Consider the following 55,496-nt stretch of genomic DNA (forward strand, 5'->3'; position numbering starts at 1 on the left):
ATGCGCGGGGTCAACGACCACGAGGCCCCGGAGCTGCTCGCGTGGGCGCTGGCGCGCGGCTTCGCCCTGCGGTTCATCGAGCAGATGCCCCTGGACGCCGATCACGGCTGGACCCGGGCGGAGATGGTCACCGCCGCCGAGATCCGTCACCGGCTCTCCACCCGGTTCCGGCTGGCCCCGCACCCGGGGGCGCGCGAGGGCGCCCCGGCCGAACTCTGGGACGTGCACCCCCGCACGGCCAGCGCCGCCCCCGTGGACTCCGGCGCGACCTCGGACGCGACGTCCGCGGCGCCCCCCGCCGCGGCCTCCGCCCTGCGCCCGGGCGCCCAGGACCCGCCGCTGGGCACGGTGGGGGTCATCGCGTCGGTCACCGAGCCCTTCTGCGCCGACTGCAAGCGCACCCGGATCACCGCCGAGGGCAGGATCCGCTCCTGCCTGTTCTCCCACGAGGAGGTCGAGCTGCTGCCGCTGCTGCGCACCGGTGCCACCGACGGACAGCTGGCCGAGCGCTGGCGGGCGGCGATGTGGGCGAAACCGGCCGCCCACGGCATGGACCACGTAGGCCTGGACTCCTCCGACTACGTCCAGCCGGAACGCCCCATGAGCGCGATCGGCGGCTGACGCGCACCACGGGTCTCCCGACGCCGGTCGACCGGCTCGTCAGCCGCGGGGAGAACCGGCTCGGGGAGAGCCGGCGCGCCGGGGCAGCAGCCAGCCCGCCAGGACCACGGCTCCCGGCAGGGCCGAGATCAGGGCGAGCAGCCCGTAGCCGATCGAGATCGCGAAGCCGGTCCCGGCGGGCAGGCCGTGGGCCATCGCGGCCAGGGTGGTGATCCCCTCCCGCGGGCCCCAGCCGCCCACCCCGACGGGGACGGACATCCCGGCGAGGCCCAGCACGGTGGTCCCCCACAGGTTCGCCAGGGTCTCCTGGGGTGCGGTGCGCACGGCCGCCAGCAGGAACAGTCCCTGGTAGCAGGCCCAGGCGAGCACGGACAGCGCCCAGACCCCGGCCCGGTCCCGCGCCGGGGCGCCGCTCGTGGAGCGCCAGGCGACGGCCCCGACGGCGAGCGCCCCGAGGCCGAGGGCCGCGGCGAGCCAGCCGCCGACCGCCAGGGCCGGGACGACCCCGGCCGCGAGGAGCACGGACGTCCCCGCCAGCCGTTCGCCCAGCACGGAGCCGCCGGCGCCGGGCCAGCTGTCGCCGCGCCGGCGGCGGCGCAGCACCCGCACGGCGTCCCCGGTCACACCCCCGGGCAGCAGCAGGTTGACGAGCCCGGACGCCCAGCACTCGCCCAGCGCCTCCCGGAAGCCGATCGGCGTGGCCCGGCTGCGGGCCACCAGCCGCCAGCGCTGGGCCTGGGCCGCGGTGGCCACGAGCCCGGCGCCCAGGGCGAGCGCCACCGTGGCGGGGGTGAGGATCCCGACGGCGCTGCGGACCGCGTCCGTGCCGAGCACGCGGAACAGCATGGCGAGGAGGACCAGCCCGGCCACCGCCTGCCCGGCGGCGAGCAGCACGCGGAGATCGGGCCGCCGCCGCGTGAGGGCGGGCGTGGTCTCGGCGGGCATGGGCGCAGTCTAGCCACCGCCCGCCGTCGCCCGGTTTGACGCGGCGGACCGGGCCCGCCCAGGATGAAGACCCCCGACGCGGAAGGCGACCGCATGCCCCTGGCCCGTTCCACCGGCCCGCACCCCTCGGCGCGCCGGGACGGTCTGCTCGCCTTCGTGGCGCTGGGCGGAGCCCTCGCGGCGCTCCTCCTCCTGGCGGACGCGGCGCTCCCCGTGCTGGTGTGCTCGGTGCTGCTGGGTCTCGCCGTGCTCGGGGCGGTGGTGCGCAGCACCGTGCGCCGCCGCGGTGAGCCCTACGGCCCGGCCGACCGGGTCACCGTGGGCCGCTCCGTGCTCGTCGCCCTGGCCGCCGGGCTCCTGCCCGTGGGGCTGGCCCCGGTGCTGGGGCAGGACGGGGGCCGGCCCGCCGACGCCTGGTGCTGGGCCGTGTTCGCCGTCGCGCTGCCCGCGTGGCTGCTCGACGGGATCGACGGGTGGGTGGCGCGCCGCACCGGGACCGCCACGCGCGCCGGGGCCCGGTTCGACCAGGAGGTCGACGCCGTGCTGCTGCTCTTCCTCTCGGTGGCGGTCGCCGCCCGGATCGGGCTGCCGGAGGCGTGGTGGGTGGTGGTGATCGGCGCCCTGCGCTACCTCTTCCTGCTGGGTCTGCGGGTGCGCCCGGCGTGGCGCCGCGAGCTGCCCTTCTCCTCGTACCGGCGGGTGGTGGCGGGGATCCAGGGCGGCGTCCTGCTCGGCGCCCTGGTCCCGCTGATCCCGCTGCCGCTGGCCGTCACGGCCACCGTCGTGGCGCTCGTCCTGCTGCTGGTGTCCTTCGGTCGGGACGTGCTGTGGCTGGAGCGGTGCGCCCGCGGCCTCAGCTGACGGGCGGCAGGCCGAGCACGTCCGCGTGCCCCACGGTGGCCCGCAGCCGGCCGCGGGCGCAGTCCACCAGGCGGGTCCGCAGCCAGGCGTGGGCCTCGGCCGTGAGGTCCGGGCGGTGCTCCACGGCGGCGTCCGCGCGGTCGGCGAGGAACCGCTCCAGGAGGGGCCGGGCCCACGCCTGGTCGGAGATCCACCAGGGGGTGGGCGTCACGTCCACGACCATGCCGCGCTCCTGCAGGGCCTCCGCGGCCAGCCGCACGGCGTCGGTCCCGGCGAGCTCGCCGCGGTGCTGGTGGTCCTCGAAGGCCCCCAGCACCGAGGGGTCCAGGTGGTGGGGCGGGTCGAGGAGGACCTCGCCGTCGACGGTCAGGGCGAGGAGCGCCGGGACGGCCTCCTCGGAGAGCACGCGGGCCAGGTCCCGGAGCTGCTGCCGGGTCAGCAGGTCGAGCAGGGCGGAGCACGTCACGAGCCGGCGGGCCGCCGGGTGCTCCGCGAGCACCCGGCCGAGCTCCTCGACCCCGGCGAGGACGGGCACGACGTCGGCCCCCTCCGCCCGGGCGGCGGCCACGGCCTGGTCGAGCAGCTCGCGGTCGTGGTCGAGCAGGATCCAGCGCTGGGGGCCGGGGAGGTGCCGGGCGAGCCAGGCCCGGTTCGCGCCCGTCCCGGCGCCGAGGTCCACCACCACGACCGGCTCGGTGTCCGCGGCGCCGGGGGCCGCGGCCGGCGGCAGCTGCTCCCAGTGCCGCACGATGCGGGCGATCAGCGGCAGGGAGTCCTCGCGGGCCGCGGCGTCGGCGGGCTCCCGCAGGGCCAGCCAGTCGCCGGCGACGGGACGGTCGGGGGCGGAGTGGTTCGTCATGACGGTCTCCTGGTGCGGTCGTGGTCGTGGTCGGGGTCGGGACTGCGCCCGAGGGGATCGGACGGGTCGAGGGGCGGGTCGAGGTGCGGGCCGATCGCCGCGAGGACGTCGCGGGCGGTGTCCGTCCAGCTGCGCAGGCGGTCGCGGCGGGCCAGTGCGGCGGCCCGCCACTGCGCGCGCAGGGCGGGGTCGGTCAGCCAGTCGCGCAGCACCGCGGTCCAGGCGGACGGATCGGCGGGGTCGAGGGCGGCACCGGCCCGGAGGCCGGCGCCGGGCGGAACACCGGTGTCGGGCGCACCCCGGGGCCCCGGCGTGCCGTCGAGGGCCTCGACCGCACCGGTGCCGGCCGCGACCACCGCGGGCACGCCGTGGGCGAGCGCCTCGGTGACGACCATGCCGTAGGTCTCGGTCGTGGAGGGCAGCAGCAGCAGGTCGGTGCGCGCCCACTGCCGGGCCAGCGCGGCGCCCTCGAGGGGACCGGGGCAGCGCACGCGCCCCGGATCGGGGAGGTCCCGGACTGCCGCACGCAGGGTGCGGACGTGCTCGGGGTCGCCCTCGGGGCCGACGAGGTCGAGGGTCCAGCCGAGGGCGGTCAGCGGCGCGAGGGCCTCCAGCAGGAGGCCCTGGTTCTTGCGCGGCGTCAGGGACGCCAGACAGGTCAGCCGCGGCGGGCGCGACCCCGCGGCCACCGGTCCGCGCTCGGCCCCCGGCTCGGCCACGACGGCGTCCGCGGTGCCGTAGCGGCGGAGGAGGTCGCGGGCCGCCCAGGCGCTGGGCGCCAGCACGCCGGTGGCGGTGGCGAGAGCGGCCGCCTCCCGCCGGGCGAGCTCCGTGGCGGCCGCGGGGTCCAGCCCGGTCTCGGCGGGCAGGGGCAGGTGCACGAGCAGGTGCACGGGCACCCCGGAGCGCACGGCGTCGTCGACCGCCTCCGGTGCCGCGCACCCCACGAGGCCGTCGAGGACGACCGCCCGCCCGGGGGCCGGTGCGCCCAGCGCGCGCCGCACCCGGGCCCGGGCGGCACCGTCCGGCGCGGGCCAGCCCCCGGCCACCGGCACGAGCCGCGCCGGGCGCCCCAGGGCGTCCAGCGCCGCCACGAGCCGGCGGTCGTAGAGCGAGCCGCCGGTGGGCCGCCCGCCGTCGTCGGGCACCACCACGTCGATGCCCGCGCGCGCGGTGCTCACCGGGCGGGGGCGGGCCCGCCGCGCTCGCTCAGCACGGGCAGCTCGAGGGTGTAGGAGGCCCAGGCGTCGGGGGTCTCCCGGAGGGTCACGGTCAGCCGCTCGAGCCCTTCGACGAACGCCGCCCCCGCCGCGAGCCGCTCGGTGACGTACTGGGCCAGGACCTCCGTGGTGGACAGCCGGCCCGCGAAGTCCGGGTGCTCGTCGAGGTTGCGGTAGCGCAGCCCGTCGAGGACGCCCGCGAGCAGGTCGTTGGCCACCCCGATGTCCATGACCACCCCGTGCTCGTCGAGGACCGGCCGGGACCAGGTGGTCTCCACCACGTAGGTGGCCCCGTGCAGGTTCTGGGCGGGGCCGAAGAACGGGTCCGGCAGGCTGTGGGCGATCATCATGTGGTCTCGGACGGTCAGGGTGAACACGGAGCTCCTCGGGTCGGTGGGGGGCGGTCAGTCGTAGTGCACCACGTGGCACAGGACGTCCGGGGCTCCTGCGGCGAGCCGTGCCATCGTGGCGGGCAGCTCCTCGAACGAGGAGCTCGCGGAGAGCAGGGCGTCGAAGCGGGGGTCCCGGAGGGCGTCCAGCGCGGTGGTGAGCCGGTCGGCGGTCGTGCGGCGGGCCCGGCGGGCGGGGGCGACGACGCCCACCTGGCTGGCGCGCAGCTGCAGCCGGCGGGCGTGGAAGTCGGCGCCGAGCGGGACGGCCGGGTCCTCGTCGCCGTACCAGGACAGCTCGATCAGCTCCCCCTCGTCGCCGAGCAGCTCGAGCCCCCGCGCCAGGCCGGCGGCGGTGGATGAGGCGTGCAGGACGACGTCGCACTCCCCCGCGGCGTCCTCCGGCAGCACGTGCTCCACGCCGAGCCGGGCCGCGAGCACCCCGCGGGACGGCTGCGGGTCCACGAGCTGCAGCCGGGCCAGCGGGAAGCGGGTCAGCAGCGCGGCCGTGCACGCGCCGATCATCCCGGCCCCGACCACGGCCACGCGGTCCCCGAAGCGGGGCGCGGCCTCCCACAGCGCGTTGACGGCCGTCTCCACCGAGCCCGCGAGCACCGCGCGCCCGGAGGGGACGTCGTCGGGCACCGGGGTCACGGCGGAGGCCGGGAGCACGTAGCGGTCCTGATGGGGGTGGAGACTGAAGACCCGCCGGCCCACCAGGTCCTCCGGTCCCTGCTCCACGACGCCCACGGACAGGTAGCCGTACTTCACGGGGCCGGGGAAGTCCCCCTCCTGGAACGGGGCGCGCATCCGTCCGTGCACGCGCGCCGGGACGAGGCCGCGGTGGACGAGCGACTCGGTGCCGCGGCTGACCCCGGAGCGCAGCGCCCGCACCAGGACGTCCTCGGGGCCCGGGACGGGCAGCTCCGCGGTGCGCAGCTCTCCCCGGCCGGGCTCCACGGTCCAGTAGGCGCGGCCGGTGCGGGGGTCCTCCGGCGGGGCGGGGTGAGCGGCGTCGGTCATGGTCCCATTGTGTCCCGACGGCCGTGCCGCGCCACCGGGTGACCACGGCGCGCCCCCGTGACCCCCGTGCCCCCGGCCGACCACACCGCCGCGGGGTCGGCCGGGTGCTGCCGGATCAGCCGGGCGCCCCGTGGTCGGCCGGCGGGGAGCGGACGTCGCCGGGCTCCTCGTGCAGCTCGGCGAGCGCCCGGCGCAGCGCGGCATAGCGCCGCGCCCCGAGCCGGCGCCGCCACTGCTCCTCCACCTCGGCGACCACCCCGGCCGCCACCGCCTGGGCGGCCCGGCCGCGCTCGGCGACGCTCACGAGCCGCGCCCGGGCGTCGGCGGGATCGGGGCGCCGCTCCACGTACCCCTCCTCCTCCAGGGCCTGGACGAGGAGGCTGGCCGTCTGCTTGGTGACCCGGGCCTGCTCCGCCAGCTGCACCGTGCGGGTGCCGTCCGGGCCGATCCGTTGGAAGATCCGGGCCTGCGCGTAGGAGAGGTCCGCGAAGCCGGCGGCGTGCAGCGCCTCGACCACCCGGATCTCCATGTCCCGGTACGGGTAGTACAGCAGCAGCCCCGTGTTGGTCCCCGCGTCCTCGTGCATGCCCACCCCTTGACAGCCTGGCCGTCACCGCCGGAAAATTCAGTCAGTAAACCTGACCATATGGAGGAGATTATCATGGACCGCGACGCCATCTGGGACGCCGTCCACCGGGAGCGGTCCGCGCTGGCGGACCTGCTCGAGACGCTCCGTCCCGAGGAGTGGGACCACCCCACCCTCTGCCCGGGATGGGCGGTGCGGGACGTCGCGGCGCACGTCATCGCCTCGCCCCAGGTCGGTCTCGCCGATCTCGTCCCGGCTCTGTGGCGGGGCCGCGGGGACTACAACCGCGCCCTGTACCTGGACGCCCGGGCCCGCGGCCGCCGGCCGGTCGAGTCGATCCTCGCCGACTACCGCCGCCTGGACGGCTCGAGGCGCCACCCGCCGGGCACGACCATCCGCGAGCCGCTGCTGGACGTCCTGGTCCACACCCAGGACATCGTCCTGCCCCTGGGCCGGCACCACGCCATGCCCCCGGAGGCCGCACGCACGGCCGCCGACCGGGTGTGGTCCATGCCCTTCCCGTTCCGGGCGCGCCGGAGACTGCGCGGGGTGGCGCTCACCGCGACCGACGTCGACTGGCGCGCCGGCAGCGGCCCCGAGGTCCGGGGCGCGATCGACGCGCTCCTGCTGCTGCTGACCGGCCGCACCGCGGCGTTGGACCGGCTCGAGGGGCCCGGCCTCGACGTCGTGGGAGCAGGCCCGGGAGCCTCCCACCGCTCTTGACACCTCGCCGCGGCGGCGGGGACGCTGGTGGAGGCGGCGTCCGCCGTCACCTCCCCCGTCCCCGAGGTGACCCATGGTCCAGCGCATCCTCTTCCTGCACGGTGCCGGGCCCCAGCCCCGCACCGGCGACAACCCGGTGCTCGAGGCCGTGCGGCGGCAGTGGCCCGATGCCGACCTCGTGGCCCCGGACCTCCCGAGCCCGGAGGACCCCGACCCGGACCAGTGGCAGGAGGCGATCGGCCGGGCCGTCCGCGCCATCCCGGACGAGCCCTGGGTGATCGTGGGCCACTCCCTCGGCGGGTCCGAGGCCCTGCGCTTCCTCTGCCACCGGATCCCCACCCTGCTGCAGCGCGTCGTGACCGTGGCGGCCCCGTGCTGGTGCCCGGAGCACCCGGACGTGGAGGAGCAGGGGTTCGCCCTGCCCTCGACCGTGGGCCGGAAGCTCGCGGACCTCGAGATCGTCGTGGTCCACGCCGAGGACGACGACGTGGTGCCCCCCGCCCACGCGCGCTGCCTCACCGAGCGGCTGCCCTCGGCCCAGCTCGTGCTGCTCCCCTCCGGCGGGCACCTGCCGACGTCCTGGACGGACCGGGGTCTCATTGCGTGATGCGGACCCGCCCGGCTCGGCAGGACGGCCGCCGTGCGAGAGCATGGGCACCATGAGCCGATCGCACCCGCAGCACCGCAGGACCGTCCGCACCCTGGGGGCCGCCGCGCTCCTCCTGGGACTCACCGTCCCGGCCCCCGCGGCGGCGCTCCCGGCCGCCCCGGGCGGCGCGGCCGCCACGACCGCGGCGGTCACCGTCCCCGCCTCCTGCGGTCCGGCAACGGGCCCGCTGCCCGCCGCGGTGGGACCCGGGGCGCAGGACGACCGGCGTGCCCTGACCACCGCGCTGGACGAGCTGAGCGCGGCGGTGGGCGCCGAGATCGGGCTGCTGGTGCAGGACGCGGACGGCCGCACGGTCTTCGCCCACCGCCCCGAGGTGTCCGGCATGGAGGCCAGCCTCTCCAAGGTCCCGCTGGCCCTCACCACCATGCGCCTGGCCGCCGAGCAGGACGGCCGGCTCACGGAGCAGCAGCGGGCCCTGATCCGCGACAGCGTCCACGAGAGCGGCAACGAGTCCACCACCGCTCTCTACGGCGCGCTCGGGCCCACGCTCTCCGCCATGGAGGGCGAGCTCAACGAGACCTACGACCTCATGGGCGTCAGCTCGACCCGGTCCTCGGGTGGCTGGGGCCACAACCTGACCACCGCCTCCGACCAGCTGGCCGTGCTGGGCACGGTCGTCCGCGGGGCGGACTGGCTGCCCGAGGAGGACCTGGCCTGGTTGCGGGAGCAGATGCGGCCCACCCATCCGTCCCAGACCTGGGGCGTGGGCGCGGCCCGCGCGGACGGGTCCGGGGTGGTGGACTCCCTCGTCAAGAACGGGTGGCTGCCGGACGCCGGCGGCGCGTGGGACACCCACAGCGTGGGGCGCACGGTGTCGGGCGGGACCGCCCACCACATCGCGGTGCTGGGCTCCGGCTACCCCTCCGCGGCCTGCGGCCAGGACGTGGCCACCGCCGTGGTCGACCTGTACCTCGCGCTCGGGACCGGCTGAGCTCACGCGGCCGCGTGCGGCGCCCCCGCACCCGGATCCACCCGGTGCGGTCCGGACGCGGACGGCCGTACGTCGAAGTCGAAGATCGCCGTGGGCAGATAGACCGTGGCGCAGGAGTTGGGGATGTCCACCACCCCCGAGAACCGGCCCTCGATCGGCGCGGCGCCCAGCAGCAGGTACGCCTGCTCCGGGGAGTACCCGAACTTCGTGAGGTAGTCGACGGCGTGCAGGCACGCCCGCTGGTAGGACAGCTGCGAGTCGAGGTAGCGCTGCTCGCCGTCGAGGGTCACCGAGGTGCCGGAGAAGGCGATCCACTCGCTGTACTGCGGGTCCGTCCTGCCCGGCAGGAAGATCGCGTTCTCCGTGACCCCGTAGGTCTCCATGCCGCCCCTGATGAGGTCCACGTGGAAGTCGATGAACCCGCCCATCTCGATGGCGCCGCAGAACGTGATCTCGCCGTCGCCCTGGGAGAAGTGCAGGTCGCCCACGGAGAAGTTCGCGCCGTCCACGAAGACGGGGTAGAAGACGCGGGTGCCCTTGGTGAGGTTCTTGATGTCCTGGTTGCCGCCGTTCTCGCGGGGCGGGGCGGTGCGCGCGGCCTCCGCGGCGACCCGCTCGACGTCGGAGCCGGGAACCCCGCCGAGCAGGGCGTTCTCCGGCTCGGGCGGCAGCGCCAGGGGCGGGACCCGGTCCGGGTCGGTGGCGATGAGCGCCCCTTCGCGCGCGTTCCACCGGGCCAGGAGCTCCGCGGAGGGCGCGGTGCCCATCAGGCCGGGGTGGACGATGCCGGTGAACGAGACCTCCGGGACGTGCCGGGAGGTCGCGGTCTGGCCGCGGAAGTCCCAGATCGCCTTGTAGGCGTCCGGGAACCGGTCGGTGAGGAAGCCTCCACCGTTGGACCGTGCGAAGACGCCGGTGTACCCCCAGCCCTGCCCGGCCAGGGGGCCGGAGTCCTCCTGCGGGATGGGGCCGACGTCGAGGATGTCGACGACGAGCAGGTCGCCCGGCTGGGCGCCCTGCACCGCGAACGGGCCGGAGAGCTTGTGCACGGTCGTCAGCGGCGCGTTGAGGACGTCCTCGGCGGAGTCGTCGTTGACGATCGCGCCGTCGAACCACTCCCGGCAGTGCACCCGGAACGTGTCCCCCGGTCGCACGGTGGCCACCGGGGGGATCTCCGGGTGCCACCGGTTGTGCCCGACCAGCTGCTGGTCCTCGAACGGCCGTGACGAGTCCAGGGGAAAGATGAGCTCCGGCATGACGTGCCTCCTTGGCGGCTGTGCTGCGGTGGTGTGCCTCTCAGGGCCGGGGAAGTCTGCGGTGCAGGGGGTTGCCGGTGGTCCGGGGCGCTCGCCGGGAGCCGGGCGGGGGCGCGGTGACGACGTCGGGCTCCGCGGCGGTGCGCTCGGTGCGCTCGATCAGCCGGGCCGCGGGGGTGCCGGCCCGGGAGAGCCCGGGCGCGCTCATCAGCCGCCGCGCCGCGGAGCCGCAGCCGGGGCAGTCGCTCTCGCGCGTGGCCGCGCCCATGGCCAGGAGGACCTCGAAGTCGCCGCACTCCCGGCACCGGTACTCGTAGATCGGCATGCGGGGCGCCTCCCGGGAACGCGGGGTCTCTGGACTGACGACCCTAGTGCCGGGTCCGTGGCCGGGGAAGGGCCGCCATCGACATCGCCCGGACATGACGGGGCGGGGCCGCAGGTTCCTCGGGGCGCGAGCCCGCGCCAGGAGGCCCTGCCGGACGTGCGCTCAGGGCCGGCCGGGCGGCACGTTCAGGTTGTGCCGGAAGAGGTTCCCGGGGTCGTAGCGGTCCTTGAGCGCGGCCAGCCGCTGGTGCTTCTCCCGCCCGTAGGCCAGGCGCACCGCCTCCGCCGGGTCGCCCCCGAGCTCGGCGTCGGGCCCCATGAGGCCGACGTACTCGCCGTGCTCGGCGAACGGCTGCATGGTGTCCCGCACGGTCCGCACGAAGGCTGCGAGGTGCTCGTCGTCGGCCGGGTCGTGCCGGACCCCGTGCACCGTCAGCCAGTACCGCGCGGACCGGTTGGGGAAGGCGGTGGCCTCCTCGGGCACCCTGCCGAAGGCGCCCTCGAGGTGGTGGACGTCGATGCCGGTGCCCCGGCAGGTGATCCCGGCGGCCAGCCCGACGAGGACGTCGACGACCTCGTCGTCCAGCCGGGAGAAGGGAAGGTTGCGCCAGTGGCCGTGCGAGCCCCGGGGGAAGAGCCCGTCCCGTGCCCCCTGCCACGCGAGCCAGGGCGTCGGGCCCATCTCCTCGGCGTCGGGCGGAGCGTCCTCCCGCAGTCCGTCGACGACGTCCAGGCCGGCGGCGTGGTCCTCCGAGACCCAGCTGAACCCCACGGTCAGCACCGGCTCCTCACCCATCCCCGCCGCCGGGGGCGGGATCGCGAACGAGAGGACCGGGTTCATCTCGTCCGGCAGACCGCGCGACCACGCGGCGAAGGCGGACAGGGCGCCCTCCCAGCGCGGCCTGCGGTAGTGGAGGTTCCCCGCGAGCACGGTGGACGGAAGCCGGCGGGCCCGGAAGGTGAAGGAGGAGACCACCCCGAGGTTGCCCCCGCCGCCGCGGAGCCCCCAGAACAGCCCGGCGTTCTCCTCCTCGCTGACGTGCAGGTGGTCGCCGGCTGCGGTCACCACGTCGGCGGAGTCCAGGTTGTCGAGGCTCAGCCCGTTGCCGCGGGTCAGCCACCCCATGCCCCCGCACAGGGTGAGCCCCGCCACGCCCACCGCGCCGGTGAGGCCACCGGGAACGGCGAGGCCGTACCGGGCCGTGGCACGGTCGAGAGCGGCGAAGGTGGCGCCGGGCTCCACACTCACGAGCTGGTTCGCGGGATCGACGACGACGCCCCGCAGCCGCCCGAGGTCCAGCACCAGGCCGCCCTCGACCGTGCCGTGGCCCGCCACGCCGTGCCCGCCGCCCCGCACCGCCAGCGGAAGGCGCGTGCGCTGGGCCGCGGCCAGCGCCAGGTCGATGTCGGCGAGGTCCCCGGCCCGCACGAGAGCCCGGGGGCGGGCGTCGATCAGGCCGTTCCAGACGCGGCGGGCCCTGTCGTAGTCGGCGTCCCCCGGCTCCACCAGCGCCCCGGCGAGACGGTCCCGGAGTTCCTGGAGCGCCCTGGCCGTCCCGTGGTCCGGCGCACCGTGGTCGGTGGTGCTCATGGTTCCCGCTCCTGCGCGAAAATAATTCGTCGGCCCGGGGGCAAATTCTAGTCGTCCGCGTTCCCGACTCGGCAGATGACCTCGTCACGCCTGCATAACTCCGCGCGCGACGTCAGGGACGGGCGGTCCCGTCCGCTCCGGCGGCCGGCCCGGGCTCGGCGTCCGGCTCCGCCCCGGCGGCACCGGCGCCCTCTGCGGGGCCGGCCGGGTCGGTGGTCCCGGTCCGGCCGGTGGCCGGCTCGGCCGCGGCCTTCGGCGCCGGGCTGTCCGGCTCCGCGTCCTGGTCGTTCGGGATCCCGTCGCCGTCGCGGTCCGGGTCGTCCTCGTTGCGCAGGCCGTCGCCGTCCAGGTCCGGGTCCTCGTCGTTGGGGAAGCCGTCCCCGTCGAGATCGGGGTCCTCGTGGTTCAGCAGGGGGGCGCCGTCGAGGAGGTCGCCGTCCAGGTTGTCGTCGTCGACGTCCGGGATCCCGTCCTTGTCGGTGTCCCGCTGCGCGTCCGGAATCCGCGGGGCGACTGCCGGTTCGAGCTCGGGCTCCACGTCGGGCTGAGGCGCGGGCTTCACCACGGGCTCGGGTGCCACCGGAGGCAGCTCTGGCTCCTCGAGTACCGGCGGGGCCGGAACGGGCTCGGGCACGTCAGGATCGGCCGGAGGAGCAGCCGGCACGGATGGGGCAGCCGGCACGGCCGGGATGGCCGGGGTGGCCGGCACGGGTGGGGTAGCCGGAGCCGGGGCGGCCTCCGCCTGCTGCACGGGCGGCTTGGCGTTTCCGGCCTTCTCGGCCTCTGCTCGCTTCGCGGCCTCGGCCTTCTTGGCGGCCTCCGCCTTTTTCACCGCATCGGCTTTCTTCGCGGCCTCGGTCTTCTTCGCGGCCGCCGCCTTCTTCGCGGCCCCTGCCTTCTTCGCCGCCTCGGTCTTCTTGGCGGCCGCCGCCTTCTTCATCGCATCGGCCTTCTTCGCGGCCTCCGCCTGCTGCACGGCCGGGTCCTCGGCCGTGTCCGGGACGGGGACCTCGAGGGAGTACTTGCTGCGGGAGGCGGGGATGACGCGCATGCCGTCGACCCAGTCGAAGGACTGCGGGTCTACGGCCTGCCCGTCCACCCAGGTCTCGAAGTGCAGGTGCGGGCCCGTGACCCGGACGCCGGTGGCACCCACCGTGCCGAGCTGCTCGGAGGCGGCGAGCCGGTCCCCGGTCCGGACCCGGACGTCCTCGAGGTGGTTGTAGGTGGTCCTGATCCCGTCCGCGTGGGTGACCTCCACCCGGTTGCCGCCCCAGACGTCCCAGAACACGGCCGTCACCACCCCGTCGAGGGCGGCGACGACGGGCAGGCCCGCCGCGGCGGAGACGTCGGTGCCGTTGTGGAACTCGCGCCCGCCGCGGTCCGGGGCGATCCGCCAGCCGAACTGGCCACCGGGCAGGACGGCGCCGGGACGGGCCGGCGCGATGATCGTGTTGACGGGCAGCTCGCCCTGGTACAGCTTCGGCGCCTGCCGGCCCGGGCGCACGGTCGAGGCCGACTCGCGCCCCCCGTCACCGCGGCCCGTCCCGGCCCGCCAGGAGCCCTGACCCGCTCCGCCGTCCCGCACGGGCGAGGTCGTGCGGTCGTCCCGCAGCGGCCCGGCCGGCGGAGCGGTCCGCTCCTGCCCGGCCGCGAGCAGGCTCCATCCGCTGTCCCTCTGCTCCGTCCGCTCCGCGGAGGCCGCCGGGGCGCCGAAGGCCGAGCCCCGGCCCTGCCCGGTGTCCGGGCTGATGCCCGCGCTGACGGCCACGCTGACGGCCACCAGCGCCGAGAACGCGGTGAGCGCGGTCACCGGCGAGGACGCGCGGTGGCGTAGGGCGTGGCGGGCGGGACGGCGAGAGGAGTCGCGGGGCATGACGGTGTTTCCCCCAGGAAGTCGCGGCGAGCGACGAGAAGAACGAACAGACGGTGGGGGCACTCTCGCCCCGCAGCATCAGCTTAAGTGAACAAAGGGGTCCCGACCGAGGGATCGGCCGTCCCCTCATCGGCGCCTTGTCATGCGAGGACTTTATGCAGTTGCAACATAACCCCCCAGTGGACCGGTTCCGGAGCGAGACCAGGGACACCGACCAGCCGAGCCGCGGTGCCACCACCCTTGCTGGACGAGACGCCCTCGGAAGACGACAGCGCCGCTGGACAGTCGGTGCGTCCGTCTTCCGCCGCTGGGCAGTCCTCCGGTCCGACCCCTGCGGGTATGCAGTCCAGAGCGCCAGGACCGCGCACAGCGCAGTCCTCCAGCCCCGGGCCTGAGGGGTAGCAGTCGACTTGACCGGGCACTGTGGGCGGACAGTCTTCGGGCCCCGGCCCGGGAGGCTCGCAGTCGACCGGCCCCGGAGTCGCAGGAGGGCATACTGGGGACTCCGGCGTCGGGCACCCAGGAGTCCCCAGCCCACCCTCCGGACACTGAACCGGCTCCGGCGTCGGGCACCCAGGAGTCCCCAGCCCACCCTCCGGACACTGAACCGGCTCCGGCGTCGGGCACCCAGGAGTCCCCAGCCCACCCTCCGGACACTGAACCGGCTCCGGCGTCGGGCACCCAGGAGTCCCCAGCCCACCCTCCGGACACTGAACCGGCTCCGGCGTCGGGCACCCAGGAGTCCCCAGCCCACCCTCCGGACACTGAACCGGCTCCGGCGTCGGGCACCCAGGAGTCCCCAGCCCACCCTCCGGACACTCCGAGGTCAATGGACCTTGATCGTTGTTCTTGCCCGGTTTGCAGTTCGCCACCTCCCCGTCCACGACGACGCATTTGGCCCGCTGGGACGTCAATGCGCCCGGACAGTCGGAGTCGGTGTCGCCGGTAGCACACCTCTCCTCCCTCTCCACGGCGTCCGGAGCACCACAGTCGATGTGGCCACCCTTGGCATGGGGACAGTCGGTGACCTTGCCGAGCGAAGACTGGTCGCCTGGCCCTCCGCTCTCGATCTTCGGGACGTTCTGCCCTGATTCGCGCGGTGCCTTGATGACACGGTCCCCGTCGATCCAGTCGAAGGCCTGCGGGTCCACGGCTTTGTCGTCGATCCACGTCTCGAAGTGCAGGTGCGGTCCGGTAACACGGGCCCCCGAGGCCCCCACACTCCCGAGGCGCTGCGAGGCCTGCAGCACGTCTCTCTTCTGAACGCTGACTTCGTCGAGGTGGTTGTACGTCGTCTTCATACCATTGACGTGAGCGACCTCAACCCGGTTGCCGCCCCAGACGTCCCAGAACACGGCCCGCACCACGCCGTCCATCGCCGCGACCACGGGTGACCCCCTCTCGGCCGCGAGATCGGCACCGTTGTGAAGCTCAGGAACACCGAGGTCCGGGGCGACCCGGTTCCCGAACGCTCCCGCAGGGTGCACATCGGTGGGTCGGGCAGGGGCGATCAGTGTGTTCACAGGGAGCTTGCCCTTGTACACCGGCGCGTCGGCCCCGGGACGGAGGTGGGACACCAACGGGATGGCAGCAGCCCAAGGCGGTCCGACCTGCATCAGGGAGAACTGCATCTGCCACTGGTGCGTTGCGGCCAGGAACACCTTCCAGCCGGTGCCGGTGCCCTCGACCTCGGCGCTGGATGATTCGGTCGCCGACGTCGTGCCATCCCGAGCGACCGTGTCGAAAGAGGCCTGGGAACCGCCCGGGACAGTGCAGGCGCTGAGCACGAGCAGCACAGCGAAGGCCAGGGCCGACATCAGTGAGAGACCCCGATGACCGGGCCCCGTGAAGGCCTGTCGGCGGACGCGGTCGTCAGACATGACGTCACCCATTTCGGGAGACCGCGACATAGCCGCGGTGGTGGTTCCGAGCACTCCTACGCTAGACATCCAACCAGGCGTCCGCGGATCTGCCCGCGCACCTCCTCATGGGCAAAGGTGTTCGCCCCTTAGGGCAGTCAGTAGGGCCCCGACCACCCGTCCTCGAGCAGACCGCGGGCGTAGGCGGCCTGGCCGAGGTGCTGCGCGGCGTCGTCGACCGTGCTCACCAGGCGGGCGCCCCGGGTGACGGGCGGGGTCCACGACCGGTCCACCACGTCGTCCAGCTGAGCCTCCGTGAGTCCGTGCACGTACGCCACGGTGCGCTCGACCACCGCGTCGAGGTAGCCGCGCAGCAGGTCGGGGGACGCCACGCGGATCCGTGCGACGTCCTCCGGCCCGTCTCCGAAACCCACGGAGGAGTCGGGGACGTCGAGGCCGAACCGCCCGCTCCACCCCTCGGCGGTCCACACCTCCTCCGTACCGGCGAGCTGGGCCACCTGTGCGTCCTGCTGGCGGGACGCGTGCCACACCAGCCAGACCACGGAGTTCGCGGTCCCGCCCGGCATGGTGTGCAGCACCTCCGCCGAGATGCCCTCGAGCACGTGCTCCGCCACCTCGGACGGGCGGCGGGCGGCGTCCTCGAACAGTTCCTGCGGCGTCATCGCGACCACTCCTTCCACACCGGGGGCCGGGCCGGCCCCTGCCGCCGAGCCTACGTCCCCCGAGGCCCGTGGCGCCGGGTCCCGGTGAGGTGACGGCCCGGGGGGGCGGGCGGGTCAGCGCACGGCCGGCCGCAGCATGCGGGCGACCGTGAACGCCGCCAGGACCACCACGGCCGTCATGACCAGCGCCGTCCAGTGCATGCCCGCGGTGAACGCGGCGACCGCCGCCTCCTGCACGGCCGGACCGAGCGCCCCGGCGCCCTCCGCGACCTCGACGGCTCCGCCGAGGGTCTCGTGCGCCGCGGCCGAGGAGCCGGCGTCCAGGGCCGCGGGCAGGTCGAGGTGACGCTGGTAGAAGGCGGTCAGCAGTCCGCCGAGCACGGCCGTGCCCAGCACCGCACCGACCTCGTAGCCGGTCTCCGAGATCGCCGAGGCCGCTCCGGCCTTGTGCGGCGGGGCCGCCGTGAGGACGAGGTCGTTGGACAGCGTCTCGGCGAGCCCGATGCCGGTGCCCACCAGGCAGAAGGCCACCAGGACCACCACGGCGCCGGCGGTCGCGGAGAGGTCCGCAAGGGTGACCACGAGGAAGCCGGTCGAGGACAGGAGGATCCCCGCCGTGATCACGGTCCGGGGGCTCAGCCACCGCACGGCGCGCACGGCCACGAAGCCGGCGAGGACCGTGAGGACGAGGCCCGGGACCATGGTCAGTCCCGCGGTCATCGGGTCCAGACCGACCACGAGCTGCAGGTACTGGGTCAGCATGAACAGGAACCCGTAGAGCCCCACGTTGCCGAGCACGTTGACGGTGACGCCGCCGCGGAAGCCCGGGTGCCGGAACAGGCCGAGGTCCAGCATCGGGTGCGCCAGGACCGCCTGGCGCCGGACGAACAGCACACCGGCCAGCACGCCGAAGGCCGCGCTGAGCAGGCCCTGGAAGAGCTCCCCGGAGGCCGTCGCCGCCTTGATGCCGTAGACCACGGGGGTCATGGCGAGCATGGCGAGCAGCACGGACGGGACGTCCACCGGCCCGGGCCGGGGGTCGCGCGACTCCGGCACCAGCAGGGGGCCGAGCACCAGCAGGGGCAGCAGCACCGGCACGGACATCAGGAACACCGAGCCCCACCAGAAGTGGTTGAGCAGGAAGCCCCCGACGATGGGGCCCAGTGCGGCGCCGCCGCTGAAGCCGCCGGCCCACACCGCGATCGCGATCCGGCGCTGCCCCGGGTCCAGGAAGATGTTGCGCAGCAGGGACAGGGTCGCAGGCATCAGCATCGCGCCGAAGAGCCCCATGGCGGCCCGCCCGGCCACGAGCAGCTCGGCCGTGGGCGCGAAGGCCGACGCCGCGGAGACGGCGGCGAAGCCCGTGCCGCCGATCAGCAGCAGCCGCCGGCGGCCGATCCGGTCCCCCAGGGAGCCCATGGGGATGAGCAGGCCGGCGAGCACGAGGGGGTAGACGTCCACGATCCACAGCAGCTGCGCCCCGGTGGGGTGCAGCGCCTGCGAGATGGTGGGCAGCGCGAAGCTCAGGGCCGTGTTGTCGACCGACACGAGCAGGACGGGCATCATCAGGACCGCGAGCGCGGCCCATTCGCGCGCACCGGCCGTGGGGCGGGGCGTCAGCAGAGTGGTCATGGTTCACCTCCGGGGAACGGATCGGGAGCGGACAGCCTTAGTAACTGTACCGTCTAGACGGTACAGTTATGGGCGAGCTGACACAATGGGCACCACGTCCGACCCAGGGAGGTCTTCCTCACATGCCCCGCCCACCCGTGGCCCGGGACAAGCTCCTGGCCGCCTTCGAGCAGATCGTCCTCGACGACGGCGAGCGCGCCGCGACCCTCGACGCCGTCGCCGCCGCCGCCGGAGTGTCCAAGGGGGGTCTGCTCTACCACTTCCCGCACCGCCAGGCCCTCGTGGACGCGACGCTGCAGCGCCTCGAGGAGCTCATGCAGCTGGACCTCGAGGCCATGGCGGCGGCGCCGGACGGGGCCGCGCGCTACTTCCTGGTCACGTCCCTGTTCGAGGACAGCCGGCTGGACCGGGCCCTGATCGTGGCCTCCCGGCTGGTCCAGGCCGGGGACGAGAACGCCCGGGCCGCCCTGAAGCGGCTCGAGGTGGCATGGTACGAGCTGATCCTCGCGGACGTGGGCGACCCGGTGGTGGCGACCGCGGTCCAGCAGATGGGCGACGGGCTCTACCACAACGCGTCGATCGGCCTGCTGCCCGACGGCAGCGCCCGGCGGCACACCATCCTGGAGCACCTCCTGGCCGCGGTGGACCGGCTCAGCCCACGCCCCTGAGCGGCCGGTTCAGGCCCGCGCCGCGGCGGCGGCCGTGCGCAGCGCGACGAGGATCCGCTGCCGGGTCTCGGCCCGGCGGTGGCCGTTGCGCAGCGACGGGTGCGGCACGCCCAGCACGGGCAGCAGCCGCGGGGGCTCTTCCACGGTGAGCAGGCGCATCATCCCGGTGAGCGCCGGGGCCCCGAAGGTCACGACGACGCGCAGCTCCGGCAGCGCCCCGACCAGCTCGCGGAGAGCGGGTCCCGCCTCGACGAGGTCCTCGACCTTCGGCGGCCGCTGCCGGCCGCCCTCGTCCCGCAGCGCCCAGGGCACCACGTTCCAGCGCAGGCAGTCGCCGCGGGCCAGCCCGGACTCCTCCCGCAGCACCCGGAAGGTCCGGGCGGTGGGATCAGGGTTGTCCTCGGAGCTGAACCCCAGGTCCCCGGCCGCCACGGTGGCCGGCCCGGGCGCCTCCATGAGCACGAGCACCCGGGCCGCGGTGCCGCCGCCGTCGGGGTCGACCCACGGCACGAACCGGCCGCCGTGGCGCCAGGAGCGCACCATGGCGTTGAGCGGGGCCACGTGGGGCTCGTCCACCCGGGCGCGCTTGTCCGGGACCGGGGTCATGCGCCTGCCGTGCCGTCCGTCGCGCGCAGCTCGGCGGGGACGTGCTCGGGCCGCAGACCGATGCCGATCGCCCGCCCGGTGAGGTGGGGCAGGAACGGCAGCGCCCGGACGAGGCCCAGCGGCACCGGGGGCCGCGGCCGCGCCCCGGTCCGGGCCGGCACGAGCCGGCGGGCCAGCACGAGCTGGAACAGCTGGGTGGCGCGCGCCGGCCACGCCCGCCGGCGCTGCACCCGCGCGAGGTCCCGCGCCCGCACCCCGCCGCGCAGCAGCCGCGGCCCGAGCAGGTTCGCCGCCGCGACCGCGTCCTGGATCGCGAGGTTGATGCCCACGCCCCCGGCGGGGGACATCGCGTGCGCGGCGTCGCCGAGGAACAGGATCCCGGGCCGCCACCACCGGCGCAGCCGGTCCACGCGCACGCGCAGCAGCTTCACCTGGTCCCAGTCCTCGATCGTGGTGACCCCCTCCCCCAGCCCGGGGGCGAGCGCGCGCACCCGTTCCCGGAAGGCGTCCAGTCCCTGGGCGCGCAGGGCGTCGTGCTCGCCGGCCCGCACGATCAGGGCGGCCTGCCAGTAGCCGGTGCGCGGCAGGGCCACCACCGCGCCGTCCCCGGCGTTGAACAGCGGCTGCTCCTGCTCCGCGCGGCGGGGCACGCGGAACCACAGCACGTCCATCCGGGACGGTGAGGCCACCGGGGCCAGGCCGGCCGCGGCCCGCAGCGCGGAGTCGCGGCCGTCGGCGGCCAGCACCAGCTCGGCCCGGATCCGCACCGGCGCCCCGTCGTCGTCGTGCGCCGTGACGCCGGTGCACCGGCCGTCCTCGACGAGCAGGCCGTCGGCGGCCGTGGAGCGCAGCAGCCGGAAGCCGGGCAGCGCCTCGCCCTTCTCGGCGAGCAGGTCCAGGAAGTCCCACTGCGGCAGGAACGCGATGAACGGGCAGCGCACGGGCAGGCGGTCGAACCGGCCGACCACCACCGTCTCGCCACCGAGGGAGACGGTGGCGCGCTCCACGCGGGTGTGCGGCAGCGCCAGGACGTCCTCGAGCCAGCCGAGCTCGGCCATCAGCTCGAGGGTGGAGGGGTGCAGGGTGTCGCCGCGGAAGTCGCGCAGGAAGTCCCCGTGCTTCTCCAGGACCACCACGTCCACGCCCTGCCGCGCGAGCAGCACCCCAGCCATCAGCCCGGCCGGGCCGCCGCCCACCACGCAGCACGTGGTCCGCACCTGTTCCGTCGTCCGCTCCGCCGCCACGGGTGCCTCCCGGGCCCTCGCTCGTCCGCTGTCCCTGCCGACGATCCCACCGGGGTGGCGGTCGCGCAAGAGACGGCCCGGCCCGCGCCCCGGCCGGACGCGTCATCCCGCGCCGCCCCCTTCCCCCGGCCGCGCGGGAGCGCGAGAGTGGGAACCGCAGCGACGGACGCCGACCGCACCGACAGGAGATCCCCATGGGCACGCTGATCGTCACCGAGTTCATCACCCTCGACGGCGTCGTCGACTCCCCCGGCGGCGGCCCGCACCCGCACGCGGGCTGGAGCTTCCGGCACGTGACCTATGACGAGGCGGCCTACGAGCTCAAGGACCGGGAGCAGAAAGAGGCGGCGGCGATGCTGATGGGCCGGGTCAGCTACGACGAGTTCGCCCCCGTCTGGCCGTCGATGGAGGAGTTCGCCGAGTACAACGCCATGCCCAAGTACGTGGTCTCCTCCAGCCTGGAGGACCCGCGCTGGCACAACACCTCCGTGCTGCGCTCCCTCGACGAGGTCGCGCGGCTGAAGGCCACGGTCGACGGCACGATCCTCGTGCACGGCAGCGCCACCCTGGCCAAGGGCCTCGCCGCCGCGGATCTCGTGGACCGGTACCACCTGCTGGTGTTCCCCGTGCTGCTCGGGGCGGGCCGCCGTCTCTTCGACGACAGCACCGACACGTTCCGTACCCTGGAGCTGGTGGAGCACGAGGCCTACGCCAACGGCGTCCTCAAGTCCGTCTACGACGTCGTCCGCTGACCGGCGGCCGCCCGTCGGGGCTCACGGTCCCTCATCCGGCCGTTCCCCGGAGCCGCGCACCAGCAGCCCGTCGTGCTCCTCGATCAGGCGCAGGGAGAGCTCCTTGTACCCGACCGTGTCGAACAGGACGGTGATCCGGTCCGGCTCCGCGCCCATCACGATCCCGTGGCCCCACTCGCGGTGGGTGACGGGGCTCTGGATCGCCCAGCTGTGCGGGGTGGCGGCGGACCGCTCCGCGGCCTCGGCGGCGGAGCCGGTCTCCGCGCAGGTGTCGCAGTTGCCGCACCAGCCGTCGGTCTCCTCGCCGAAGTAGTGGAGCAGCCAGTCCCGCCGGCACCCGTCCGTCTCGGCGTAGCCCCGCATCATGTCGATCCGCGAGCGGTCGATCCGGTGCTGGGCCTCGGCCTCCGCCAGCGCGGCGGCGACGGCGTCCTCCGGCGCGACCCCGTCCACGGCCCGGTAGCCCTCGGGCCGGGCCAGCACGCCGCCGCTGTGCTCGAGCAGGTGCAGGACACGGGCCTGGGCGCGGGGGCCGAGGCCGGTGTGCTCGCGCAGCTCGCGGGCCCGGACCGGCCCGTGCCGGCGAACCGCGCGGAGGACCTGCTCGAGGTCCGCCGGCTCGGGGGCGGCCCCGGCGAAGTACTGCTGGAGCCCCAGGTCCTCGGAACGGTAGTGCAGCACGGCGAGGGCGGGTCTCCCGTCCCGGCCGGCCCGGCCGATCTCCTGGTAGTAGCTGTCCAGGGAGTCGGGGACGTCCGCGTGCACCACGAAGCGCACGTCCGGCTTGTCGATGCCCATCCCGAAGGCGGTGGTGGCCACCACCACGTCCAGCTCGTCGCCGTGGAACCGGGCGTGCACCTCGTCCCGCTCGGACCTCCGGCGTCCCGCGTGGTAGGCCTCGGCGCGCACGCCGCGCCGGACCAGCTCGGCGGCGTAGTCCTCCGTCTCCCGGCGGGTGGCGACGTAGACCAGCCCCGGGCCGGCGAGCCCGGAGACCTCGTCGAGCACCGCCCGGCGCTTGTCGGAGGCCTGGTGGTGGCGCACCACCCGCAGCTCGATGTTGGGCCGGTCGAAGCTGTGCACCAGGACCAGGGGGTCGCGCAGACCCAGCCGGTCGACGATCTCTGACCGGGTGTGCGGGGACGCGGTGGCGGTCAGAGCCACGACGGCCGGGCGCCCCATCCGCTCGACGGCCTCCTGGAGCACCAGGTAGTCGGGGCGGAAGTCGTGGCCCCACGAGGAGATGCAGTGCGCCTCGTCCACCACGAACAGGGACGGCGGGTGCGCGGCGAGCCGCTCGGTGATCTCCTCCCGGGCGAGCTGCTCGGGGGCGAGGAAGAGGAACTTCGCGTCCCCGCGCGCCACGGCGTCCCAGGCGGCGCGCTCGCGCCGCACCCCCACCGCGGAGTTCACCGCGAAGGCGGCCTCCGCCCCGAGGTCCTCGTTGATCGCCTCGACCTGGTCGTGCTGGAGGGCGATCAGCGGGGACACCACCACGGCGGTCCCGGGCAGGGCGGCACCCGGCACCTGGTAGATCGCGGACTTGCCGTGGCCGGTGGGCATCACCGCCAGGACGTCGCGGCCGGCCGCCGCCGCCACCATCGCCTCGAGCTGGCCCTCGCGGAACTCCTCGATGCCGAAGCGGGACACGGCGACCTCCCGGAGCCGTTCGGCGGTGACCGGTGCGGCGCGCCGGCCCGCGCCCGTGGCGGCACCCACCGGCTCAGCGGGGGGCCGGGCGAGGACGGTCGCGGACCCGTGCCCGTCCTCGTCGCCGATCGGGTCCCGGCTGATGCCCATGGTGCTCCTCTCGTCCGACGGCGTCCCGCGGGGGAGCTCTCCTGACAGCAAGGGTACTTATCGAATCCGGGAATCACCACGGCGGGCCCGTGTGCGGTCCAGGGCCGGGCGGCCGGGGGCGCAGAATGGGACCCGTGGAAATCATCGTCATCGCCGCCCTCGCGATCCTCGTGGGCTCGGTCCTGCAGCGCGTCTCGGGCACGGGGGTCGGCCTCGTCGTGGCCCCGACCCTCGCCCTGCTGCTGGGCCCCGCCACGGGCGTGCTCGTGACCAACGCGACGACGACCGTCTCCGGCTTCCTCATCATGCTCTCGGTGTGGCGCCACGTGGACTGGCGGCGGTTCGCCCTCATCGCCCCGGCCGCGGCGGTGGGCGCCGTGCCGGCGGCGCTCGTGGTCCGCGAACTGCCCGCCGCCTGGCTGCAGGTGCTGGTGGGCGGCGTGGTGCTGCTGGCCCTCACCACCATGTTCGGGCTCCCCCGCCTGCCCGAGTGGCCGGGGCGGCTGCCCACGGTGCTCGCCGGGGCGATCGGGGGGTTCTTCAACACCACGGCGGGGGTGGCCGGACCGGTCATGGTGATCCACTCCCGGCTGGCCCGCTGGGAGCAGCGCTCCTTCGCCGCGACCCTGCAGCCGGTGTTCATGACGATGGGCGCCCTCTCGGTGCTCACCAAGACCCTTCTGGGGGCGGCGGGGACCGGCGGGATGCCGCCGTGGTGGGTGGCCCCGGGCGTGGTCCTCACGGTGGTGCTGGGCGTGCGGATCGGCGGGGTCGTCGCCCGCCGCGTGCCGCTGAGCACGGCGCGCACGATCGCGCTGGTCCTCGCGGGGCTGGGCGGGGCGATCACGCTGGTGCGCGGACTGCTGGGCGTGCTCTGAGTCCGACCGCCGACCGAGGGGGGGTCTCGCCGCACGTCGCACTTCGGCAACGAACGGTGGCCCAACGGCGCCCGGCGGAGCCTCCGGAACTAGGCTGGGCCCACCGACACAGGGGGCCACCATGGATCGTCAGCGGCATCTTCGTCTACAGGTGGGACTGGCCTCGGCGGCGCTGCTCGTCGCGGCGGCCGTCCAGCCCTCGGCGGCGGCGGAGCCGGGAGACTTCAGCTACGCCCAGGGTTGGCGGATCGGCCAGCACCCGCGGGAACTGGCGGACGTCAACGGCGACGGGCGCGCCGACGCCGTGGGCTTCGGGGACGCCGGCGTCCTTGTCGGGTACGGCTTGGACCACGGCGCCTTCTCCCCCGCGACGCTGAAGGCCAGCGCCTTCGGCCGGGACCAGGGGTGGCGCGTCGACCGGCACGAACGGACGCTGGCGGACCTCAACGCCGATGGACGGGCCGACGTCGTCGGCTTCGGCGAGGACGGCCTGCACCTGTCCTACTCGGCGCCCAACGGAGTCATCACCACGCCCAGCCACCCCGAGCCGGATCTGGCCGACTACGGCGTCGCCCAGGGCTGGCGGGTCGATCGGCACCCGCGGGAGCTGGCGGACGTCAACGGCGACGGACGGGCCGACGTCGTCGGCTTCGGCGACGCCGGGACCTGGGTCTCCGTGGCGCACCACCAGGACGACTTCCTCGTGGAACTCAGGTCCCCCGTGCTCGGCGTGGGCGATTTCGGCCACGACCAGGGCTGGCGGGTCGATCGGCACCCGCGGGAACTGGCGGACGTCAACGGCGACGGACGGGCCGACGTCGTCGGCTTCGGCGACGCCGGGACCTGGGTCTCCTACGCCCGCCCCGACGGGACCTTCAGCGCCGCAGCCCTGAAGGTCCGCGACTTCGGCCACGACCAGGGCTGGCGGACCGACCGGCACCCGCGGCAACTGGCCGACGTGGACGGCGACGGACGGGCCGACGTCGTCGGCTTCGGCGACGCCGGGACCTGGGTCTCCTACGCCCGCCCCGACGGGACCTTCAGCGCCGCAGCCCTGAAGGTCCGCGACTTCGGCCACGACCAGGGCTGGCGGGTCGACCGTCATCCGCGCTTCGTCGAGCGGGCCACCTCCGGGCAGGGCGCCGACGTGGTGGGATTCGGTGACGGAGGGACGTACTTCTCCTTCTCCGGCCCCGGAGAGACGCTGTCGGCCGCCTGGTTGGGATTCGAGGAGTTCGGCCACCACCAGGGCTGGCGGGCCGACCGGCACCCCCGGGAACTGGCGGACGTCAGCGGTGACGGAATTCCCGACGTCGTGGGCTTCGGCGAGCGGCAGCCCGTGGTTGCGACGCTGCTCATCCACGCGGTCCCGCCCGACATCTTCGAGCACGACCCTGCGACCGGCGGTTGAGGGACGGAAGTCAGTCAGTCCTCGCGGGCCCGGCGCGTCGCGGCGTCGTTGGCCTTCCGGATCGCGTCGACGAGCTCCTTCTTGGTCATGTAGGAGCGCCCCTCCACGTCGAGCCGCTTCGCCACCTCGTAGAGGTGCTCCTTCGAGGAGTTCGCGTCGACCCCGCCGGCGGTCTCCGCGCGGGAGTCGCGGCCGCCCGCGGCGTGCTCGTCGGAGGGCCCGTACTCCTCCTTGCCCTCCCAGTGGTCGCCGACCTTCTCGTGGGTGTGCTTGAGCGCGCTGTAGGCCGTGCGCGCCGCGCGCTCCTCGTCGCCGTACTCCTCGAGCGCGGAGTCGTAGGTCTTGGCGAACGTGTCCTGCGCCTTCTGCCCCGAGCGCTGCAGGGTAGAGGGCAGTTCGCTCTTCTTGGCGTGGTCGTCCTTGCCGGTCTTGGGCACGAGGTGCTCCTTCCGTAGGGGTGTGGGGGCGCGGCTCAGAAGACGGGCATGCCGCCGGTGACGCCGAGGACGGTGCCGCTGACGTAGCTGGCCTCGGCCGGGCTCGCGAGGAAGACGTAGGCGCCGGCCAGCTCGGCGGGCTGGCCGATCCGGCCCAGGGGCGTCTCCTTGCCCATGTTCGCGACCGCTCCGGGCTCCTTCGTGGCCGGCCCCAGCGGGGTCCACACCGGTCCGGGGGCGACCGCGTTGACGCGGATGCCCTCGGGCCCGAGCTCGGCGGCGAGGTTGGCGGTGACGTTGTTCAGCGCGGCCTTCGTGGCCGCGTAGTCGATCATCGACACGGACGGGTCGTAGGCCTGCACGGACGTGGTGTTGATGATGCTGTCCCCGCGGCCGAGGTGGGGCAGCGCCGCCCGGCTGATCCAGAGGGTGCCGTAGAGGTTGGTGCGCACGGCGCGCTCGAGGTCCTCCGCGGCGAGGCCCTTGAGCCCCGCCTCCCCGCGGGCCCAGTGGAAGCCCGCGTTGTTGACGACCACGTTGAGCCCACCGAGGCCCTCGACCGCCCGGTCCACGATGTCCCGGCAGCTCTGCTCCTCGCGCACGTCACCGGGGACCAGGACGGCGGTGCGGCCGGCCTTCTCGATCCACCCCACCACGTCCTGGGCGTCCTCCTGCTCCTCGGGCAGGTAGTTGATCGCGACGTCGGCCCCCTCCCGCGCGAACGCGATGGCCACGGCGCGGCCGATCCCGGAGTCCCCGCCGGTGATGAGGGCCTTGAGCCCCTCGAGCCGGCCCCTGCCCTCCCAGGACGCCTCGCCGTGGTCGGGCACGGGGTCCATGGCGGCGGTCAGCCCCGGGGGCGTCTGCTGCTGCTCGGGCATCCCGCCCTCGTCGTCGGCCATCGCGCGGGCGTGCTGGGAGACGGGTGCCTCGGGCATGTCGGACTCCTTCGATCAGGTTGCTTATCGTTTGCTTCTCCCACCCTAGGAGGACGGGCGCCCCCTTGTCTTCCCCCGGGGGTGCACAATCTTCCGCGCCGGCCGTGGACACCCCTCGACGCTCCTCGAGTTCCGTTGATAGGTTCGCGGCACGCACCCCACCGCGCACCGACGACCCGGGAGAGACCGCATGAGCCCCGACATGAAGCCCCGCAGCCGTCAGGTGACCGACGGCATCGACGCGACCGCCAGCCGCGGCATGCTCCGCGCCGTGGGCATGGGCGACGCCGACTGGGAGAAGCCCCAGATCGGCATCGCGAGCTCCTGGAACGAGATCACCCCCTGCAACCTCTCCCTGGACCGGCTCGCCCAGGGCTGCAAGGAGGGCGTCCACGCCGGCGGCGGCTACCCCCTCCAGTTCGGCACGATCTCGGTCTCGGACGGGATCTCGATGGGCCACGTGGGGATGCACTTCTCGCTGGTCTCGCGCGAGGTCATCGCGGACTCCGTGGAAACGGTGATGCAGGCGGAGCGCCTCGACGGGTCCGTCCTGCTGGCCGGGTGCGACAAGTCCCTGCCGGGCATGCTCATGGCCGCCGCGCGCCTGGACCTGGCCTCGGTGTTCCTCTACGCGGGGACCATCGCCCCGGGGTGGGTGAAGCTCACCGACGGGACCGAGAAGGACGTCACCCTCATCGACGCGTTCGAGGCCGTGGGCGCGTGCAAGGCGGGCCTGATGGGCAGGACGGACCTCGACCGCATCGAGCGGGCCATCTGCCCGGGCGAGGGCGCCTGCGGCGGGATGTACACGGCCAACACGATGGCCTCCGTGGCCGAGGCCCTGGGCATGAGCCTGCCCGGCTCCGCGGCCCCGCCCTCGGCGGACCGACGGCGCGACCAGTTCGCCCACCGCTCCGGGGAGGCCGTCGTCGAAATGCTCCGGCAGGGCATCACGGCCCGGGACGTCCTGACGAAGGAGGCCTTCGAGAACGCCGTCACCGTGCTCATGGCCCTCGGCGGGTCCACCAACGCCGTCCTGCACCTGCTGGCCATCGCCCACGAGGCGGAGGTGGAGCTCACCCTCGAGGACTTCAACCGGATCGGGGACCGCGTCCCGCACCTCGCGGACCTCAAGCCGTTCGGCCGGTACGTCATGAACGACGTCGACCGGCACGGCGGCATCCCGGTGGTCATGAAGGCCCTGCTCGACGCCGGGCTGCTGCACGGGGACGCCCTCACCGTGACCGGCCGCACGGTGGCCGAGAACCTGGCCGCCCTGGACCCCGGGCCCCTGGACGGCGATGTGATCCGCACGCTCGACAACCCGATCCACCGCACGGGCGGGATCACCGTCCTGCACGGCTCCCTGGCGCCGGAGGGCGCGGTGGTGAAGTCCGCGGGCTTCGACGCCGAGGTCTTCGAGGGCCCGGCCCGCGTCTTCGAGCGCGAGCAGGCCGCGATGGACGCCCTGGAGGCCGGGGAGATCACGGCCGGGGACGTGCTCGTGATCCGCTACGAGGGCCCCAAGGGCGGCCCCGGCATGCGCGAGATGCTGGCCATCACCGGGGCGATCAAGGGCGCGGGCCTGGGCAAGGACGTCCTGCTGCTCACGGACGGCCGGTTCTCGGGCGGCACCACGGGTCTGTGCATCGGCCACATCGCGCCGGAGGCCGTCGACGCCGGACCGGTCGCGTTCCTGCGCGACGGCGACCGGATCCGGGTGGACCTGGCGGCCCGCTCCCTGGACCTGCTGGTGGACGCCGAGGAGCTGGCGCGGCGGCGCAGCGGCTGGGCCCCCCTGCGCCCGCAGTACGAGGGCGGCGTGCTGGGCAAGTACGTCAAGCTGGTGCGCTCGGCCTCGCTGGGCGCCGTGACCGGCTGACCGGCCGGTTCCGCCGCCCCGCCGAACGGGACGCCCCGTGCACGCACCGGGCCCCGACCGTGTGCGGTCGGGGCCCGGTGCGTGCACGGGGACGAATCAGAGCGGGCCGCCCGCGGGGCGGTCGTCGATGCGCCGGGTGGCGGGGTCCACGCCCGGGTCCGCGTCGACGGTGTCGTCGGCGAGCGTCTCGTCCACGGGCGGGACCGGCGGGACCTCCCCGGTCACGGTCTCCCCGGGAGCCCCCGGCGCCACCGGTGCCACCGGTGCGGCCGGCGCCGCCGGGGGTGCGGTCGACTCGAAGGTCACCGGCTCCGTGTCCGTGCCGGAGTCCTTCTTCTTCGCCGCGGCCGCGACCCCGGCGGCGGCCACCCCGGCCGCGGCGACGCCCGCGGCGACCGCCTTGCCCGACACCCCGGCCTTGCCGTCGTCACCGCGGGAGGCCGCGGCGTGCTCCACGCCGGGCGTGCCGACCGGGGCGCCCTCGTTGACGGAGCCCCGCCAGGCGCCGGTCGCGTAGCCCTCGGCCTCGATGAACTTCTTGAACCGCTCGAGGTCGCCCTCGGCCTGGTTCTCGACCACGTTGAGCTTGTCGCCGACCTTCTCCACGAGGCCCTCGGGCTCGTACTCGAGGACCAGGTGCACCTCGGTCCGCCCGTTGCCCGCGTCGCGGAACGTCACGGTGCCGGCGTTGGTGGCGCCCTCGGTGGCGGCCCAGGAGACCCGGCTGTCGGGGACCTGCTCCACGATCTTCGCCTCCCACTGCCGGCGGACGCCGCCGAGCTCGGCGACCCACTGGAGGCGGTCGTCGCCGAGCTGGGTCACGCTCTGCACGCCGTTCATGAAGTGGGGGAAGTCCTCGAACTGGGTCCACTGGTTGTACACGGTGCTCAGCGGCACGTCGACCACGACATTCTTCTCGACCTTGGTGCTCATGGCATCTCCTTCGATCCGTCTCGACGATCAGGGGCGGCGAAGCGTCGCCGATTCGCCAGTGTGCTTACGATACCGCCGGGCGCGCGGTGTGACCAGGGGTCGGCGGCCCGGCCGGCACGGGCCCGGGGCGCCCCACGGAGGACTATGGACTTGACGTGGGCGGACGGGGAGAATTGCCGCACGACCTGCGGGGGGCTCGACATGGCGAATCTCGAGACAGAATTCCGGACACTGGTGTCCGTCCAGGACGCGCGGGCAGCTGATGCCGTCGAGGGACACCTGGCGTGGGGACGCCTGGTGGACAGCGACTACGTGCTGGTGCACGGGCCGCCGGACTGGCTGGGACGGGACGTCGACCCCGAGGTGCTGATCGCCCGGGTCGCGTCGGGGCGGACGGACGAGGTCGAGCGGATCAGGATCTCCCGGATCCAGCTGCACGGCGTCCTGCACGACCCCGCGTCCGAGATGACGGGCATCCGGCTCGACCACCCGTCCGGGTGCCCGGCCCAGGGCCCACCGGACGGCGCGGGCTCCGAGCGCCGGCTCGCCACGGGCGCCGAACTGTGCTCGGCCGTGGACACGGTGCTGGGCCCGGCCCCGGCCGAGGAGGCCCCGGACTGCACCGAGGAGGCCCTGCGACCCGTGGTGGCGTGGGAGGAGATCCGGCGCCACTCGATCGTGGAGGACTGCCGGCTGCCCGCTCCTCCCGTCGAGCGGATGTGGATCTGCACCGTCTTCGGCAGGTCCGTGTGCAGCTGAGCGGGACCCGATGAGATCCCGGAGGCACCCCTCGCGCCTGGCCGTGGACCTCGTCGCGGTACCGGTGCTGTGGGGCATCGAGCTCCAGATCACGTGGGACCGCACGGCGGAGCCGGACGCGACCGCCACCTGGGTGGTCGTCCTCACGGCGGCGCTGCTGTACCTGCCCCTGTTCTGGCGCCGGCGCCGGCCCCTGACGGTGCTGGCCCTGGTGTCGCTGGGCGCCGTGGCCGTCCCCCTGCTCGGCTTCGCGTTCCACCCCGTCTTCTGCGTCTGGCTGGCCCTCTTCGCGGCGGCCGCGCACTGCTCCGACCGGAACGCCCTCCTCGGCCTGGCGCTCGCGTTCCTGCCGGTCGCCACGAGCGTGCAGGCCACCGTCCGGGACACTCCCGACCCCTCGATGCGGGTCGCCACGTTCGTCGTCGCCGCGCTGTTCCTCACCGTGGCCCACGTGGTCGTCTTCGGCGTGGGCCGGTGGGTCCGCTGGAGCGTGGCCCAGCGGGCGCTCGTGGCCCGGCTGGCCGCCGCCCGGGCCGAGGCCGAGGAGCGCCAGCGCATCGCCCGCGAGCTGCACGACGTCGTGGCCCACGCGGTGAGCCTCATGGTGCTGCAGGCCGGAGGGGCCGAGCGCGTGATGGACCGGGACCCGGAGCGGGCGCGGGCGGCGCTGCGGCAGGTCGACGAGCTCGGGGAGCAGGCCGTCACGGAGCTGCGGCGCATGCTGGGCCTGCTCTCCCCGGCGCCGTCCGCGGCGGCGCAGACCGCGCCGGAGCCGGTGGGCCTGCAGCGATTGGACAGCCTGCTCGACCACCTGCGCACAGCGGGCCGTGAGGTGGAGCTCTGCGTGGCGGGCGAGCCCGGGGCCCTGGAGCCGGCGGTGGACGAGGCCGCGTACCGGATCGCGCAGGAGGCGCTGACCAACGCGGTCAAGCACGCCGCCCCGGACCGCCCGGTCCGGGTCGCCCTCGACTGGGGCCCCCGGGACGTCGAGCTCTCCGTCCGCACGGACGGCGCCGGGGCCCGGGGCCGGCTCTCCGCGCGGCTGTCGACCGGGCACGGGGTGCGGGGGATGGCGGAGCGGGCCCGGGCGGTGGGCGGCGAGGCGACGGCCGGGCCCGATCCGCACGGGGGGTACCTGGTGTCCGCGCGGCTGCCCGTCCGGCCGCCCGGCCCCGGCGACGCCGCGGCGCAGGACGCCGCGGCGACCACGGCGGCCACCGGCCGCGGGAAGGGCACCGGATGACACGGGGCGCGGAACCCGCACCCGTGCGGGTGCTCCTGGTGGACGACGAGGCGATGGTGCGCTCCGGGCTGGCCATGCTGCTCACGGCCGAGCCGGACCTGATCGTCGTCGGGGAGGCCGCCGACGGCGCGGAGGCCGTCGAGGAGACCACGCGGCTGCAGCCGGACGTGGTGGTCATGGACGTGCGGATGCCCGGCACGGACGGGGTGGCCGCCACCCGGGTGCTCACCTCCGACGCGTTCCTGGACCAGGTGCCGAACGTCCCCGCCGTCCTGGTGCTGACGACCTTCGACGAGGACGCCGCCGTCCACGCCGCCCTGCGGGCGGGCGCCTCCGGCTTCATCCTCAAGAGCTCCGCGCCGAAGGTCCTGGCGGACGCCGTCCGCTCGCTGGCCCGCGGCGGGGGCTGGCTGGACCCGGACGTGACCCGCAGGCTCCTGACCGAGTTCGGCCGCGGGCCCGACCCCTCCGCCCCTCCGCCTGAGCGGCTGCAGCAGCTGACCCGGCGGGAGCGCGAGGTCCTGGTCGCCGTCGCCCACGGCCTGACGAACTCGGAGATCGCCCGGCGCCTGTTCCTCAGCGAGGCGACCGTGAAGACCCACGTCCACCGGATCTTCCTGAAGCTGGGTGTCAGCGAGCGCGCCCAGGCGGTCACGGCGGCGTTCAAGAGCGGGCTCGTCAAGCCCACCGACCGCTTCTGAGCCCTGCCCCCGGTCCCGCGCGTACCACCCCGGTTGTACGCCGGAGTTCACCTCCCGGGTGGACGCAGGGAGGTGCCCCCCACTGCGACCCTGGTCCTGTCGGTTCGAGAAGTTCCCCTCCGGACCCCGGGCAGGAACCGCCGGCACCCACGAAATCTCTTTCCCGCAGGAGACCCCAAATGTCCATCGACACCAGCACGACCACAGCCCGGCAGCCGGCCGGCGCCCGCCGCCACGCCCGCAAGGCGGTGCTGTCCCTGGCCTCCCTGACCCTGGCCGCAGGCGCCCTGCCGCTGCTGGGCGCCCCGGCCCAGGCCGCCCCGGCCCAGGCCGCCTCGGCCCAGGCCGCCCCGACGCAGTCCTCGGTGCTCGAGACGGCGTCGCACAAGCCCCACCAGAAGCACTGCTCGGTCGACGCCCACAAGCCGTCCTGGACGTGGCACCACGGGAAGAAGTACGTCAAGTACCCCTTCCACGTGAAGTGCCACAAGAAGTACAAGGTAGAGGTCAAGCAGTACTACTACGCGGTCGACAAGCACGACCACCACTACTACACCGGCGGCCACCACGACTACTACTGGGGCGACTCCTGGGGCGGCGGGCACTGGAAGCACCTGGACCACCACGACGCCAAGAAGGTCTACCACGTGGTCAAGTACCGCTACTACGACGGCAAGCACTGGTCCCCCTGGCACCAGGAGACCAGCCACTGGACCGGTCTCGGCCACTGACCGGACGGCACCGGGGGCCGGCCGGACACCGGACGGCCCCCGGACCGCTCCTCCTCCCGACGCCCCCGAGGCCGTCCCCCGGCACTGCGCGCGGGGGACGTCCTCCCGACACCACAAGAGCCGATCATGGACCTCACCCATCAGCACCCCGCCGCCAGGGCCTGGGACCTCGCTCCCGGCGACACGTTCCACGGGCGCACCATCACGGCCGTCCGCGGCGTGGTGGGACTCGCCCTCAGCCCGGTGGCCGTCATCTCCTTCACGGAGGACGACCGGGAGCACCGCGCCCAGGCCCGGATCGGCGCCGCCCACTGCGAGACGCACCAGCACTACGACGACATCATGCTCAGCGCCCGCGCGTGGGTCCGCACCCACGGCCTGCACGAGGGGGACGCCGTGGACCTGGGCCGGCTGCGGGCCGAGGTCATGGGCGCGGCCTCCCGGAACTGACCCCGCCCCTCCCCTGGACCTCGTCCCCCGCGAGCAGCGGCGCCACCCGGTACGGGATGACCGTGCGCAGGAACATGCTCGTGGAGGTCCGCAGGATGCCGGGGCACAGCCGGATCTCCTCGGAGACCCGGTAGAGGTCCTCGGGGTCCTTCGCCACCACCCGGCACAGCAGGTCCGTCTGCCCCGCGGGGGCGAAGACCTCGATGACCTGCGGGATCGCCTGCAGTCCCGCGATCGCCTCGTCGAGCTGGTGCTGGTCGAGCTCCACAGCCACGCTCGCGGCCAGGCCGTAGCCGAGCGCCGCGGGCGTCACCCGGGTGCTGTGCGGGCGCAGCGCGGGGCTCGCGCGGTAGCGCTCCAGCCGGGCGTGGATCGTCCCGCGCGCCAGGCCGGTGCGCTGGGCCAGGGCGAGCACCGTCATCCGCGGGTCCTCGTCCAGCGCCGCCAGGATCCTCCGGTCCGTCGCGTCCAGCGGACCCGCTGCCGTCCCGCCGTTCGTCATGCTGACCACCGCGGCCCCTCTTCCCCGTCTCCATTTGATCGATCTGACCGGTTCCAGAGTAGACGTTTGCGCACAGTGCCGACCAGGGTGTCGAATGATGGTCACACGATGCGCCACCTGACCCGGTTCGGCGCATCCCGGCCGGCGCCGGTCGCCCACGAAGCGTCCCGCGTCCCGCGCTGCTCGGCACCCCGCGGCGGCAGAGGCCCCCTTCCGGCCCGCGGGAGCTCCTCGGAGCTCCCGCGGGCCGAGTGCTTCCCCGGACAGGAGCGACGGGCGCCGCCGCCGGTCAGCTCCGCCGGTCAGCGCCGCCGGACCGTCGACCGGCGGCAGGCGAGGAAGCTCGCCACGAGGTCCCAGACGGTGACGACCACCACGAGCGCGACCCCGATCTGGGCGAACTCCTCGCCCACCCAGCCGCGCTCGCGGAAGACCGGGTTCACCACGGACTCGGTGCGCAGCACGGTGATGAGCAGCGCGGCCATGGCGAGGTCCAGGACGGCGCCGACCCCGAACAGCGCCCAGGACCAGCGGCGGCGGAAGAAGCGCAGCAGCTCCCACCCCCAGGCCAGCAGCACGATCCCCAGGTAGAGCGGCACCCAGGGCGTCCACACGGCGGGGTCGAGCAGGGGCTCGCCGGCGAGCGGGCCCTCACGGAGCAGCGGCCGCGAGAGCAGGAACGGCGCGGCGAAGGCCAGGCCCAGGGCGATGGTGGCCCAGACCAGCTCCCCCACGGTCGAGTCCCGCTCCGGGCGCGGCGGCGGCAGCTGCTCGACCGTCCAGCGCGGGGGCGCCTCCCCCGCCGCCCCGGTCTCCCCCCGGGCGCCGCGCCCCACCGCCTCCGCGACTTCCGTGCGCTCCACCACGGCGAAGACGACGACGGCGATGCCCGCCCCCATGAGCGCCCCCTGGATCGCGGCACCGACCGCGGGGGTGAGCGAGAGCACGAGGTAGGTGACCAGGTCCTCGCGCCCCGCCTCCCCGAAGAGCCGGCCGATCAGGGTGAGCCCGCCGAAGAGGCCGGCCAGGACGGGCACCAGGACCTTCAGCAGCTCGAGGAAGTCGTGGTAGTGCTCGAGCCCGATCAGGTGCCGCGGGCCGGGACCGTAGTCCTCGGCCAGCAGGGCGGGGTCGCCGAGCTCCTCGAGGGCGCGGCGCTCCGCCTCGGCCGGCGGCAAACCGTGCGCCACGCCGTCGTCGACCATGTCGGCGACCGTGCCCCGCAGCTCCCGGGACACGTCCTCGCGGGCTCGGGGCGGCAGGCGCCGGGCGACCTCGTGGAGATAGCTTTCGGTGCGCGGGGGGAGGGTGCTGGCGGACATGGCGATCAGTCCTCGGGACGAGTGGGGCGGGCGAGGGTGGACAGGGCGGCGTGCAGCCGGAGCCGCTCGGCCTCGAGGGCGTCCCGGACGCGGACCCCGGGACCGGTGATCCGGTAGAACTTGCGGGGCCGGGACTCGTCGGTGTTCCAGTCGCTCTCGAGCAGGCCCTGCGCCTCGAGGCGGCGCAGCAGCGGGTAGAGCGTGTTGGCCTCGACGTCGAGCCCCGCGTCCCCGAGGGTCCGGAGCAGGGCGTAGCCGTAGCGGGGCTCGTCCAGGACGAGCAGGCAGGCCAGGACCACCGTGCCGCGGCGCAGCTCCTGGAAGTGGGAGGCCACGATCGGGTCGCTCGGTTCAGCCGCCATACCCACACGATAGTGTGTGCCACACACTAATGGAAGAGCCGCCCACCCGACGCCCCGGCTCCCGTCGCCGGCGGGCGGCGCTCAGTCGTCCCAGCCCTCCTGCGGCGTGGCACAGGACTCCCGGAAGACGTACTGGGAGATCCGGCGCCGCTCCCGGCTGGACCAGTCGATGGCCGGGCGGCGGTGCTCCTCGGGGACGTAGCCCAGGCGGTAGACGGCCATGAGCTCGAGGTCCTCGGGCACGTCCAGGAGGTCCACGACCTCGGCCCACCGGGCGGGGGCCTCCATGGGGAAGGAGATGAACTGGATGCCCATGCCGAGCTCCACGGTGGTCAGCCAGAGGTTCTCCATGGCCGCGCCCATCGAGAACAGCGAGTAGAACCCGGAGAGCTCCCCGGGCCGGTACTCGCGGCGGTCGAGCATCACCCCGAGCAGCATGGGGGACCCCGCGACAAGCTTGTGGTTCTCCGCGCCCAGGGTCTGGGGCACCCGCAGCCGGTTCATCATCGCCTGCCCGCCCGGGGTGAACGCCTTCTTGGTGAAGGGGCGCAGCACCGCGGGCAGCTTGTCGAAGAGCATCCCGAAGCGCTGCTCCTCCATCTCCTGCCTGCTGAAGCGGAAGTAGCGCTTGTACCGGTCGAAGAAGCTCCCCTCGGCCATCACCTGCGTCATCGAGTCGGCGCTGATCCGGGCGATCCGGTCGATGGTCCCCCGGTCCTCGATCAGCACGAAGCGCCACGGCTGGCTGTTGAACTGGGAGGGCGCGGCCGCGGCCGTGCGCAGCAGCAGCTTCTGATGCTCCGGGGACACCCGGTCCGGCAGGAACGGGCCGTTGGTGGTGCGGCGGTTGAAGACGACGTCGAGGAACTCCATGTGCTCTCCGGTCAGGTCGGGCGGCTCAGCCGGCGCGGGCGGCGCGGGCTCGGAACAGGGCGGTGGCGTAGAACGGCGCCGCGGACAGCGCGGCGAGCGCGTGGCGGCGCGGGTGCCCCTGGGCGGGCGTGCCGAGGTGCGGCAGGGCGGCCAGGGGCAGCAGCGCCGGCGCCAGGGCCCGGCCCGCCGCGCGCCCGGAGGCGGAGGGGGAGCCGGCGGCGAGGACCGCGGCCAGCGCCGTCGTCGTGGTGGTGGTGACGTAGAGGGCGTGGTGGATCCAGCGGAACCGGCCCGTGCGCACGATCCCGGCGCCGACGGACGCCCCCAGGGCGGCGTTGGCGGCCCAGCACGCGCTCGCGAGGCCGATCCACGGGCCGGGTCGCGAGCCCACGGCGTGCACGGTGTGTCCCACGCGGTCCCCTCCTGCCGTCCGGTCCTGCCCGGCACCGGCCGGGAGCCCCAGTCTAGTGACGGCACCCCGCGCCGCCCCCGGCCCGCCGTGCTCCTTGGCGGATCGTGTCGGTCCGCGCAGAATGGGCAGATGCCCTCCGCCCAGCCGCGCGCCCGGCCCGACCTCTCCCGGCGGGACGCCGAGCTGCGCGAGCTCATGGACGACCCCTCCTGCGACCTCGCCGCGCTGCGGCGCACCTACGCGCGCTTCGACGTGGTCAACTCCCTGGTCGCCGGGTGGGCTGCGACCTACCGGCGCCGGATCCGGCCCCTGGCCGTGCCCGGCCGGCCGCTGACCCTCCTGGACGTCGGCGCCGGCGGCGGGGACGTGGCACGCGCCCTGGCCCGGTGGGCGCAGCGGGACGGGATCGATCTGCGGGTCACCGGCATCGACCCGGACGCCCGCGCCCACGAGTGGGCCTCGGCGCGGACCCGCCGCTGGTCGGCCCGGCACCCGCGGGCAGTGCCCCCGGTCTTCCGGCGGGTCACCAGCCGGGAGCTGGTCGCGGCCGGCGAGACGTTCGACGTGGTGCTCTCCAACCACCTGCTCCACCACCTGGACCCGGGGCCGGTGCGGGACCTCGCGGCGGACTCGGAGCACCTGGCCGGCCGGCTGGTGCTGCACAACGACCTCGTGCGCAGCCCGGCGGCCTACCGGCTGTACTCGGTGGGCGTGCTGCCCCTGGCCCCGGGCTCCTTCCTGCGCACCGACGGGCTGCGGTCCCTGCGCCGCGCCTACCTGCCCCACGAGCTGCGCGAGCTGACCGGTCCGGGCTGGGAGGTGCTCCCCGGTTCGTTCGGGCACCAGCAGCTGGTCCTGGACCGTTCACTCCCGGTTCACGCGCGTCCTTCACGCTGAGCGCGAGACCGACACGACGGGCCCGGCAGCGGCCCGGGAACGGAGCACCAGTGAAGATCGCGATCCTCGGCGGCGACGGCTTCTGCGGCTGGCCCGCGGCCCTGCACCTGTCCGCGCGCGGCCACGACGTGGTGGTGGTGGACAACTTCTCCCGCCGCGCCATCGACGTCCGGCTCGGGACGGAGTCGCTGACGCCCATCCGCGGCCTCGACGAGCGCCGCGCGGCCTGGCAGGAGCTGACGGGCCGGCGGATCGGCGCGGCCGAGATCGACCTCGCCGCCGACTACGAGGCGTTCCTCGACCTCCTGGTCGTCGAGCGCCCGGACGCCGTGGTGCACTTCGCGGAGCAGCGGGCGGCGCCGTACTCCATGCGCACCCCGGCCACGAAGCGCTACACCGTGGACAACAACGTCGGCGCCACGCACAACGTGCTGTGCGCGGTCGTGGAGTCCGGGCTGGACGTCCACGTGGTGCACCTGGGCACCATGGGGGTCTACGGGTACGGCACCGCCGGGATGCGGATCCCGGCGGGCTACCTGGACGTGGAGGTCCCCGGACCGCACGGCACGGTCCCCCAGCAGATCCTCTACCCCTCCCACCCCGGCTCGCTGTACCACATGACCAAGGTCCTGGACCAGACCATGTTCGCGTTCTACGCCAGGAACGACCGCCTGCGGATCACCGACCTGCACCAGGGCATCGTCTGGGGCACCGGCACCGCGGAGACGGCGCTCGACGAGCGGCTCGTCACCCGCTTCGACTACGACGGCGACTACGGCACGGTGCTCAACCGCTTCCTCGTCCAGGCGGCGGTCGGCCACCCGCTGACCGTGCACGGCACCGGCGGGCAGACCCGGGCGTTCATCCACCTCCAGGACATGGTCCGGTGCGTGGAGCTGGCCCTGCTCCACCCCCCGGCGGCCGGCGACCGCGTGAAGATCTTCAACCAGATGACGGAGACCCACCGGGTCCGCGACCTCGCGGAGCTCGTGGCCGGGCTCACCGGCGCCGAGGTGGAGATGGTCCCCAATCCCCGCCAGGAGTCCGCGGAGAACGACCTGCACGTCGACAACGACGCGTTCCTGGAGCTCGGCCTGCGGCCCACCACCCTCTCGGAGGGGCTGCTGCTCGAGGTCGAGCGAACCGCCGTGCGCTGGGCCCACCGCGTGGACCGCTCCCGCATCCCGGCGACGTCCGTGTGGAACTCCCGCCGGCGCCCGGGGATCCCGGCGCGGCCGGCCCGCTCCGCGGTCCCGGCCGCGCCCGCGCCCATGTCCGCGGGCGCCTGAGCCGGCGGATGCGGATCGCGCTCTGGACGGACGTCTTCGCCCCGAACGTCGACGGGGTGGTGACGCGTCTGACGCGCACCCTGGACGAGCTCGGGGACCTCGGCCACGAGGTGCTCGTGCTCACACCGGGGGATCCGCCCGGGCACTGGGGTCCGCACCGGGTGGTCAGGGCCCCGTCCGTGACGTTCCCCTGGTACCGGGACGTCCGGGGAGGCCTGCCGTCCCCGCGCACGGAGCGGGCCGTGTCGGCGTTCCGCCCCGACGTGGTGCACGCCGTGAACCCGGTGTGGTTCGGCGCGTGGGGCGCGCTCTCCGCGCGGACGCGGGACCTGCCGCTGCTGGCGTCCTTCCACACCGACGTGCCGCAGTACATGAGCGTGTTCGGGCACGGGCTCGGCGCCCTGCGCCGGCCCGTGGAGCGGTGGATCCGCACGACCCACAACCTCGCCGAGGTCAACCTGTGCACGTCGGGGCCCATGGTGGACCGGGCCGAGGCCCTGGGCGTGCGCCGCGTGGCGCTGTGGCCCAAGGGCGTGGACACCGTCCTGTTCCACCCCGCCAGGGCCTCCGCCGCGATGCGGTCCCGGCTCACCGGCGGGCACCCCGGGGAGCGGCTGGTGCTCTCCGTGGGGCGGCTGTCGAGGGAGAAGAACGTGACGGCGCTGCTCGAGCCGATCCGGCGGCTGCCGGGCACCCGGCTCGCCGTGGTGGGCGACGGCCCGCACCGGCCCGAGCTCGAACGGCGCTTCGCGGGCACCCCCACGGTCTTCCCGGGCCGGCTCGCCGGGGAGGAGCTGGCGGCCGCCTACGCCTCGGCGGACGTGCTCGCGTTCCCGTCCACCACCGAGACGCTGGGTCTCGTGGCCCTGGAGTCCCTGGCGAGCGGGGTGCCGGTGGTCGGCGCCCGGGCCGGCGGCATCCCGTTCGCGGTGGCCGACGGGCGGACCGGGCTGCTCGTGCCGCCCGGCGACGCGGACGCGCTCACCGCGGGCCTGGCCCGGCTGCTCGACGACGCGGCCCTGCGCGCGCGGATGGGCGCGGCCGGCCGGGCGGAGGCCGAGGGCCTCGGCTGGCGGGCCGCGACGGAGTTCCTCGTGGCCTGCTACGACGAGGCGGTCCGCCGGCATCGGAACCGCCGGCCGACGCCCCGGCACCCCTCCGACTAGATACCCCCGGGGGTACTTGCGCTATACCCCCAGGGGTATTATCGTTGTGCTCAGGACGACGCGGGAACCCTTCCGGACACGCGTCACCAGCCATCGAACGAAGGAGAATCCCATGCTGATCGAGCGCATCTACGACGAGGACCTCGCCCAGGCCAGCTACTTCATCGGGTGCCAGCGCACCGGCCAGGCTCTGGTGGTCGACCCCCGCCGCGACATCGACGTCTACCGGGACATGGCCGCGAAGAACGGCATGGAGATCACCGCCGTCACCGAGACCCACATCCACGCCGACTACCTCTCCGGCACCCGCGAGCTGGCCGCGGCCACCGGCGCGGACATCCACGTCTCCGGCGAGGGCGGGGAGGACTGGCAGTACGAGTTCGAGGCGAACCGCCTGCACGACGGCGACGAGATCCGCATCGGCAACATCGTGGTGGCCGCGGCGCACACCCCGGGCCACACCCCCGAGCACCTGTCCTTCCTGGTCACCGACGGCGCCTTCGCCGACGCCCCGGGCTACCTGCTCACCGGCGACTTCGTGTTCTCCGGCGACCTGGGCCGTCCGGACCTGCTGGACGAGGCCGCCGGCGGCGTGGACACCCGCTTCCTCGGCGCGAAGCAGATGTTCGCCAGCCTCAAGGAGAAGTTCCTGACCCTCCCCGACCACGTCCAGGTCTTCCCCGGCCACGGCGCGGGCTCGGCCTGCGGCAAGGCCCTGGGCGCGATCCCCTCCACCACGGTGGGCTACGAGCGCCTCTACGCCTGGTGGGGCCCCTACCTGGCGGCCGACGACGAGGCCGGCTTCGTCGCCGAGCTGCTCGACGGCCAGCCGGACGCACCGTTCTACTTCGGCCGGATGAAGAACCAGAACCGCAGGGGCCCGGCCGTCATGGGCGAGCGGGCGCCCCTGCCCGAGCTCGACCCGCAGCAGGTCGCGCAGCGGCTGGCGGCCGGCGAGGTGACCTTCGTGGACGCCCGCTCCGCGGACGAGGTGCACACCGGGACCGTGGCCGGGGCGCTGAACATCCCGGCGGGGAAGTCGATCGCGACCTTCGGCGCCTGGGCCGTGAACCCCGAGGCCGACGACCGGCCGCTGGTGCTGCTGGCGCCCGACCAGGAGGCCGCCCAGGAGTTCTGGGACCACCTGGTGCGCGTGGGCATCGACGCCGTGGCCGGCTACGTCACCGGGATCGAGGGCCTGCCGCAGGCCACCCCGCGGCTGGTCTCCCCCGAGGAGGTCGAGACCTTCGACAAGGCCGTCCTGCTGGACGTGCGCGCCGTGAGCGAGCACACCGCCGGCCACATTCCCGGCTCCACCCAGCTGCACGGCGGCCGGGTCCTGTGGAACCTGGACCGGCTCCCGGAGCAGGGCACGATCGTGACCTACTGCCAGAGCGGGCTGCGCAGCTCGGTCGTAGCCTCGACCCTGCGCCACGCCGGCTACGACGTGGTGGAGCTCGAGGGCTCCTACGCCGCCTGGTCCGCCGGGCAGGAGGCCCTGGAGGCCACCCCCGCCCGCTGAGCCCCGCTCCGCTCGGACGGCAGCCCCGCCCCTGACGCCGCGTCCCCCCGGTGCCACCGCACCGGGGGGACGGGGCGTCCTGCGTGCCCGGCTCCCGTCCTGTGCACGCAGGACGGCAACCGGGAGCACCCAGGACGCGCAGGACGCCGCCGGAGCCCAGCGGCCGGGGCCGGCACGCGGCCTGACCGTTCACTATTGTCAACACGGACTACCGGCAAGTAGGTTCGACGGCACAGCAGTCCGTCGGACGCGCTCCGGATCTCCGCGAGCTCCGCGGTGCACGCCGCACGACCAGCAGCACGACATTTCCTGTCGCCCCCGCCACCGCGCGGACCGGCGGCACGGGGGGAGGTCCTGCCGCGCGCTGCCGGCCGCGGGGCGCCCCCGGGGCGACGACCGAGCACAGGAGACACAGGACATGACTGCTGGAAAGACATGGGCGGCCACGGGCGCCACCGCCGCGATGCTGGCCGGAGGCCTCCTCCTCGGGGCCCCGGCGGCCGTCGCGGCCCCGGGGGACCCCGCCTGCCTGCAGGCCACGGCACAGCTGGACGCGGCGCTGGCCGGGGCCGGGCTCACCCCCGAGTCGCTCGGGGCGCTCGACCTCTCGGCCGAGGCCGTGGCCGCCGCCGAGGCCCAGTACGCCGCGCTCGTCGAGGGCGCCGGCGGACCCAGCCTGCAGGAGCTGGAGGCGGCCGCGGCCGCGCTGATGACGGCCCAGGAGTCCGGCGACGCGGAGGCCGTCGCCCTGGCCGAGGCCCGCCTGGCGGAGCTCGACCAGCAGCTCACCATTGCGTTCGGCACGCTCGACCCCGCCGTCGCGGAGCAGGCCGTCGCCGAGGCCGCCGTGGCGTTCGAGGCGCTGCTGGCCGAGCTGGCCCTCGACGAGAGCGCGGTCGACCAGTTCCTCGTGCTCCTCGAGCAGGCCGTCCTGGCCTGCGAGGCGCCCGCCGCCCCGGCCCCCGTGGCGCCGGTGCTCCCGGCCCCGGCGGAGCCCGCCCCGGCCTCCGTCGAGGCGGCGCCCGTCGAGGTGCCCGCCGAGACCGCGCCGGTGGAGGTCAACCCGGGCCTCAACATGCAGACCGCCGTCGCGGAGCCGGAGCAGCGTCCCGGCGCCGGCCTGGCCGCGGGCCTGCTCGCCGCGGGGATCGCCGCGAGCGCGGCGGGCGCGCTGCGCCTGCGGCGGCGCAGCCGGTCCTGAGCCGCCCGCCGTCCCGGTGGCCCCACGGGCCCCGGGACGGCGCGACCCCGGGGCCGCGCCGAAGCCGCCCCGGGGCCCGAGGCCGCCCCGGGACCCGGAGGCCTCGGGACGGAGGAGGCTCCTAGCCCCGGGTCACGGCGCTGCTGCCGGCCGTCGGGGCGGTCGGCGGGTCCAGGACCGCCACGAGCCGGGCGAGGTCCTGGGCCGCGGCCATGACGAGCCGGTCCTCCGCCCGGGAGGGGTCGGTGAGATCGGAGTGGAGACGGCCCACCAGGGAGCGGACCCGCTCGGCGGCCTCCTCCGGATCCTCACCGGCGGCCCACGCCCGCACCGCGTCGGCGGCGGACTGCACCGCCTCGCCGAGCCGGGCGGTCAGGGCCGCGGGCACCAGCCAGTCGTGCGCCTGGTGGTCGTAGAGCTCGCGCACCGCGTCCGTGAAGCCCCGGAGGTGGAAGATGACGTTCTCGAGCTTCAGCAGGGAGTCGTAGCCCGGGTCCCCCGGGTCCGCGGCGGGTCGCCGCCGCCGCCGGAGCACCATTCGGGGGTTGCCGCGGGCGCTGCGCGCCGACTCGTCGACCGCCTCGCGCACCTCGCCGGTGATCCGCACCAGGGAGTGGTTGCGCCGGCGCCAGTCCCGTCCCCCGGTGGTCCCGGGCTCCGCGAGCTCCCCGGCGACGTCCTCGAGGTAGTCGACGACGACGTTCTGCAGCCGGTCGAGCTGCAGGCGGGCCGTGCGGAAGTCCAGCGGCGGGAAGACCGTCACGTTGACGAGCAGCCCGATCGCCACGCCCACCGACATCTGCACGAGGAAGCCGGCCGAGAAGCCCTCGGCGTCCTGGCCCCCGACGATGAGGACGAACAGCGCGCCGACCGGGACGTACTCCGCACCCGCCCCGAGCCGGCGGATGCCAGCCAGGAGCACGCCCACGCCGACCGCCACGGCGACCGTCACCAGGTTGGGCTCGCCGACCAGCAGGACCCCGGCCGCCAGGAGGATGCCCAGGGCGATGCCGGCCACGGTCTGCAGCCCGGCGCGGACCGAACCCAGCACGGTCGGGTACATCGCGGAGATCGCGCCCAGCGGCGCGTAGTAGGGGTACTGGTCGATCACGCCGGGCATCCGCTGGGCCACGACCCAGGACAGGGCCACGGCGAGCGAGGTCTTGAGGGCCAGGAGGATCCGGGCGCCGCGTATCGTCTGCACCCGGACATCCTACGGACCGGCCGGTAGGATCGAGCCCGCCGACCGCTCCCCCCGGGGAGCCCGCCCCCGAGGAGCACCCCCATGAGCCGACCGCCGCACCGGCGCCTGCTGCTGGTCCTCGCCGTGGGGGCCGGCGGGGCGCTGGGCACCGGCGCCCGCCACGGACTCGCCGAGCTGGTGCCGACGGTGGCCGGCTGGCCCCTGGCCACCCTGACCGCGAACCTGATCGGGGCGTTCCTGCTGGGGATGCTCCTGGAGGCCCTCCTGCGGCGCGGTGCGGAGACCCCCCGCGGGATGCTGCTGCGCCTCGGCGCGGGCACCGGGGCGCTGGGCGGCTTCACGACATTCTCCTCGCTCGCCCTCGAGACCGAGCGGCTGCTGACCGGCGGGGCCGCGGGACAGGCGCTGGCCTACGTGGGGATCTCACTGCTCTGCGGGTTCCTGGCGTGCCTCGCCGGCACCGTCCTCGCGGCCCTCGGGCGGCGCGCGTGACCGCCCTGCTGATCTGCCTCCTCGGCGGACTGGGCGCGATGGCCCGGTTCGCGGTGGACGGGACCGTGCGGCAGCGGTGGGGGACGTCCTTCCCCGCCGGCACCGTGGTCGTCAACGTGAGCGGCTCGTTCCTGGCCGGCCTCCTGTCCGGGGCCGCACTGGCCGGGGTGCTGGGCGGGCCCGCGGCGTCGGTCGCCGTGATCGGCTTCTGCGGCGGATACACCACCTTCTCCACCGCGATGGCCGACACCGTGCGGCTGGTCCGGGACGGCTGGACGCTCCGGGCGGTGCTCAACGCCGCGGGCACCGGCGCGCTGACCGTGCTCGCGGTGCTCGCGGGGCTGGCCGCGGCGGCACCGCTGCGCTGAGCGCGGCCGCCCGGCCGGTCTCAGGCCCCCACGCGCAGCTCGTTGCCGGGGATCGAGGCCAGTAGCTGCCGGGTGTACGGGTGCTGCGGGTCGGTGAAGATCTCCTCACTCGCGCCGGCCTCCACCAGCCGGCCGTCCTTCATCACGCACACCTCGTCCGAGATCAGCCGGACCACCGCGAGGTCGTGCGAGATGAACAGGTAGGACAGCCCGAACTCGTCCTGGAGCCGCCCCAGCAGGTCCAGGATCTGCTTCTGCACGAGCACGTCGAGCGCGGACACCGGCTCGTCGCACACGATCAGCTCCGGCTGCAGGGCGAGCGCCCGGGCGATCGCCACGCGCTGGCGCTGGCCGCCGGAGAGCTCGTTGGGGTAGCGGTTGACCGTCGAGGGCGGCAGGGCGACCTCCTCGAGCAGCCACTTCACCCGGTCCTGGCGCTCCGCCCGGGTGCCGCGGCCGTAGGTGGACAGCGGCTCCTCGACGATCCGCCCGATCGTGAACATCGGGTTGAGGGACGAGTACGGGTCCTGGAAGATCGGCTGGACCCGCTGCCGGAACGCGGCCAGCTGCCTGCCCCGGAGTGCCGTCACGTCCTGGCCGTCGAAGCGGATCGACCCGGAGGTGGGCTCGTAGAGCTTCAGCAGCATCCGCGCCGTCGTCGTCTTCCCCGACCCGGACTCGCCCACGATCGCCACGGTCCTGCCGCGGGGCACCGTGAGGGAGACGTCCTGGACCGCCGTGAAGTCCGCCTGGCCCAGCCGCCCCTTGAAGACCTTGGTGAGGTTCTCGATCACCACCAGCGGCTCCCGGGCCGCGGCCCCGGCCGCCGCCGGAGCCGCCGCCGTCGCACCCGCTCCCGTCCGGCCCGGCGACGGGACGGCCTGCCGGCCCACCCGGGCCGCGGCCACCGAGGGCGCCGCCTGCACGAGGCGGCGGGTGTACTCGTCCTGCGGGTCCTCGAGCACCCGGGCGGACGGGCCGGCCTCGACGATCCGCCCGCGGTGCATCACCACGATGTCCTGGGCGCGCTCCGCGGCCAGGCCCAGGTCGTGGGTGATGAGCAGCACGGACGTGCCGATCTCCTCGGTCATCCGCTCGATCTGGTCCAGGATGGTGCGCTGCACGGTGACGTCGAGGGCGGACGTCGGCTCGTCGGCGATGAGCAGCCGCGGCCGGCAGGCGAGCCCGATCGCGATGAGCGCGCGCTGGCGCATGCCCCCGGAGAACTCGTGCGGGTACTGCCGGGCGCGCCGCTCGGGCTCGGGCAGCCCCGCGGCCGCGAGCGCCGCCACGACCTTCTCGTCCACGTCCCGGCGGGTGGCCAGTCCGTGCACGAGCAGGGTCTCGGCCACCTGGCGGCCGACCGTGGTCACGGGGTTGAGGTTGGACATGGGGTCCTGCGGGACGAGACCGATCTGCCGGCCGCGGATCCGCCGCATCCGCGCCTCGTCCAGGCCCACGAGCTCCTGGCCCGCGAAGCGGACGGAGCCGCCGGTGACCCGGCCGTTGCCGGGCAGCAGTCCGATCACGGACATGGCGGTGGTGGACTTGCCCGAGCCGGACTCCCCCACGATGGCGAGGGTCCGGCCCTCGCGCAGGGTCAGGGACGCCTCGTGCACGGCCTGGACCGGCCCGTTCATCGTGCTGAAGGCCACGGCGAGGTTCTCGACCTCGAGCAGCGGGGCGGCGTCCGCCCCCGGGGCGTGGTTCTCCGGTCTCATCGGTCGGTGCACCTCACGCGGTTCGTGACTTGGGGTCGAGGGACTCGCGCAGGGACTCCCCCAGCAGGGTGAAGCCCAGGGCGGTGACGGCGATGCACAGGCCGGGCAGGAACGCCAGCTGCGGGGCGATCGACAGCTCGGCCTGGGCGTAGGTGAGCATGCGGCCCCACTCCGCCGTCTGCGGCACGCCGCCGCCCAGGCCCAGGAAGGACAGGGCGGCCGCGTCGATCACCGCGGTGGCCAGCGTCAGGGTGCCCTGGACGATGACCGGCCCGGTGCTGTTGGGCAGCAGGTGGCTCATGGTGATGGTGCGGCGGGACAGGCCCAGGGTCTGGGCGGCGAGGATGTAGTCGGCGCCCCGCTGGGACAGCATCGAGGAGCGCAGCAGGCGGGCGAAGATGGGCACCTGGGAGGCGCCGATCGCGATCATCACGGCCCACTGGCTCTGCCCCATGATCGCGGCGATGGACACGGCCAGCAGCAGGTTGGGCACGGAGAGCAGGATGTCCACGAAGCGCATGATCACGCTGTCCACCCAGCCGCCGAGGCCGCCGGCCAGCAGGCCGAGGACCATTCCGCCGACCAGGCCCAGGGCGGTGGAGACCACCCCGATCACCAGGGAGGCGCGGGCCCCCCAGATCAGCTTGGACAGCAGGTCCCCGCCGAAGCGGTCCAGGCCCAGCGGATAGCCCTCGACCTCCCCGGGGCCGGGGATGGTGGTGGGGGTGATCTCGGTGCGCCCGGGCAACTCCTCGCCGCCGAACGGGGCGAGCCACGGGGCCAGGAGGGCCACGAGCAGGAAGACGCCGACGATCACGGCCCCGGCGATGGCCGCGGGATTGCGGCGCAGCCGGCGGAAGGCGTCCTTCCACAGGCTCGTGCCGACCGCCGCGGTGGTGCCCGGGGTGGTCGTGACGGCCTCGGGGCCCTCGGTGTGCGAGGGACCTGAGGGGGCGGGGGGAAGTGTGGCGCTCACTGGACACGCACCCGGGGGTCGATGAGGCTGTAGGAGATGTCCACCAGCAGGTTGATCAGGGAGTAGGCCAGGGCGATGAAGATGATGAAGCCCTGCAGCACGGGGTAGTCGAGGGTGAAGATCGCGTCCCGCAGGAACCGGCCGATGCCGTTGAACGCGAAGACGGTCTCGGTGAGCACGGCCCCGGAGATCAGCAGGCCGGTCTGCAGGCCGATGGTGGTGACCACGGGGAGCATGGCGTTGCGCAGGATGTAGCGGCCGCGGATCAGACCGCGCGTCAGGCCCTTGGCGCGGGCGGTGCGCACGTAGTCCGCGCTCTGGACCTCCAGCACCGAGGCGCGGGTGATGCGCACGATGATCGCCAGCGGGATCGTGCCCAGGGCCACGCCCGGCAGGACCAGGTGCAGGAGCGCGTCCCACGCCGCGTCCCACTCGCCCGTGAGGACGCCGTCGAGGACGAAGAAGTTGGTGTGGTGCGTCGCGTCGATGCGCGGGTCCTGCCGTCCGTCCGCCGGGAAGAGCGGGACCTGGATCGCGAGCAGCCACTTGAGGATGAACGCCAGGAAGAACACGGGGACGGTGACGCCCAGCAGGGACAGCACCACCGAGGAGTGGTCCAGGAGCCTGCCGCGGTGGCGGGCGGCCACGTAGCCGAGCGGGACCCCGATGCCCACGGCGAAGACCAGCGCCACGAGCGCGAGCTCCAGGGTGGCGGGGAAGCGGGTGAGGAACTCCTCGACCACGGGCCGGCCGGTCACGATGGAGGCGCCGAAGTCCCCCCGGAGGAGCTGACCCGTGTAGACGACGTACTGCTCGAGCAGGGGGCGGTCGAAGCCGTAGACCTCGTTGATGCGGGCCACGGCCTCGGGGGTGGCCTTGTCCCCCAGCAGGGCGGTGGCCGGCCCGCCGGGCAGGGCGCGGACCCACGCGAAGAGCAGGACCGACAGGCCGAGGAGGGTGGGGACGAGCAGGGCGAGCCGCTTGCCGATGACGCGGAGCATTCCGGTCCTTCCGGACGGAGAGGGGCAGAGGGGAGGACCGCCGGGAGGACGGCGGGGGCGGTCCGGGGCGGCGCGCGCTGCGCCGCCCCGGACCCGGGCTCACTCGCTGAGCTCGATCCTGTTGAAGACCTCGTCGTTGACCGGGCTCACCGGGTAGGACTCCACCCGGGGGTCGAAGGCCAGCGACGGCGCCGGGTTGGCCAGGGGCACCGCCGGCAGCAGCTGCATGATCTGCTCGTTGATGTCCTCGTAGACCGGCGTCTGCTCCTCGACGCTGGTCAGCTCGCGGGCCTCGGCCAGCGCCCGGAACAGCTCGGGGTCCGCGAAGCCGAACTCGGGCTTCTCCCGGCCGAAGAACACGCCCACGAAGTTGTCGGTGTCGTTGTAGTCCCCGGTCCAGCCGAGCAGGTGCAGGTCGTGGTCCGGGGTGCCGTTGATGCGGTCGAGGTAGTCCGGGGACCACTTGTCCGGCTGCGGGTTCACGGTGATGCCCACCTCCTCCAGCTGCGCGGTGAGCGTGGTGAAGGTCTGCTCGGGGTTCGGCATGTAGGGGCGGGAGACGCCGGTCGGGTAGCTGAAGTCCAGCTCCAGGCCGTCGGCGTAGCCGGCCTCCGCGAGCAGCTCGCGGGCCCGCTCGGGGTCGTACGCGTACTCGGTGACGTCCTGGTTGTAGCCGTTGACGGACTCCGGGATGAACTGGGTGGCCACCGTGGTGCCCTCGGGCAGCGTCTGGGAGACCAGGGCCTCCTTGTCGATGGCGTGCGCGATGGCGCGGCGGACGTCGACGTCCGCGAGCTCCTCCTGCGCCTGGTTGAAGCCGAGGTACAGGATCGTGAACGGGTCGCGGGTGACCACGTTGTAGCCGGCGTCCGTCAGGGCCTGCGTGTCGGCCGGGGCCACCAGGTCGTAGCCGTCCACGCTGCCGGACTCGAGCGCCTGGCGGCGGGCCTGGGGGTCGTCGATGATCCGGAAGATCACGTCGGTGACCTGGCCCTGCTCGCCCCAGTAGTCGTCGTGGGCGGCCAGGACCACCTGGTTGCCCACGTCCCAGGAGTCGAACCGGAACGGTCCGGTGCCCACCGGGTGGCCCTGGGCGTACTCGGAGAGCTCCGGGGACTCCTCCGTGCCGCCGGCGGTGTCCGCGCCGTACTCCTCGAGGGCCGTGGGGGACTGCATGGCGAACGCCGGCAGGGACAGGGCGGCGATGAAACCGGCGAACGGCTTGTTCAGGGTCACCTCGGCCTCCCCCTCCCCCGTGGCCTCGCAGCCGGAGTAGATGGCGTCCTCGGGGGCGTCCGCGAAGCCCTTGAACAGCGAGCCGTAGTAGTAGGCCATGTTCTCGGACTGCAGGAGGCCCTCGAAGTTGTACCAGCGCTCGAAGTTCGCGCAGACGGCCTCGGCGTCGAACGCCGTGCCGTCGTGGAAGGTGACGCCCTCCCGGAGCTGGAACGTGTAGGTCCGCCCGTCCTCGGACTGCTCCCACGACTCGGCGAGCAGGGGCTCGGGGTCCGCCGAGCCCTCCTGCACGCCCACGAGACCCTCGAAGATCTGGCGGGAGACGCGGAAGGACTCCCCGTCCTGCGCGAACGCCGGGTCGAGGGTCTTGGGATCGGACGACGCCGCGAAGACGAACGTACCGTCGACGTCGCCGCCGGCTGCGGCCTGGGTGGCGCCGGCTCCCCCCTCCTCGCGGTCCGAGGAGAGGCAGCCGGTGAGGACGAGGGCGGCCACGGCGGCCAGGGAGGTGACGGCGAGGGGGCGGCGGGCGCGCCCCGGACGGGATGGCGTGGACATGAACGGACTCCTCGAGGGGCGAGCGGCAGGACCGGCTCCGGGTGGCGGAGCGGGGACGCGGGTCCCCGGACTGCCGGCAGGCGTGTGACGGGTACCACACGGTACAAGTGATACCACGAGTTGCACTCAAGTCATCTCATGCCCGCGTGGCGGGCATGTTTCCGATCGCGCACACCGGGTCGCCCGTTCCCGGCGCACCCGGGCGACCCCGGCCGTTTCACCAGTAAGCTTGCTATTCTGCTGGGAGCACCCGTCCCAGCACGTCCCACCGGAAGAGAGCAGGACCCCGTGGCCGAGATCAATCCCGAGCAGGAACGCAACGACCCGAAGAAGGCCGGTGACGCCTTGAACGAGGAGTCCGGCCTGAGCATCGAGGGCGACACCCCTCCCGACGCCGGCTCGGGCGTGGGCCCGACCAACCCCGAGCTCGACGTCGACCGGCCCGGCGACTCCTCGAAGGGGAAGCTCGCGCTGGCCGTCATCATCGGCCTCGTGGCGCTGTTCGTGGTGCTGTGGTTCGTCGGCGCCGTCGTGGGGATGTTCTGACCCCGACGCCCTGAGGCACCGGGCCGCCGCCCCACGCCCCGGCCCGCGGCCTGCCGGAGCGGGCAGGGGTTGTGCTCACGGGCGGCCGGCGTCCCCGTCGGTGCCGTCGTCGTCCTCGTCGTCCTCTTCCGTCCAGTCCTCCGAGGACGGGCCCATCATGGCGAAGCGCTCGCCGTCCGGGCCGGCGGCGAACACCAGCTCCCCGTAGCCGAACTCCTCCGGCTCCTGGACCAGAGCGCCCCCCGCGGCGACGACCCGCTCGGCGGCGGTGTCGGCGTCGTCGACCTCGAAGCAGACCCACCACAGCGGCGGCGCCTCCTGCAGGTGGTCGACGTCCTCGGCGGCCACGCCGATGCCGCCGGCCGAACGGTCCATGCCCGGGACCGTGAACACGGCGTACGCCTCGTGCCGCGTCCCGATGTCCTGGTACGTGTAGCCGAAGACCTCGGCGTAGAACCGCTCGGCGGCCGCCTGATCGGTGGTCAGGAGGTCGCACCAGGCCACGGTCCCGTGCTTGCCGACGATGCTGAACCCGGTGTGCTCCTGCGGCTGCCACACCCCGAAGGCCGCCCCCGTGGGGTCGATCCACACGCCCATGGTGCCGAAGCTGCCCACCGCCATCGGCTCGAACAGCTGCCGGGCACCGGCCGCCACCGCGGCCCTGCCCGTGGCCACGATGTCGTCGGACGCGAGGTAGACCGCCCACGCGTGCGGGTCGTCCTCCATCTCGGGCAGCGCGGGGGACATCCCCGCCACCGGCTGGCCGTCCACCAGGGCGTTGCAGTAGCCGCCGTACTCCGGGTCCGAGGGCGTGAACCGCCACCCGAGCACGCTCGCGTAGAAGTCCATGGAACGGTCCAGGTCCGAGACCATGATGTCCGCCCAGCACGGAGCCCCCGTGGGCCATCGGTCGATGCGCTCGGTCATCCCTGAGTCCTCTCGTCGCGCGCCGGATCGGGTTCCGCCCGGGTGCCTGCGACGCGGGCCGCACCCGCGCGGTCCTTCGTCCCCCCATGCTCGTCCCCCGCGTCCCGATTGGGAACACCTCCCGCCGAGAAGCGGGGGCGGCCCGCACGGCCCCGGGCTCCGGGGCTGGGCATTAACATTCCTCGTTTCCTGACGGCGCCCCCGATCCGTTCCTAGACTCGGAGCCAGGACAGGGGTCACGGCCGCGGCCGGAGCCCTCCCCGGGGGATCGACGAGGACAGCATGCGTGCGTGGTGGATCGATGAGCCCGGTCCCGCGGCCGGCGGGCCGATGCGCTTCGGGCAGTGCCCCGACCCCGTGCCGGGGCCCGGGGAGCTGCTCCTCCGGGTGCGGGCCTGCGGGGTGTGCCGCACCGACCTGCACCTCGTGGAGGGCGACCTCCCGCTGCACCGGGCGGGGGTGATCCCGGGCCACGAGATCGTCGGCGAGGTGGTGGGCGCGGGTCCCGGCTGCGCCCGGTTCCGGAAGGGCGAGCGCGTGGGCGTCGCGTGGCTGCGGCACACCTGCGGCCGCTGCCGGTTCTGCCGCCGCGGCCGGGAGAACCTCTGCACCGCCCCGCGCTTCACCGGGTGGGACCAGGACGGCGGCTACGCGGAGCTCACCCTGGCCCCGGAGGCCTTCGCCTACCGCCTGCCCGAGGAGTTCGACGACGAGCACGCGGCCCCCCTGCTGTGCGCCGGGATCATCGGCTACCGGGCGCTGCGGCGGGCCCAGCTGCCGCCCGGGGGCCGGCTGGGCATCTACGGCTTCGGCGCGTCCGCCCACCTCGCCGCCCAGGTGGCCCTGCACCAGGGCGCGGAGGTCCACGTCATGACCCGCTCGGAGGCGGCGCGCGAGCTGGCCCGCGATCTGGGCGCCGCCTTCGTGGGGGAGGCCGACGAGCCTCCGCCGGTGCCGCTGGACGCGGCGATCCTCTTCGCCCCCGTGGGCACCCTCGTCCCCCCGGCGCTGCGCGCCCTGGACCGGGGCGGCACCTTGGCCGTCGCCGGGATCCACCTCAGCGACGTCCCGGCCCTCGACTACGCCGCGGAGCTCTTCCAGGAGCGGCAGCTGCGCAGCGTGACCGCCAACACCCGGCAGGACGGCGAGGAGTTCCTGCGGCTGGCCGTCCGGCTGGGACTGCGCCCCACCACCGTCCCCTACCCCCTGCGCGCCGCGGACCGGGCCCTCGCCGACCTGGCCGCGGACCGGATCACGGGGGCCGCCGTCCTGCGCGGGTGAGCCCCGGCCCCACCGGCCCCGGGCCGGGACCGAGCCGCACCGCACCGCACCGCACCGCAGGGACCGCACCACAGGGCAGCGGACCCGGGAAGCACATCGAAGAGACCACCCGCCGACATCCCGCGGACGCCCCGCACCGGGCTCCGGCCACCGCCCGACTCCTCAGGAGCTCCCGTGAACGAGCACCCCGCCTCCCGCCCACCCCGTCCGGCCGACCGACAGGACGCCCCGCGCCGCACCAGACCCGGGCAGTGGGTGCTGCTGGTCCTGGGCACCCTGCTGACCGCCCTGGGCCTGGCGGCGCTCGTGAGCGGTCTGGTCCTCGCCGGCGCGGCCGCGGCCCAGCAGGACGGGCGCTTCCTCACCGCGTCCCCGGACCGGCACCAGACCATCACCTACGCCCTGGTGGGCCCGCCCGCCGTGCTCGACGTCGGCGACGCCCAGCTCTCCCCCGTGCCCTTCCTCGACCAGCTCGGCAGGGTGCAGGTGCGCGTGACGGCGGCCGACCCGCAGCAGGACATCTTCGTGGGCGTGGCCGAGACCGCCGACGTCGACCGGTACCTCGACGGCGTCGCCCACGCCGAGCTCGGCCGCGCCACGGAGTCCGGGGACGACACGCGGGCCCGGGTGCCCGGCGAGCGGGTGCCCGACCGGCCCGGGAACCAGACCTTCTGGGCCGACTCGGACCAGGGCCCCGGCACCCGGGAGCTGACCCTGGACCTGCGCTCGGGCAGCTGGACGCTCGTGGTGATGAACGCCGACGCCACCCGGCCGGTCTGGGCGGACCTGCAGCTCGGGGCGCGCTCCGACCTCCTGGGCCCCCTGGCCGGCGGCCAGCTGGTCGGCGGGCTGGCCGGACTGGTCGTGGGCCTCCCGCTGCTGCTGCTCGGCGCCGCCGGACTCGGCAGGGACATCGACCCGCGCACCCCGCCGCGCGGCACGGGCCCGGGCGCGGCCCTCGCCGAGAACCCGGGGCGGGACCGGACCCCGCCGCCGGTCTCGCCCGTACGCCTGACCGGCTTCCTCGACGCGGGGCTGTCCCGGTGGCGGTGGCTGGTCAAGTGGCTGCTGGTGGTCCCGCACCTGATCGTACTGGCCGTGCTGTGGTTCGCCCTGGTGGTCACCACGGTCGCCGCCGGGTTCGCCATCCTGTTCACGGGCCGGTACCCGCCCTCGTGGTTCTCCTTCAGCGTGGGGGTCCTGCGATGGAGCTGGCGGGTGGCGTTCTACTCCTACTCCGCCCTGGGCACCGACCGGTACCCGCCCTTCACCCTGGCCCGCGCGGACCACCCGGCGCAGCTGGAGGTCGCCTACCCGGAGCGGCTCTCCCGCGGTCTCGTGCTCGTGAAGTGGTGGCTCCTGGCGATCCCGCACCTGCTGATCGTCGGGGTGCTCACGGGCGGCGGCGGCACGTGGAGCACCACCCGCGGCGGCGGCGACGGCACGACGACCACCAGCTGGGGACCGTCCCTGCTCGGGCTGCTCGTGCTGGTGGCCGCCGTGGTCCTGCTCTTCACGGGCCGGTACCGTCCCGAGCTGTTCGCGCTGGTCGTGGGCATCAACCGCTGGGTCAACCGGGTCCTCGCCTACGTGCTGCTCCTGCGGGACGAGTATCCGCCGTTCCGGCTCGACCAGGGGCCGGTCGAGCCGCCGTCCCCCGCGGCGGCGCCGGTGCCGTGGTCCTCCCTGGCGCCCGACCGGCCGCACGACCGGCCCGGGGACCGGCCGTACGACCGACCGCAGGACCGGCCCGGGGACGGACCGGTCGACCAGGGACCGGCCCGCTGACCGGACGGCCTCACGGGCAGGTCGCCCCGTTCGGGGAGTCCCGTGCCGGGAGGGCCGCTCAGCGGAACCGGACGTCCTCGATCCGCGCCCGGAAGAACTCGCCCTCGGCCTGCCGGTCGGTGCCCCAGGCCCAGCCGGCGCGCAGGACGGTGGCCACGCGCACGCCGGCGAGATCGGCCTCCTCGGAGAACGCGACCCCGAAGGGGTGGCGGCCGTACCCGGTGCCGTCGGGGTCGCCCCACCGCTGCATGCTCAACTCCCGGAGCCGGCCGTCCGGGTCGACCCGGATCAGGGCGTCCTCGCGCTCCCCGTCGAGGACCCAGGTCATGACGGCGGTGTCCGGGACGGGCCCCTCAGACCACGCGGCGGCCGG

General features: G+C 74.7%; 55 protein-coding genes and 1 pseudogene (1 of these 56 running past the window's edge). 25 read left to right on the forward strand and 31 right to left on the reverse strand.

Annotated elements, in window-relative coordinates; translation table 11 throughout:
• A pseudogene (locus RF644_RS16480) lies at positions 1–621 on the forward strand (GTP 3',8-cyclase MoaA); the annotation flags it as partial.
• A 39-nt stretch (positions 622–660) separates the two neighbouring features.
• Here RF644_RS16480 and RF644_RS16485 read toward each other — a convergent pair.
• Entirely contained in the window at positions 661–1,566 is a 906-nt protein-coding gene (locus tag RF644_RS16485) for a lysylphosphatidylglycerol synthase domain-containing protein (protein ID WP_368797294.1), read from the reverse strand.
• 93 nt (positions 1,567–1,659) lie between these two features.
• On the opposite strand from RF644_RS16485, the gene RF644_RS16490 reads away from it, so the two are divergent.
• Complete coding sequence (locus RF644_RS16490) at positions 1,660–2,427, forward strand: CDP-alcohol phosphatidyltransferase family protein (RefSeq protein WP_368797295.1); 768 nt, start codon at positions 1,660–1,662, stop codon at positions 2,425–2,427.
• Here RF644_RS16490 and RF644_RS16495 read toward each other — a convergent pair.
• From RF644_RS16495 to RF644_RS16515, 5 genes are all read right to left on the reverse strand, one after another.
• Positions 2,420–3,286, reverse strand: a complete 867-nt coding sequence (locus RF644_RS16495; protein ID WP_109268317.1) for a class I SAM-dependent methyltransferase — start codon at positions 3,284–3,286, stop codon at positions 2,420–2,422. The genes RF644_RS16490 and RF644_RS16495 overlap by 8 nt on opposite strands.
• Positions 3,283–4,467: a glycosyltransferase family 4 protein gene (locus RF644_RS16500; protein WP_368797296.1), complete on the reverse strand. Its 1,185-nt coding sequence runs from the start codon at positions 4,465–4,467 to the stop codon at positions 3,283–3,285. Before RF644_RS16500 ends, RF644_RS16495 begins: the two co-directional genes overlap by 4 nt.
• Complete coding sequence (locus RF644_RS16505) at positions 4,464–4,883, reverse strand: 6-pyruvoyl tetrahydropterin synthase family protein (protein WP_368797297.1); 420 nt, start codon at positions 4,881–4,883, stop codon at positions 4,464–4,466. The genes RF644_RS16500 and RF644_RS16505 overlap by 4 nt, the downstream gene beginning before the upstream one ends.
• Positions 4,884–4,910: 27 nt before the next feature.
• Positions 4,911–5,918: a zinc-binding alcohol dehydrogenase gene (locus RF644_RS16510; RefSeq protein ID WP_368797298.1), complete on the reverse strand. Its 1,008-nt coding sequence runs from the start codon at positions 5,916–5,918 to the stop codon at positions 4,911–4,913.
• A gap of 115 nt (positions 5,919–6,033) precedes the next feature.
• Positions 6,034–6,504 (reverse strand): MarR family winged helix-turn-helix transcriptional regulator, encoded by a 471-nt coding sequence (locus RF644_RS16515; protein ID WP_368797299.1) that lies wholly within the window; start codon positions 6,502–6,504, stop codon positions 6,034–6,036.
• A gap of 75 nt (positions 6,505–6,579) precedes the next feature.
• Between RF644_RS16515 and RF644_RS16520 the strand changes: the two genes are divergently transcribed.
• The 3 genes from RF644_RS16520 (at position 6,580) to RF644_RS16530 (ending at position 8,828) form a co-directional block, all read left to right on the forward strand.
• Positions 6,580–7,227, forward strand: a complete 648-nt coding sequence (locus RF644_RS16520) for a maleylpyruvate isomerase family mycothiol-dependent enzyme (protein ID WP_368797300.1) — start codon at positions 6,580–6,582, stop codon at positions 7,225–7,227.
• 73 nt (positions 7,228–7,300) lie between these two features.
• Positions 7,301–7,834, forward strand: a complete 534-nt coding sequence (locus RF644_RS16525) for an alpha/beta fold hydrolase (RefSeq protein ID WP_017834750.1) — start codon at positions 7,301–7,303, stop codon at positions 7,832–7,834.
• Positions 7,835–7,886: 52 nt separating this feature from the next.
• Positions 7,887–8,828: a hypothetical protein gene (locus RF644_RS16530; protein ID WP_368797301.1), complete on the forward strand. Its 942-nt coding sequence runs from the start codon at positions 7,887–7,889 to the stop codon at positions 8,826–8,828.
• 2 nt (positions 8,829–8,830) lie between these two features.
• Here RF644_RS16530 and fmdA read toward each other — a convergent pair whose 3' ends face one another.
• The 7 genes from fmdA to RF644_RS16565 all read right to left on the reverse strand — a co-directional run bounded on the left by fmdA (position 8,831) and on the right by RF644_RS16565 (position 18,046).
• Complete coding sequence (gene fmdA, locus RF644_RS16535; RefSeq protein WP_368797302.1) at positions 8,831–10,084, reverse strand: formamidase; 1,254 nt, start codon at positions 10,082–10,084, stop codon at positions 8,831–8,833.
• A 40-nt stretch (positions 10,085–10,124) separates the two neighbouring features.
• Complete coding sequence (locus RF644_RS16540; protein ID WP_368797303.1) at positions 10,125–10,409, reverse strand: FmdB family zinc ribbon protein; 285 nt, start codon at positions 10,407–10,409, stop codon at positions 10,125–10,127.
• Positions 10,410–10,571: 162 nt separating this feature from the next.
• Entirely contained in the window at positions 10,572–11,999 is a 1,428-nt protein-coding gene (locus RF644_RS16545; protein WP_368797304.1) for an FAD-binding oxidoreductase, read from the reverse strand.
• A gap of 112 nt (positions 12,000–12,111) precedes the next feature.
• Positions 12,112–13,872 (reverse strand): peptidoglycan DD-metalloendopeptidase family protein, encoded by a 1,761-nt coding sequence (locus RF644_RS16550; protein WP_368797305.1) that lies wholly within the window; start codon positions 13,870–13,872, stop codon positions 12,112–12,114.
• Between the two features lie 140 nt (positions 13,873–14,012).
• Positions 14,013–15,752 carry a peptidoglycan DD-metalloendopeptidase family protein gene (locus RF644_RS16555; protein WP_368797306.1) on the reverse strand — a complete coding sequence of 580 codons (1,740 nt, stop codon included), beginning with the start codon at positions 15,750–15,752 and terminating at the stop codon, positions 14,013–14,015.
• Positions 15,753–15,889: 137 nt separating this feature from the next.
• Positions 15,890–16,414: a DinB family protein gene (locus tag RF644_RS16560; protein ID WP_368797307.1), complete on the reverse strand. Its 525-nt coding sequence runs from the start codon at positions 16,412–16,414 to the stop codon at positions 15,890–15,892.
• Positions 16,415–16,528: 114 nt separating this feature from the next.
• Positions 16,529–18,046 (reverse strand): MFS transporter, encoded by a 1,518-nt coding sequence (locus RF644_RS16565; RefSeq protein WP_368797308.1) that lies wholly within the window; start codon positions 18,044–18,046, stop codon positions 16,529–16,531.
• A gap of 122 nt (positions 18,047–18,168) precedes the next feature.
• On the opposite strand from RF644_RS16565, the gene RF644_RS16570 reads away from it, so the two are divergent.
• Positions 18,169–18,714: a TetR family transcriptional regulator gene (locus RF644_RS16570; protein ID WP_031283706.1), complete on the forward strand. Its 546-nt coding sequence runs from the start codon at positions 18,169–18,171 to the stop codon at positions 18,712–18,714.
• Positions 18,715–18,723: 9 nt separating this feature from the next.
• On the opposite strand, the gene RF644_RS16575 is transcribed toward RF644_RS16570, so the two are convergent.
• Positions 18,724–19,320 (reverse strand): uracil-DNA glycosylase, encoded by a 597-nt coding sequence (locus tag RF644_RS16575; protein WP_368797309.1) that lies wholly within the window; start codon positions 19,318–19,320, stop codon positions 18,724–18,726.
• On the reverse strand, positions 19,317–20,564 hold the full coding sequence (locus RF644_RS16580) for an FAD-dependent oxidoreductase (protein WP_368797310.1): 1,248 nt from the start codon (positions 20,562–20,564) through the stop codon (positions 19,317–19,319). The genes RF644_RS16575 and RF644_RS16580 overlap by 4 nt, the downstream gene beginning before the upstream one ends.
• Before the next feature lie 194 nt (positions 20,565–20,758).
• On the opposite strand from RF644_RS16580, the gene RF644_RS16585 reads away from it, so the two are divergent.
• Positions 20,759–21,316 carry a dihydrofolate reductase family protein gene (locus tag RF644_RS16585; protein ID WP_368797311.1) on the forward strand — a complete coding sequence of 186 codons (558 nt, stop codon included), beginning with the start codon at positions 20,759–20,761 and terminating at the stop codon, positions 21,314–21,316.
• A 21-nt stretch (positions 21,317–21,337) separates the two neighbouring features.
• On the opposite strand, the gene RF644_RS16590 is transcribed toward RF644_RS16585, so the two are convergent.
• Entirely contained in the window at positions 21,338–23,116 is a 1,779-nt protein-coding gene (locus RF644_RS16590) for an ATP-dependent DNA helicase RecQ (RefSeq protein WP_368797312.1), read from the reverse strand.
• Between the two features lie 125 nt (positions 23,117–23,241).
• On the opposite strand from RF644_RS16590, the gene RF644_RS16595 reads away from it, so the two are divergent.
• Positions 23,242–23,994 (forward strand): TSUP family transporter, encoded by a 753-nt coding sequence (locus RF644_RS16595; protein WP_368797313.1) that lies wholly within the window; start codon positions 23,242–23,244, stop codon positions 23,992–23,994.
• A gap of 121 nt (positions 23,995–24,115) precedes the next feature.
• The gene (locus RF644_RS16600; protein ID WP_368797314.1) at positions 24,116–25,405 is read left to right on the forward strand and encodes an FG-GAP repeat domain-containing protein; all 1,290 of its coding nucleotides are present in this window, start codon (positions 24,116–24,118) and stop codon (positions 25,403–25,405) included.
• Positions 25,406–25,419: 14 nt separating this feature from the next.
• Here RF644_RS16600 and RF644_RS16605 read toward each other — a convergent pair whose 3' ends face one another.
• A complete protein-coding gene (locus tag RF644_RS16605; RefSeq protein ID WP_017834737.1) occupies positions 25,420–25,842 on the reverse strand; it encodes a ChaB family protein in 423 nt (140 codons plus the stop codon).
• A 35-nt stretch (positions 25,843–25,877) separates the two neighbouring features.
• On the reverse strand, positions 25,878–26,780 hold the full coding sequence (locus tag RF644_RS16610) for an SDR family oxidoreductase (protein WP_368797315.1): 903 nt from the start codon (positions 26,778–26,780) through the stop codon (positions 25,878–25,880).
• 190 nt (positions 26,781–26,970) lie between these two features.
• Here RF644_RS16610 and ilvD point away from each other — a divergent pair, with 190 nt between their 5' ends.
• Entirely contained in the window at positions 26,971–28,662 is a 1,692-nt protein-coding gene (gene ilvD / locus RF644_RS16615) for a dihydroxy-acid dehydratase (protein ID WP_126346599.1), read from the forward strand.
• A gap of 96 nt (positions 28,663–28,758) precedes the next feature.
• Here the strand turns inward: ilvD and RF644_RS16620 are convergent, their stop codons facing one another.
• Entirely contained in the window at positions 28,759–29,595 is an 837-nt protein-coding gene (locus RF644_RS16620) for an SRPBCC family protein (RefSeq protein WP_368797316.1), read from the reverse strand.
• Positions 29,596–29,829: 234 nt separating this feature from the next.
• Here RF644_RS16620 and RF644_RS16625 point away from each other — a divergent pair, with 234 nt between their 5' ends.
• The 5 genes from RF644_RS16625 (at position 29,830) to RF644_RS16645 (ending at position 33,479) form a co-directional block, all read left to right on the forward strand.
• Positions 29,830–30,354: a hypothetical protein gene (locus RF644_RS16625; RefSeq protein ID WP_368797317.1), complete on the forward strand. Its 525-nt coding sequence runs from the start codon at positions 29,830–29,832 to the stop codon at positions 30,352–30,354.
• Positions 30,355–30,364: 10 nt separating this feature from the next.
• Complete coding sequence (locus tag RF644_RS16630; protein WP_368797318.1) at positions 30,365–31,597, forward strand: sensor histidine kinase; 1,233 nt, start codon at positions 30,365–30,367, stop codon at positions 31,595–31,597.
• Positions 31,594–32,298, forward strand: a complete 705-nt coding sequence (locus RF644_RS16635; RefSeq protein WP_368797319.1) for a response regulator — start codon at positions 31,594–31,596, stop codon at positions 32,296–32,298. Before RF644_RS16630 ends, RF644_RS16635 begins: the two co-directional genes overlap by 4 nt.
• Before the next feature lie 179 nt (positions 32,299–32,477).
• On the forward strand, positions 32,478–33,029 hold the full coding sequence (locus RF644_RS16640) for a hypothetical protein (RefSeq protein WP_368797320.1): 552 nt from the start codon (positions 32,478–32,480) through the stop codon (positions 33,027–33,029).
• Positions 33,030–33,155: 126 nt separating this feature from the next.
• The gene (locus RF644_RS16645; protein ID WP_368797321.1) at positions 33,156–33,479 is read left to right on the forward strand and encodes a hypothetical protein; all 324 of its coding nucleotides are present in this window, start codon (positions 33,156–33,158) and stop codon (positions 33,477–33,479) included.
• Here the strand turns inward: RF644_RS16645 and RF644_RS16650 are convergent.
• From RF644_RS16650 to RF644_RS16670, 5 genes are all read right to left on the reverse strand, one after another.
• Positions 33,454–33,981 (reverse strand): Lrp/AsnC family transcriptional regulator, encoded by a 528-nt coding sequence (locus RF644_RS16650; protein ID WP_368797366.1) that lies wholly within the window; start codon positions 33,979–33,981, stop codon positions 33,454–33,456. The genes RF644_RS16645 and RF644_RS16650 overlap by 26 nt on opposite strands.
• Before the next feature lie 302 nt (positions 33,982–34,283).
• A complete protein-coding gene (locus RF644_RS16655; RefSeq protein WP_368797322.1) occupies positions 34,284–35,303 on the reverse strand; it encodes a permease prefix domain 1-containing protein in 1,020 nt (339 codons plus the stop codon).
• A gap of 5 nt (positions 35,304–35,308) precedes the next feature.
• The gene (locus tag RF644_RS16660; protein ID WP_165440240.1) at positions 35,309–35,665 is read right to left on the reverse strand and encodes a PadR family transcriptional regulator; all 357 of its coding nucleotides are present in this window, start codon (positions 35,663–35,665) and stop codon (positions 35,309–35,311) included.
• Between the two features lie 81 nt (positions 35,666–35,746).
• Complete coding sequence (locus RF644_RS16665; protein WP_368797323.1) at positions 35,747–36,538, reverse strand: nitroreductase family protein; 792 nt, start codon at positions 36,536–36,538, stop codon at positions 35,747–35,749.
• 25 nt (positions 36,539–36,563) lie between these two features.
• Complete coding sequence (locus RF644_RS16670) at positions 36,564–36,950, reverse strand: hypothetical protein (RefSeq protein ID WP_368797324.1); 387 nt, start codon at positions 36,948–36,950, stop codon at positions 36,564–36,566.
• 129 nt (positions 36,951–37,079) lie between these two features.
• Between RF644_RS16670 and RF644_RS16675 the strand changes: the two genes are divergently transcribed.
• From RF644_RS16675 to RF644_RS16695, 5 genes are all read left to right on the forward strand, one after another.
• Entirely contained in the window at positions 37,080–37,847 is a 768-nt protein-coding gene (locus RF644_RS16675; RefSeq protein ID WP_368797325.1) for a methyltransferase domain-containing protein, read from the forward strand.
• A 50-nt stretch (positions 37,848–37,897) separates the two neighbouring features.
• Entirely contained in the window at positions 37,898–39,136 is a 1,239-nt protein-coding gene (locus tag RF644_RS16680) for an NAD-dependent epimerase/dehydratase family protein (protein ID WP_368797326.1), read from the forward strand.
• A gap of 8 nt (positions 39,137–39,144) precedes the next feature.
• Entirely contained in the window at positions 39,145–40,302 is a 1,158-nt protein-coding gene (locus RF644_RS16685; protein ID WP_368797327.1) for a glycosyltransferase, read from the forward strand.
• Positions 40,303–40,414: 112 nt separating this feature from the next.
• Positions 40,415–41,824, forward strand: a complete 1,410-nt coding sequence (locus RF644_RS16690; RefSeq protein ID WP_176336941.1) for an MBL fold metallo-hydrolase — start codon at positions 40,415–40,417, stop codon at positions 41,822–41,824.
• A gap of 418 nt (positions 41,825–42,242) precedes the next feature.
• Positions 42,243–43,025, forward strand: a complete 783-nt coding sequence (locus tag RF644_RS16695) for a hypothetical protein (RefSeq protein ID WP_368797328.1) — start codon at positions 42,243–42,245, stop codon at positions 43,023–43,025.
• Positions 43,026–43,146: 121 nt separating this feature from the next.
• Here the strand turns inward: RF644_RS16695 and RF644_RS16700 are convergent, their stop codons facing one another.
• Positions 43,147–44,229, reverse strand: a complete 1,083-nt coding sequence (locus RF644_RS16700) for an aromatic acid exporter family protein (RefSeq protein WP_368797329.1) — start codon at positions 44,227–44,229, stop codon at positions 43,147–43,149.
• A gap of 81 nt (positions 44,230–44,310) precedes the next feature.
• On the opposite strand from RF644_RS16700, the gene RF644_RS16705 reads away from it, so the two are divergent.
• Together RF644_RS16705 and RF644_RS16710 are read left to right on the forward strand one after the other, a co-directional pair.
• Positions 44,311–44,721, forward strand: coding sequence for a CrcB family protein (locus RF644_RS16705; RefSeq protein ID WP_368797330.1), 411 nt, complete (start codon positions 44,311–44,313; stop codon positions 44,719–44,721).
• Positions 44,718–45,089 (forward strand): CrcB family protein, encoded by a 372-nt coding sequence (locus tag RF644_RS16710; RefSeq protein WP_368797331.1) that lies wholly within the window; start codon positions 44,718–44,720, stop codon positions 45,087–45,089. The genes RF644_RS16705 and RF644_RS16710 overlap by 4 nt, the downstream gene beginning before the upstream one ends.
• Positions 45,090–45,109: 20 nt before the next feature.
• Here RF644_RS16710 and RF644_RS16715 read toward each other — a convergent pair whose 3' ends face one another.
• The 4 genes from RF644_RS16715 to RF644_RS16730 all read right to left on the reverse strand — a co-directional run bounded on the left by RF644_RS16715 (position 45,110) and on the right by RF644_RS16730 (position 50,581).
• Complete coding sequence (locus tag RF644_RS16715; protein ID WP_368797332.1) at positions 45,110–46,810, reverse strand: ABC transporter ATP-binding protein; 1,701 nt, start codon at positions 46,808–46,810, stop codon at positions 45,110–45,112.
• A 13-nt stretch (positions 46,811–46,823) separates the two neighbouring features.
• Positions 46,824–47,786, reverse strand: coding sequence for an ABC transporter permease (locus RF644_RS16720; RefSeq protein ID WP_017834715.1), 963 nt, complete (start codon positions 47,784–47,786; stop codon positions 46,824–46,826).
• Positions 47,783–48,787: an ABC transporter permease gene (locus tag RF644_RS16725; protein WP_368797333.1), complete on the reverse strand. Its 1,005-nt coding sequence runs from the start codon at positions 48,785–48,787 to the stop codon at positions 47,783–47,785. Before RF644_RS16725 ends, RF644_RS16720 begins: the two co-directional genes overlap by 4 nt.
• 99 nt (positions 48,788–48,886) lie before the next feature.
• Entirely contained in the window at positions 48,887–50,581 is a 1,695-nt protein-coding gene (locus RF644_RS16730; RefSeq protein WP_368797334.1) for an ABC transporter substrate-binding protein, read from the reverse strand.
• A gap of 288 nt (positions 50,582–50,869) precedes the next feature.
• On the opposite strand from RF644_RS16730, the gene RF644_RS16735 reads away from it, so the two are divergent.
• Positions 50,870–51,127: a DUF6480 family protein gene (locus tag RF644_RS16735; RefSeq protein ID WP_052132666.1), complete on the forward strand. Its 258-nt coding sequence runs from the start codon at positions 50,870–50,872 to the stop codon at positions 51,125–51,127.
• A gap of 75 nt (positions 51,128–51,202) precedes the next feature.
• On the opposite strand, the gene RF644_RS16740 is transcribed toward RF644_RS16735, so the two are convergent.
• A complete protein-coding gene (locus tag RF644_RS16740) occupies positions 51,203–52,054 on the reverse strand; it encodes a VOC family protein (protein WP_368797335.1) in 852 nt (283 codons plus the stop codon).
• Positions 52,055–52,336: 282 nt separating this feature from the next.
• Here RF644_RS16740 and RF644_RS16745 point away from each other — a divergent pair, with 282 nt between their 5' ends.
• Together RF644_RS16745 and RF644_RS16750 are read left to right on the forward strand one after the other, a co-directional pair.
• Positions 52,337–53,335, forward strand: a complete 999-nt coding sequence (locus RF644_RS16745; RefSeq protein WP_368797336.1) for a zinc-dependent alcohol dehydrogenase family protein — start codon at positions 52,337–52,339, stop codon at positions 53,333–53,335.
• A 174-nt stretch (positions 53,336–53,509) separates the two neighbouring features.
• Positions 53,510–55,123 (forward strand): DUF4389 domain-containing protein, encoded by a 1,614-nt coding sequence (locus tag RF644_RS16750; protein WP_368797337.1) that lies wholly within the window; start codon positions 53,510–53,512, stop codon positions 55,121–55,123.
• A gap of 58 nt (positions 55,124–55,181) precedes the next feature.
• On the opposite strand, the gene RF644_RS16755 is transcribed toward RF644_RS16750, so the two are convergent.
• A protein-coding gene (locus RF644_RS16755; protein WP_368797338.1) for a DUF6544 family protein crosses the window boundary here: on the reverse strand, positions 55,182–55,496 show its end. The gene runs 447 nt beyond the window's last position; 315 of the gene's 762 nt are visible here — the last part of the coding sequence; the start codon falls outside the window, past its right edge; the stop codon is at positions 55,182–55,184.

The sequence above is a fragment of the Kocuria sp. CPCC 205258 genome, assembly GCF_040981005.1.
In the GTDB taxonomy this organism is placed as follows: Bacteria; Actinomycetota; Actinomycetes; order Actinomycetales; family Micrococcaceae; genus Kocuria; species Kocuria rosea.

Bases quoted from the DNA above. Each gene is read 5' to 3' on its own strand.
- RF644_RS16485 (WP_368797294.1), bottom strand. From the start codon at position 1,566: ATGCCCGCCGAGACCACGCCCGCCCTCACGCGGCGGCGGCCCGATCTC.
- RF644_RS16490 (WP_368797295.1), top strand. From the start codon at position 1,660: ATGCCCCTGGCCCGTTCCACCGGCCCGCACCCCTCGGCGCGCCGGGAC.
- RF644_RS16495 (WP_109268317.1), bottom strand. From the start codon at position 3,286: ATGACGAACCACTCCGCCCCCGACCGTCCCGTCGCCGGCGACTGGCTG.
- RF644_RS16510 (WP_368797298.1), bottom strand. From the start codon at position 5,918: ATGACCGACGCCGCTCACCCCGCCCCGCCGGAGGACCCCCGCACCGGC.
- RF644_RS16515 (WP_368797299.1), bottom strand. From the start codon at position 6,504: ATGCACGAGGACGCGGGGACCAACACGGGGCTGCTGCTGTACTACCCG.
- RF644_RS16520 (WP_368797300.1), top strand. From the start codon at position 6,580: ATGGACCGCGACGCCATCTGGGACGCCGTCCACCGGGAGCGGTCCGCG.
- RF644_RS16525 (WP_017834750.1), top strand. From the start codon at position 7,301: ATGGTCCAGCGCATCCTCTTCCTGCACGGTGCCGGGCCCCAGCCCCGC.
- RF644_RS16530 (WP_368797301.1), top strand. From the start codon at position 7,887: ATGAGCCGATCGCACCCGCAGCACCGCAGGACCGTCCGCACCCTGGGG.
- fmdA (WP_368797302.1), bottom strand. From the start codon at position 10,084: ATGCCGGAGCTCATCTTTCCCCTGGACTCGTCACGGCCGTTCGAGGAC.
- RF644_RS16540 (WP_368797303.1), bottom strand. From the start codon at position 10,409: ATGCCGATCTACGAGTACCGGTGCCGGGAGTGCGGCGACTTCGAGGTC.
- RF644_RS16545 (WP_368797304.1), bottom strand. From the start codon at position 11,999: ATGAGCACCACCGACCACGGTGCGCCGGACCACGGGACGGCCAGGGCG.
- RF644_RS16550 (WP_368797305.1), bottom strand. From the start codon at position 13,872: ATGCCCCGCGACTCCTCTCGCCGTCCCGCCCGCCACGCCCTACGCCAC.
- RF644_RS16555 (WP_368797306.1), bottom strand. From the start codon at position 15,752: ATGTCTGACGACCGCGTCCGCCGACAGGCCTTCACGGGGCCCGGTCAT.
- RF644_RS16560 (WP_368797307.1), bottom strand. From the start codon at position 16,414: ATGACGCCGCAGGAACTGTTCGAGGACGCCGCCCGCCGCCCGTCCGAG.
- RF644_RS16565 (WP_368797308.1), bottom strand. From the start codon at position 18,046: ATGACCACTCTGCTGACGCCCCGCCCCACGGCCGGTGCGCGCGAATGG.
- RF644_RS16570 (WP_031283706.1), top strand. From the start codon at position 18,169: ATGCCCCGCCCACCCGTGGCCCGGGACAAGCTCCTGGCCGCCTTCGAG.
- RF644_RS16575 (WP_368797309.1), bottom strand. From the start codon at position 19,320: ATGACCCCGGTCCCGGACAAGCGCGCCCGGGTGGACGAGCCCCACGTG.
- RF644_RS16585 (WP_368797311.1), top strand. From the start codon at position 20,759: ATGGGCACGCTGATCGTCACCGAGTTCATCACCCTCGACGGCGTCGTC.
- RF644_RS16590 (WP_368797312.1), bottom strand. From the start codon at position 23,116: ATGGGCATCAGCCGGGACCCGATCGGCGACGAGGACGGGCACGGGTCC.
- RF644_RS16595 (WP_368797313.1), top strand. From the start codon at position 23,242: ATGGGACCCGTGGAAATCATCGTCATCGCCGCCCTCGCGATCCTCGTG.
- RF644_RS16600 (WP_368797314.1), top strand. From the start codon at position 24,116: ATGGATCGTCAGCGGCATCTTCGTCTACAGGTGGGACTGGCCTCGGCG.
- RF644_RS16610 (WP_368797315.1), bottom strand. From the start codon at position 26,780: ATGCCCGAGGCACCCGTCTCCCAGCACGCCCGCGCGATGGCCGACGAC.
- ilvD (WP_126346599.1), top strand. From the start codon at position 26,971: ATGAGCCCCGACATGAAGCCCCGCAGCCGTCAGGTGACCGACGGCATC.
- RF644_RS16620 (WP_368797316.1), bottom strand. From the start codon at position 29,595: ATGAGCACCAAGGTCGAGAAGAATGTCGTGGTCGACGTGCCGCTGAGC.
- RF644_RS16630 (WP_368797318.1), top strand. From the start codon at position 30,365: ATGAGATCCCGGAGGCACCCCTCGCGCCTGGCCGTGGACCTCGTCGCG.
- RF644_RS16635 (WP_368797319.1), top strand. From the start codon at position 31,594: ATGACACGGGGCGCGGAACCCGCACCCGTGCGGGTGCTCCTGGTGGAC.
- RF644_RS16640 (WP_368797320.1), top strand. From the start codon at position 32,478: ATGTCCATCGACACCAGCACGACCACAGCCCGGCAGCCGGCCGGCGCC.
- RF644_RS16645 (WP_368797321.1), top strand. From the start codon at position 33,156: ATGGACCTCACCCATCAGCACCCCGCCGCCAGGGCCTGGGACCTCGCT.
- RF644_RS16650 (WP_368797366.1), bottom strand. From the start codon at position 33,981: ATGACGAACGGCGGGACGGCAGCGGGTCCGCTGGACGCGACGGACCGG.
- RF644_RS16655 (WP_368797322.1), bottom strand. From the start codon at position 35,303: ATGTCCGCCAGCACCCTCCCCCCGCGCACCGAAAGCTATCTCCACGAG.
- RF644_RS16660 (WP_165440240.1), bottom strand. From the start codon at position 35,665: ATGGCGGCTGAACCGAGCGACCCGATCGTGGCCTCCCACTTCCAGGAG.
- RF644_RS16665 (WP_368797323.1), bottom strand. From the start codon at position 36,538: ATGGAGTTCCTCGACGTCGTCTTCAACCGCCGCACCACCAACGGCCCG.
- RF644_RS16675 (WP_368797325.1), top strand. From the start codon at position 37,080: ATGCCCTCCGCCCAGCCGCGCGCCCGGCCCGACCTCTCCCGGCGGGAC.
- RF644_RS16685 (WP_368797327.1), top strand. From the start codon at position 39,145: ATGCGGATCGCGCTCTGGACGGACGTCTTCGCCCCGAACGTCGACGGG.
- RF644_RS16690 (WP_176336941.1), top strand. From the start codon at position 40,415: ATGCTGATCGAGCGCATCTACGACGAGGACCTCGCCCAGGCCAGCTAC.
- RF644_RS16695 (WP_368797328.1), top strand. From the start codon at position 42,243: ATGACTGCTGGAAAGACATGGGCGGCCACGGGCGCCACCGCCGCGATG.
- RF644_RS16705 (WP_368797330.1), top strand. From the start codon at position 44,311: ATGAGCCGACCGCCGCACCGGCGCCTGCTGCTGGTCCTCGCCGTGGGG.
- RF644_RS16715 (WP_368797332.1), bottom strand. From the start codon at position 46,810: ATGAGACCGGAGAACCACGCCCCGGGGGCGGACGCCGCCCCGCTGCTC.
- RF644_RS16725 (WP_368797333.1), bottom strand. From the start codon at position 48,787: ATGCTCCGCGTCATCGGCAAGCGGCTCGCCCTGCTCGTCCCCACCCTC.
- RF644_RS16730 (WP_368797334.1), bottom strand. From the start codon at position 50,581: ATGTCCACGCCATCCCGTCCGGGGCGCGCCCGCCGCCCCCTCGCCGTC.
- RF644_RS16740 (WP_368797335.1), bottom strand. From the start codon at position 52,054: ATGACCGAGCGCATCGACCGATGGCCCACGGGGGCTCCGTGCTGGGCG.
- RF644_RS16745 (WP_368797336.1), top strand. From the start codon at position 52,337: ATGCGTGCGTGGTGGATCGATGAGCCCGGTCCCGCGGCCGGCGGGCCG.